This is a genomic window from Desulfovibrio sp. MES5 (assembly GCF_002237645.1).
Taxonomy (GTDB): domain Bacteria; phylum Desulfobacterota; class Desulfovibrionia; order Desulfovibrionales; family Desulfovibrionaceae; genus Desulfovibrio.
Genome location: NZ_MJUZ01000051.1, coordinates 55554 through 112371, shown reverse-complemented (window position 1 = coordinate 112371; position 56818 = coordinate 55554). Strand labels below are relative to the sequence as shown.

Sequence of the window (56818 nt, the reverse complement as noted above, 5' to 3'; positions counted from 1 at the left end):
CGGAATATTTGCGCTGTCAGGCAGGCATGTTGCCGTGAACCTGCTTATGGGCAGCGTACCTTTCAAAGTGCCCTGCTACGTGAGCGGATGTCATCAACTGTCGCAAATAACTTTTCGCGACATTCTTTGCCACGAAATGCTCTAGTGATCGGCCGCCTTCCTGATGCGCGTAGAGAGCAGCGCGGCAATGGCAAGGCAGCCCACAAAAAGGTTGAAGACGATGGTATAGTTGTTGCCAGTTACCGAAAGTATGTAGCCCACCAGCAGGGGCGACAGAAAGCCCGCGATCTGCCCGGCCGTATTGACCACGCCAGCTGCGGAACCGACCATTTCCTTGGGCATGACGGCCACGGGCAGGGTGAAGATGGCTGAAAGGCCGATGGTGATGAAGAAGAAGCCCACCATCTGCGCGGCAATGGCAAGATTACCCGAAGGCGCAATGGCCGTGAGGTAGACGAAAATGGCCCCGATGACAGCCCCGATCACAACGGGCATTTGGCGGGCATTGCGAAAGAATTTGTCCGAAATGTGGCCGCTGAGGTAAAAGCCGATGGTTCCCATAAAGAAGGGCAGCGAGGCCCCCACGCCCATTTGCGAAAGGCTGAACCCGCGCGATTTGAGCAGGTATGTGGGCAGCCAGCTTGCAATGCCCCAGAAGGCGATGTTGTAGAAAAACAGGGTGAAGAAGCACCACCACACAATGGGCATCCTGACCACATCGCCAATGCCGCGCTTGTGCGTGACGGCGGGTGCGGCGGCCTCGTCCTCCTCGTAGTCAGCCAGTTCTTCCTGGCTCATATGTTTGCTCTGCTGCGGCGTATTGGACACAAAAACCCACACCAGCAGGGCAATGATAAGACCGGGAACAAGCAGGCTCAAAAACACGCTGCGCCAGCCCCAGGCCGCCACCACGCCAGCCACGAACAGCGGGGCCAGGGCGGGTCCGAGCGAGTTGGTCGTGAGCATGAAGCCATTGGCCCGGCCAACTTCTTTTTTGGGAAACCACGCCGCGATGGTTTTAAACGCCGCAGGCGGAAAGACGCCTTCGCCAAGGCCGAAGGCCACACGGATGAGAATCAGCGGATTCAGGCTTTTGGCCACCGCCGTCAGGGCCGTGAAGACGGACCACCAGGCTATGCCAAAGGCCATGACCGGGCGTGAGCCAAAGCGGTCGGCAAGAATGCCGCCGGGAATTTGCAAGATGGCGTAACTGAAAAAGAAGGCGCTCATGACGCCGCCCATTTCAAGGGTGGTCAGGCCAAACTCGTCCGCAATGAAGGGAATGGCTGTGGCCATGACCATGCGGTCCATGTAGCAGAGCAAATAGGTCATGAACATGATGACCAGCACGGTATACCGGTATTTCCATCTCTTGGGCATGGAGAACTCCTCCGTTGATGTCAGTTGACGTTGCCTTTACATCCTCAATCCAGTCCCCGCGCCTTCCGGCTCCTCCGCCCCCGGAAAAACCGAAAAGCCCTTTTAGGGGCAGGGCGGCGAAGCACGCTCCGCCGCCTCCCCCCGTCAGCGCGCCCGGTAAACCCTGCCGGATGCCGCGCCGGTGTATATGTTGTCCATCATGGCGATGCGGCCATTGACGATGACGTGCCGTATGCCCTGGTTGGGGGCGTAGCTGTCCTTGATGAAGTCGGCCGTGTCCGTGACCGTTGCCGCGTCAAAGAGCACAATGTCAGCATCATAGCCTTCCAGCAGCAGGCCTTTGCGGGCCAGACGCATGCGCCGGGCGGGCAGGGAGGTCATCTTGCGCACGGCTTCGTCAAGGCGCAGCACGCCCTTTTCGCGCACGTAATGCCCCAGCACTCTGGGCATGGTGCCCATGATGCGTGGGTGCGTCTTTTTGCCGCCGGGCACGTAAATGCCGTCAGAGCCGAACATGCCGTTGATATTGCGCATGACCGTGGCGATATCTTCATCAGATATGCTGAAGTACACGGCCACCACATCCAGATTATTGTCCGCCAGCAGCTGGAAGGCTGCGTCCAGAGGCTCCAGGCCGCGCGCGGCGGCGTATTCCGACACGCGGATGCCCACGGCCTCGGGGGTGGCGTCGGCCTTGATGACAAGCGTTCTGTCCATGCCCACGTTGCGGGCGTAGTTGTCCCAGATTTCTGTGGGGTTCATGATGGCGTGCCGCACCTGCTCGCGAAATTCCTTCGTGCGCAGATTGCTGACAAGCTCGGTCTGATCGGTCAGCAGGTAGCTTGGCGGCAGAATGGTGTTGAGGCCGGTGCAGTTGGCGTTGTAGGGGTACTGGTCAAAACCCACGGCCACGCCTTGCGCATTGGCTTCTTCAATAAGACCAAGGGTGGTATTGACCTTGCCCCAGTTGGAAAGCCCCAGCGCCTTGTGGTGCGAAATGTTGACAAAACAGCCCGAAAGCCGCGCCAGGTCGATGGCTTCTTTGACCGACTCCACAACCCTGTCCGCCTCATCGCGGATGTGGATGGTCATGATGCGGTCGTAGTCGCGCAGGATGCGGCACAGGGCCACAAGTTCATCCTGTGTGGCGATGTTTCCCGGAGGGTAGAGCATGCCCACGGACATGCCCACGGCTCCGCTTTGCAGAGCCTCACGCAGCATGCCGCACATGGCGTCCAGCTCTTTAGCCGTGGCGGGGCGATTCTCCATACCCGTAACGGCAATACGCAAGGCTCCGTGCCCAACCTGGTAGGCCAGGTTGATGGCGTGGGGGCGCGCCTCCATGGCGCGCAGAAAATCATCAAAGGTCGAAAAATCTTTGAGGTTTTTTGGGGGGGTGAGCAGCGCCATAGCAGCGGCCAGTTCTGCCGCGTGGTCGGGCGAAACCGGGGCCAGGCTCAGCCCGCAGTTGCCGGAAACATCCGTGGTTACGCCCTGCGAAAGTTTGGCATGGGTTTCTTCATCGGTGAGGGCATAGCCTTCGTCATGTCCGTGAGGATCGATGAACCCCGGCGTGCAAAAGAGCCCGGCGGCGTCAATGGTTTGGGCCGCCTCGCCTTCCACACGGCCCATGGCCGCGATGCGCCCGTCCTGTATGGCCACATCGCCGGGTTGCCAGGGGTTGCCCGTTCCATCAAGAATGCGGGCGTTTTTTATCAGGATATCCAGCATACGCACCTCCACGTTAGAGCAATTAACACTTGAAATGCTCGCTTACGGCAGGCAAAAGCCTGCCTACTCGCATTTCGTGACAAGGGTTTTCAAGAAAATCCTTGCAGAGCAGTTAACGCATTTCATTCGTACCCTGCTTGAGTGTCAGAAAAGCATGGTGAGATTCAGTACGGCGTCGCCTCGGCAGCGCTTTTTTCTCCCATGGCCAGATATGTTTGTCGTTCCTGTTCGGGCACAAGGCTGCCGCCCGTGCACCAGACAAGATGTGTGCCTTGCGCCGCATGCGGGTGCGGGCCAAAGCCGCCGTGCGCAACGTGACGCACGCCGGGAAAACCGGCCAGGGCTGAAGGCTCGAGAAAGATGCCCTCAGTCTGGAACAAGTGGTGCAAAAGCAGGTAAAGGGTTTCGTCGCGCATGGTGTACAATCCGCTCACAAGGGAGCGCATGGCGCGGCACACCAGGGCTGAAGGGCGCGAAACGGCAAGGCCGTCAGCGGCGGTCTTGCCCGGCAGGCCCAGATCCTGGCCGGAAATGGCGTCGTCGCGGCCGGTAATGAGGCCCAGAATGACGGCGGGCGCCTGGGTCGGCTCCGCAAAATAGCAGGAAACCGCATCCCCGAAGGCCAGTTTGAGGCCAAAGGTCACGCCGCCAGGGCCGCCGCCCACGCCGCAGGGCAGATAGACGCACAGGGGATGCTCCGCATCGGGGCGGATGCCCGCGTCCTTGAGCTGCTGCTTGAGGCGAAGCCCGGCCACCGCGTAACCAAGAAAAAGGTCGCGCGAGCTTTCATCATCCACAAAGTGGCAGAAAGGATCGGTAGCCGCCAGGGCGCGCCCGGCCGCCACAGCCTTGCTGTAGTCTTCGGGATATTCCACCACGGTGACGCCGCGCTGGCGCAAAAGGTCCTTTTTCCACTGGCGGGCGTCGCCCGACATGTGCACGGTGGTTTTAAAGCCCAGGGCCGCGCCCATAAGGCCCACCGAAAGGCCAAGGTTGCCCGTGGAGCCCACCGCGAGCGAATATTTGCCAAAGGCCTCCTTGGCCTCGGGCGTGGCAAGCTTGCTGTAGCAGTCGCCGGGCTTGAGAATGCCGGTTTTGAGGGCAAGGCGTTCCGCCAGGGCCATCACTTCGTAAAATCCGCCGCGCGCCTTGATGGAGCCGGACACTGGCAACTGGCTGTCCAGCTTGAGAAAAAGCCTGCCCTGCAGGGGGAGGCTCCACAGTTCTTCCAGCCGCGCCCGCATGGCGGGCACTTCACGCACGGGGGATTCAATGATGCCGCCGCTTTTGGCGGTTTCAGGAAAAACCTGCGCAATGTAGGGCGCAAACCGCTCAAGCCTGGTCATGGCGTCCAGCGCGTCTTCAAGCCCAAAGGGGTTATCGATCGCGGCTTCGACAAAAGGGCGCAGTGCTGGGTTTGTCCAGCACACGGGTTCGCCTGCGGCCATTTGGCGCAGCAGGGGATATTCTTGTACTAAATTTTCTAATGCGTTATATGGGCTCATGGGGGGGCGCTCCAAAAAGGGTTTGCACTTGATACGTATGGGTATGATTCTACCTGTTTATGCACATTGGTGTATTTCTGTGATGACGACAAACGAAAATCTTTCACGTACGCATTAGGAAAACTAATCCATGGATATGGCCGTTCTTCTTGACGTCATGCCAGCCGTGCCCTTTTTTTTGTCGGCGGCGCGGCATCTGAGTTTTACCAGGGCCGCGACGGATCTGTGCGTCACGCAGGGCGCTGTGAGCCACCGCATTCGCCAGCTTGAAGACGCGCTTGGCTTTCCGCTCTTTCACCGGTTCCCGCGCAGGCTCACGCTGACAGGCGAGGGCGAGCGCCTCTATGATATATTGCAAAGGCCTGTGTGGGATCTTGAGAATGAAATACGGCGGATACGCCATCTGGGTCTGACGGGCACGCTTATGGTGCACTGCCCGCCGTCTTTGGCTGGAACATGGCTTGTGCCGCGGCTTTGCGACTTCAGGGCGCTGCACCCCGGTGTGGAGGTGCACTTGCGCTGCCGTAATGATCTGGTGGATTTTGAGACGGATTCGGTGGATATCGCCATTTTTTATGGCGACGTGTCGGACTCGCGTCTGCATGTCATTCCCCTGATGCAGGAATTTGTGCTGCCTGTGTGCTCGCCGGAATATGCCACAGCCATGCGACTGCCCGAAAAAGGCAAGGACGGCCTCAAGGAGTGCCTGCTGCTGCACGACAACACGCCCTGGCCCAACAGCCAATATTATGATGAGTGGCAGCGCTGGGCCGAAAAGTGCGGCGTTACGGGGCTGAACGTTCAGAGCGGGTATAGCTTTGACAGGTCGGAACTGGCGGCCATGGCCGCAGAAAACGGCCTGGGCGTCGCCCTCGGGCGAAAGCAGCTTGTCAGCGCGGCACTGGCGGCGGGAAGGCTGGTGGCCCCGTTCAGGGAAGAACTGCTGGCCACGCAAAGCTATCATATCGCCTTGCGCCGTGAAGACGTGCACCGCCCGCGTATCGTGGGATTCGTCGCCTGGCTGCAAAGCATGATCGGCGCGTAGTGAGGCATTTCCTGATCGTGCTGAGGCACGGAGTGCAGTATTGTATACAGCCTGTCACAAAACGGGAGCCGACGTCAGAAGACGTCGGCTCTCTTTATGTAAAACAGAAGCGCCGTTGGAGCGTTTCTGAAAGGCAGAAGGGGAGGTATAAGGGGCGGTATAAGTGACAGATCAGGGGCAGCGTCAGGCGAACAGCGCGGGTTCATCCTGACGCAGGGTGTCCAGTCCTTCGCCGCTGAGGGCGCTGAGGGCGTAGATTTTCTGGAGTCCGGCGTTCTCGAGAAAGCGCGTGGCGCGTTCAATGGACGCTTCGGGCATATCCGTCTTGGTGATGATGCCCGCCACATGCCGGTTGAAAATGCGGGCAAACCCTGGCGGAAAGGCCGAGGTGCGCCGCGTGGCGTCCTGTATGAACAGCATGGTTTCGCAATCCACGGACACGGTGATGAGCGCGCGGTAAAAGCGCCTGTTTTCCAGAAACTCCGGCGGAGGAAGCACAAAGCGCCCGGCGAATTCCACAGCCATTGGCTGCGGCATGAAGGCAGGCGCATGGCCGAGGGCGCGGGCAAGACTGCGCCTGCCCGCGCCTCGTTCGCCCAAAAGCATGATGCGGCGCATTATGGCCTCAGGACCTGGTCATTTCGGTAAGGTCGTAGTGCAGCACATTGCCAAAATAGCGCAGCACCTCGCGCAGGGCCGCTTCAACGCTGGCCACGTCGCCCGTTATCAGCAGGGAGCCGCCAAAGCGGTCCAGAAAGCCGATGTCCACGCTTGCGGCCTTGGTGGCTATGTCCGCCGCGATGATGACGCCCTCGCAGGGAGTGATGGTCAGTATGCCGATGGCCGTGGCCTGCGCGTCGTCCAGCCCCAGCTTGAGGTAGATGCCTTTTTGCGGACTGGCAATAAGGTGGGCCAGAGTGATCTGCCTGCCCGGCACATACTCCTGTATGATGCGTTGCTTGGTTTCTTCCATCTGGCCCTCCTCGTGATGCTTGAGGCGTATGCCTTTCGCTGCTTTGCTGTCCATTCACCGCAGCGGGCGGGTTTCACGGGCGACCTGATCTGCCTGCCCGTGTTCAATCCGTCAGCAGCAGGCAAAGCGTCTGTCCCCGCGTTTTTTCCTGTATTGCGGCTACAGCAGGTGCTTTTTCAGTTCCTCGCTGGGCGAGGGAATGACGATCTTGCTGACCACCGGGCTGCCCCCGGAAACATTGGCCACCCCGGCATCCACAGAAGACTGCACCGCGCTGACTTCGCCCGTCATGACCACAAAGGCCTTGCCGCCAAGCCCGGCGGAAAGCCGCAGGTCAAGCAGGCGAACGTCGCCCGCCTTGGCCGCGCCGTCGGCAGCCAGCACACAGGAGGCCGCCGTATAGGTCTCGATGACGCCAATGGCGTTGATGCGTCCCTGAATGGCGGTGCCGTTCATGGCCGGGACAACGTCCTCGTGCACATTGGGGATGATAAAGCTGTCCACCACCATATCCGCGCCCAGCGCAAGGCCGGTGTTGACGGAACTGGTGACGGCTCCGGTGTCGCCGGTGATGATGATAAGATATCTGCCGGGGCAGGTGGTCTTGGCCAGAACCAGTTCCACATTGGCGGCCTTGACCATTTCGTCCGCCGTCTGCATGCCCATGCCTATGCTGTTCAGTTCAACACAGCCGATAGTCCGTAATTTCATGCCCTTACCCCTCAGGCCCTGATGGTGATTATGCCGTTTTCAACAGCGCTGACGGCGCCCCTGATGCTGGCGTGAACGCGCGCGCCCATGGCCCCTTCGGGAATTTCGCCGATAAGATCGCCCACATTGACGCTCTGTCCCACGCTCACCACAGCGGCAGCGGGAGCGCCGATGTGCTGGCGCAGGGGAATGCGCACTTCCGAAGGCTCAAAGTCGCCCGCAAAGGGCGGGTGGGCTTCATAGCCCGCAAGGCCAAGGCGACGCACAAGGCTGCTGGTGGGGATGCGTCTTTCGTCGCGGAAGCGTGAAGCAGTCAGCGGACGACCGTCGTATTCCCATTTGACGCCAGCCTGCATGAGTTCCTTTTTCAGCATGGCGTTGACTTCGCGCGGCGAAATGCCCATGGGGCAGGCGAATTTTTCGCAGATGCCGCATTCGGAGCAAAGCAGCGCTTCCCTGGCAATGGGGCTGTCGACGGTCTGGCCGTCCAGCACGCGCATGAGCTTGTGCGGATGCAGGCTGTGCCCAAGCAGGCTGCGGGGGCAGAGGTCCGTACACTGCGAGCACTGACAGCACACCGTATTGGTGAGACGCTTGAGCGTATGGGGGTCCATAACCTTGCGAGCCACCACATTGTGGTCGACCGGCAGCACCAGAAGGCCGCTTGTGGTCTTGGTGACGGGCTGTTCCGCGTCGGGCAGCACGCGGCCCATCATGGGGCCGCCGTCCACCACGCGGTATTCGCTGATGGTGGGGCCGCCCGCAAAATTGAGCACCTCGGAAACACGCGTGCCCACAGGTACGCGCACCACCATGGGGCGGGCCACTTCACAACCCACCGTAAGATAGCGGTGGGTCACGGGCTTGCCGTCCAGCGCGTGAGCTATGTTGTAAAGGCTTTCCACATTGCTGACCACGGCCCCGATCTGCAAAGGAATGCCGCGTTCGGGCACAATGCCGCCCAGCACTTCATAGACCATGACCTGTTCGTCGCCGGCGGGGTAGAAATCGCCCATCTCAAAAGCTTCAAAACGGCTTCCCCGGCGGGCCACGGCCTCGCGCACGCTTTTCATGGCTGCGGCGTGCTTGCCCTTGAGGCAGACGATGCCCTTGCCCGCGCCGGTGCATTCCATCATGGCTTCAAGACCGCGCAGCATGACGTCCACCCTCTCTTCCATCAGATAAGGGTCGCTCATGAGCAGCGGTTCGCAGCTTGCGCCGTTGACCAGCACTGTCTGCGCCGTGGCGTCGGCCTTCACATGGGTGGGCAGTCCCGCCCCGCCTGCGCCCACAACGCCGGCCTGGCGTATGGCGTCCACAATTGCTTTTCCCATGACATCCTCTTGGAGTATTTTAGAGCAGTTTCAACTTAAAAGCGCTCTGGCACTGTCTGGAGCATTTAAGGAAGCACTGATTAAAGAGCCTCCTGGAAACGCGCAGTTGTTTCGTTTGGCAAGGCGCGATCTTTTTTTGAAGCAGGAGTGGACTCTTCCGTCCTCGACTGTTTCAAAAAAAGTGAAGCAACGCCGCCAAACGGAATAAATCAGCGTTTCCCCATGCCCCGGGTTTTTGCGCGGGCTGTCCCCGCAGTGAAAATCACGTCACTACTATGGACAAAATCTGTGCACTTCTGCGCACGACTACCAGACGCTTTCCAGCAGTTTGACGATGTCGTCGTGAGAGGGCATGCGCGGGTTGCTTTCAGTGCAGATGTCTTCAAGAGCGTTGGCCGCCATGGCGTCCAGGCTCTTGCGGTATTCGCTTTCATTGACCTTGAGTTCGCGCACGTGGGCCGGAATGCCCATGGAAGCGTTGAGGTCGCGTACGGCGCTCACAAGGTTTCTCGTGCCTTCTTCCACCGTGGCGGCGGGCAGGCCGACCATTTCGGCGATTTCACGGTACTTCACGCCAGCGTCAAAGCTGTTGAAATCAATGACCACAGGCAGCAGAACGGCGTTGGCCAGACCGTGAGGAATATGGAACAGGCCGCCCAGGCTGTGGGCCATGCTGTGCGTGATGCCAAGGCCGCTGTTGGTGAAGGCAAGGCCAGCCATGCAGGAGCCGATGAGCATGTTGTCTCTGGCTATCATGTCGTCGCCCTGCGAATAGGCGCGGTGCAGATAGGAAAAGACGTTGCGGATGGCCCTTTCGGCGTAGATGGCCGTAAAAACATTGCTGTGGCGGGAGGTGTAGGCCTCGACCGCGTGGGTGAGCACGTCCATGCCCGTGGAGGCCGTCACCTGCGGCGGCACCGTGCGGGTAAAGCGCGCGTCAAGAATGGCGGCATCGGGGATGAGCAGTTCGTCGTTCAGCGGGATTTTGACCGCGTTCACCTTGTCGGTGATGACGGCGATGGAGGTCACTTCCGAGCCGGTGCCGCTGGTGGTGGGAATGGCCACCAGCAGGGTTTTTCTGTTCTGGTCGGCCTTGCGGCCGAAGTAGGATATGGCCTTGGCCATATCAATGGCGGAACCGCCGCCAAGGGCGAGGATCATGTCGGCCTTGCTGCGCAGAAAAAGCCCCGTGGCTTCCACCACGGCCTGCAGCGTGGGGTCTGGCTCCACGCCGGAAAAAATGTCAAAGCTTATGCCCTTGCGTTTCAGGTGGCTGACCGCCTGATTGGCAAAACCGCTTTTGACCATAAAGGGATCGGTTACCACAAAGGCGTGACTTGCCGGAAAACTTTCAAGAGTTTCCAGTGCGTAGGGGCCGTAGCAGATCTTTGTCTTTCCGTAAAACTGGGTCACGTTGTCCTCCGGGGTATTCGCGGGGGCGGAGCAGTTCGCCCCCGCGTCACCGTCGTGTGAGCTTGGTCAGTAAAGCCTTGCACGGCCTTACTTGCATTTGGGCAGAATCATTTCCACTTCTTCGTGAGGGCGGGGGATCACGTGCACGCTCACAAGGTCGCCCACACGCGAAGCGGCGGCAGCGCCAGCGTCGGTAGCGGCCTTCACTGCGCCCACATCGCCGCGCACCATAACGGTCACAAGACCGGAACCCACCTGTTCGCGGCCGATCAGGGTCACGTTGGCAGCCTTCACCATAGCATCAGCAGCTTCCACAGCGCCCACCAGACCACGGGTTTCAATCATTCCCAAAGCGTCAGTCATCATCGCCATTGTCGTCTCCTTACCTCAAGGGGTTGTTTTTCGGGGCAGACCCGAAAATCGTTTACAGCGGGCGTCGCGCGCCGCGCCGGAATTTTCCCGCCCCGGGCGCTGACCCGGGATGGTTGTTGTTATTTGAACCCACCGTTGATGGCGGCCACGGTTTCCAGCGTGACCTTCCGCAACTCTTCGGGATCGGTAATATTGTAGTGTTCCTTGATGATGGCGGCCACGCCGATGAGCAGCTCTTCCTGTTCGGGGCTGTGGCAGGCAGTGGCGTTTTCGGCCTTGTGGTCGCCGCCGCAGCAGCCGCAGCAGGACTCTGCCGGGGCATCGGCCCAGGTTATTTCAATGCCGCGTCTGGTCAGCTCGTCACGCGCTCCGGCAGTGAGGATTTTGGAGCCGTCCATTGTCAGGCGGTTGCCGGTAACGTAGTCCTGCAGGTTGTCCACAGTTATCAAAGTCTTGCTCATAAGTACCTCTCAGGCCCGCGCGGGGCGGGTTTTATGGTAGCCGCTCTGGAGCAATTTAACTTTTAAATTGCTCTTATCGTGCTCTGGCGGCTGCGTGAGCAGACGTTCGCTACGGAGGCGTAAGCGCAGTTTATCTGCGCGGTTAAACGCCGAAGCGAGCGTGCCTTAAACTTTGAGAATGTATATATTCCCATAGTTTATCTGCTCTAGTGGCCCGTGCCTGTAAATGCCTTTATAAGTTCCGCATCGGGCTGGGGTATGACCGCCATCTGTTGCAGGCTCTTGCCCAGCGCGTCGGCGGCAGCCTGTGCGGCTTCGCGCACAGAGGCCACATCGCCCGTCAGCACAAAATACGATTTGCCGCCGATGCCCTGGCCCATGACAAGGCGCATCAGACTGATAGCAGCTTTTTTAACGGCCACGTCGGCGGCCATGATGCCGTCGGCCGCATTGCGACACTCCACAACGGCCATAGCCCTGCCAGCGCTTTGCGCGGGCTGGCGGCGCAGGGCTGCCTGCACCTGGGGCGAAACCGGCGAAATGACGTAGCGCCCGGCCAGGTGAAAGCCCGTGTCCTCGGCAGCGCGCACAGACGTTTCCACAGCCTCGCGGTCGCCTTCCACCAGAATGATCAGGCGTCCTGCGCAGATCACCGATGCCCGTATGAGGGCAACGGGCGCTGCCTTGAGCATGGCGTCGGTAATTTCGGCCCCGGCGGCTATGCTGCGGCTGTCCACAATGCCAAGAGTATCCATGGCCTATTCGCTCTCCGGCTTTTTGCCCATCATTTCTTCCTGGTCGAGAATGCCCACTATGGCGGCATCAACGGGCGATTCCTGATTGTAGAGCGCCTTGCGGGCAGAACTGCCGGTGGTGATGAGCACCCGTTCGCCTATGCCCGCGCCCACACAGTCAACCGCCACAAAGCTTTCGGCCAGCTTGTTGTGGGCGAGATCAAGCCGCTGTACTACCATGAGCTTCAGCCCATTGAGGGAATCTTCCTTACGGGTGGCCCAGACGTTGCCTACAACAATGCCTATCAGCATGCGACACCTACAGATTTTTCAAAATGGTCATATGGTGACTGTCCGCGGCCTCCTGGGCCAGGGGCGTCACCACCGCCTTGCGGGGCACGCGCAGCGTCTGCGCGCCTGTCCTGGCGGCCTCTGCCACATGGTCTGCCGTTACAAGGCTCTGGCGCAGACTGGCGGCTTTTGCCGGGGGCGGCGCAAGCTCCGTCAGGCCAAAACCCGCAAGCGCGGCCTCGTACGCTTCATACATCTGCATCAGGGCGTAGGGAGCCGTTTCCGCATAGGCGCGGTAGGCAAAACCCAGCACGCGCACTTCCTTACCCTTGAGCAGCAGTTCCAGCACCTTACGCAGGGCAATGCTTGAGGCCCTGCCCTGTGCCAGGTCGGCCATGTCGGAACAGCCAAGCTCCGGCAGGACGTAGAACGCCGCTTCTTCCGTCTGGTTCGCGGTTTCAAAGCGCACCCGCGCTCCGGGAAGACGCGACGCAACCTCGTGCGCCAGCTTGTCATCGGCCGGAGCCAGAATTTCAACCGTCGGCGCACTGGCCAACTTGTCGCCATGGGGGGCAGCGGCAAGTTGGGCCAGTACGCGCTGCACCACGGCATCAATGAGAGCCTGCGTGTCCGTTGTTACGGCAGTATCTTTCAGCTTGGCTTCCATATGATGCTAGTCCGTGCAGTTGAGGGCGATGCCAAGGGGCGTCACTAAAAAAGGGTTGGCAGGCTTGAACGTGGGCACGCCGGTGTACTTCTGGATGACTTCTTCCATACCGGGCAGGCAGCAGGTGCCGCCGACAAGATAGAGTGCCGACACGTTGCGCCCCTGCACATGCCTGTGGATGATGGAACCCATCTTTTCAATGACGGGCCGCACCACGGGCAGGATTTCCTTTTGCCGGGCCTTGTCCTTTTTCAGGTCTTCGGCCTCTTCAAAGCTGATGTCGTAGTTGCCCGCCAGCACAAGGCTCACATGGGTGCCGCCGGTGGGCTCGTCCGCCACATAGACGACCTTGCCGCCCTCAAGCACCGCAATGCCCGTGGTGCCGCCGCCGATGTCCACAATGGCCCCGTCACGCACGTTAAGCACGCTGTTGGCCGCAGTGGGTTCGTCCAGCAGGGCCGTCACCTGATAGCCCGCGCCTTCGGCCACATGGCGGTGGGTTGCGCAGTCGCGCTCGCTGGTGCCGGGGGGCACGGCGATGGCGGCTTTTTCAAGCTTGCGGCCCAGCTTTTCTTCCAGTTCCTCGGTAAGCTCGCGCACGATGCGCAGGCCGCCCGTGTAATCGACGATAAGGCCGTCCCTGACCACCTGGGCAAAGCGCATGGCGCAGGCCACAGGCTGTTTTTTGGCATTGACCGCCACCACGACAATATAGGCCGTGCCCAGGTCCACGCCCACATAAAGCGGCTCCGAAGGCGTGACCTTGCGGGGCTTTTCGCGGCACTTTTCAAGGGTCTCCATAAGCTTGTCAGCGGCGGTAAAGTCCATGGCTAGCCTCTGCTTATTCCAATGATGGTTCCGGTTGTGCCGGGCTTCCAGCCGGAGCTGTTGCCTTCGTCGGCGTCAATGTGCATGGCCAGCTTGAAGTCGTCGCTGACGCGCACCAGCACGTTTTCAAGAATCATCGGGCGCTCGGTTTCAAGCCGCACGTCGACCATGTCCTTGTCTTTGAGGCCAAAGCGGCGGGCGTCGTCCGTGTGCATGTGGATGTGGCGCGAAGCCACGATGACGCCGCATTCCAGCCCCACAATGCCTGTGGACGACGCCAGGATGATGCCCGGCGTGCCGTCAATGTCGCCGCTCTGGCGGACGGGCGGGTTGATGCCCAGGGAGCGCGCGTCCGTGCGGGATATTTCCACCTGCGAAACGCTGCGGGCCGGGCCAAGCACGGCCACATTGTCCATGACGCCCTTGGGGCCGATCAGGCGCACGCGGCCGGTGCTCAAAAACTGTCCAGGCTGCGAAAGCGGCCTGTCGGGACGCAGGGCCTCGCCAAAAAGCGTCATGGCGTCTGCCACGCTCAAATGGGCATGGCGGGCGGAAATTTCTACCGGAATGGGCCCGGCATTCATTGCGGCGGCAGGGGAGTCTGCACATTCCTGGGTCAGCACCCTGCGCACCACGCCAGCCAGAATATCTTTAAGGACTTGCTCGTTCATCTGCGTATTCATCTCGGCTCCACCGCCCGGCGGCGAACGGAGTAGGGTCCGTGCGCCGCCGGGGCCGGGTGTGTGGGTAAGGGGTAAACTAGCCTTCGCGCTTGGGCAGGATCATCTCCACTTCGCTGTGGGGGCGGGGGATGACGTGCACGCTGACGAGCTCGCCAACTTTTTTGGCGGCGGCAGCGCCGGCGTCGGTAGCGGCCTTCACCGCGCCCACATCGCCGCGCACCATGACGGTGACAAGACCGCCGCCCACCTGGCTGCGGCCGATAAGGGTGACGTTGGCGGCCTTGACCATGGCATCAGCGGCTTCAACAGCGCCGACGAGACCACGGGTTTCAATCATGCCAAGGGCGTTGGATGAGTTGGTCATAGCGGTATCTCCTTAGATTTCTTAAATAATTTTTTAAATTGCTGGTTTGGCGGCTGCGGCATGGCCGGGCCGGGGCTTATAAAACCTTTTTCAGCTCCGCCACGATCATTTCCGTGACGGCGTTGATGTCCAGACCGCCCACGGCCGCTGCTGCGGCAGCTTGCGGGGCCACCACGGCATCATGGCTGGCGCCGTGGTGGCAGCAGCCGGAAAGACCGGCGGAAGGCGGATAGCCCCCCGCCGGAGATCCAGAGGGGGAGATGCCCGCCACGGTGGAAACGCCGCACGAGGCGGGGGTTGCGCATGCGCAGCCCTGCGAGTGCAGGTCATAGGCCACGCGGCGCACGTTGAGGAGATTCAGGGGCGTCACGTTGTCGGACGTTGCACTGCCGCCCACCGCGCCGCAGCCCAGGGTGAAGGAGGGGAAGAGCCCTGTGGAAATGCCCACGGCCCCCTGGGTCGAGGGAGTGTTCACAAGCATGCGCGAAACGGGCTTTTTGAGTCCGAATTCGCGGATGACTTCTTCATTCTGCGAATGGATGGCCAGGGAATGCCCCACGCCGCCGTTGTGCAGCAGGGCGATGCACAGTTCGCAGGCTTCACGCCAGTCTTCAACCACATAGAATCCCAACAGGGCGGTGAGCTTTTCCTTGCTGAAGGGATACTTGGGGCCAACGCCCTTTTCGTCGGAAACCAGCAGGCGGGTGCCCTGCGGCACTTCGATGCCAGCGATCCGCGCGATGCTCAGGGCGTCGCGGCCCACGATGGCGGGGTTCATGCTGCCGTTGCCGCGCTCCATGACCTGCTTTACCTTGGCGAGCTTGTCGCCAGCGAGGAAGTAGCAGCCCTGGGCTTCCATAGTGGCGCGCACCTTGTCGGCAATGCAGGCGTCGGTGACGACGGACTGCTCCGAAGCGCAGATGGTGCCGTTGTCAAAGGTTTTGCTGCTCATGATCTTGGTCACGGCGTCTTCGACGTTGGCGCTGCGTTCGATGTAGGCAGGCACGTTGCCAGCGCCCACGCCCAGAGCGGGCGTGCCGGAGCTGTACGCGGCCTTGACCATGCCGGGGCCGCCGGTGGCCAGGATAAGGTCGCTGATCTTCATGAGCTCATTGGTGCCTTCGATGGAAGGCATGCTGATGCTGCTCACAAGATCGGGGGACACATGGCAGGAACGCAGGGCGCTCTGGATGATCTCCACGGTTTTGGCGATGCAGTTGCGGGCGCTGGGGTGCGGGGTGAAGACAATGGCATTGCCCGCCTTGAGCGCGATAAGCGATTTATAGATAACCGTGGACGTGGGATTGGTGGAGGGCACAATACCGGCAATGACGCCCACGGGCACGGCGATTTCCACAATCTTGCTGACCGGGTCGGAATGCAGTTCGCCTATGGTCTTCATGTCCTTGATGCAGGCATAGACCTTTTCGCTGGCGAGCAGATTCTTGATCTTTTTGTCCTGGGGCTTGCCGAAGCCGGTTTCTTCCACAGCCATGTTGGCCAGGGTTTCAGCCTGGGCAGCCGTGGCTTCGGACACGGCCCTGACAACCTCGTTCACGCGGTCCTGGCTCAATTGCGCGAATTCGGGCTGAGCTTTGCGCGCCGCGCGTACAAGGGCGCGGGCCTCCTGAATGGAGAGTAAATCCTTATCAACCATGTTTTACTCCTTTTCCTTCCGTGCCGCCCGGTCGATGGCGTTCATCAGGGTTTGCCTGTTGGCTGAGGCGATCTGCTCACGGCTGAGATCAACCTTCATGGTCTGGGCAAGCTGACGAAGTTTGTTCATGCTCATGGCTTTGCATTTTTCGGGATCATAGGCTTCCTGCCCGTGGGCGGCTGCCTTTGTTCCTGTGTTGGCCTTCGCGCCGCCTTTCGGGGCTGCGGGGGCCGGGGTTTCTTCCACTATTTCTACAATTTCAATAACTTCGGTTTCAACGGCTACGGTCTTGGGCGCGTTTTTGGCGGCAGCAGGGGCCGCGTTGGCCGGAGCCGCCGGGCTTTGCCCGCCGGGCTGGAGCAGCAGAATGCTCTCAAGGCCGCTGTCCGGGCGGGGAATGACGTGGCAGGATACGCACACGGCCCCTTCAAGACGGGACAGGGACGCCCGCGCCGCATCCACCGCCGATTGCACAGCGGCAACCTCGCCAGCTACGGTGATGGTCACAAGGCCGCCGGTAGCCAGGGATTTTTCCAGCAGGCGCACATCCGCCGCCTTGAGCATGGCGTCCGCCGCCTCAATGGCTCCTATGAGCCCCTTGGTTTCTATGAGTCCCAGTGCCAGCATGGCTTTCTCCTGAATTTGGGCCGTGATTAGTGTTTGATGACCTTCACGGCCAGGCCGTAGCCTTTGAGAATATTCTCAATGCGCTGCAAGTCGGCGTCGTCCAGAACGGGGTTGTCCTTGATGGGATATTCCACGTCGATCTGGGCGTACTTGCTCACTCCCATCTTGTGGTAGGGCAGCAGGTCGATGCCCTTGAAATTTTTTCTGTGGGCATGGCCGCTCAAAAAGCGGCCTACGGCGTGTATTTCGGCATCGTCATCATTATAGCCCTTGAGCAGGGGCATGCGGATGTTCACGTTGGAGCCGTTTTCAAGCAGCCACTTCAGGTTGGTCAGGATGGCCTCATTGCGCACGCCGGTGAGCTCGTAATGCTTGTCGGCGTCCATGTACTTGATATCGAAGAGAAAAAGATCACACACGTCTGCCATGTCGCGGATCACGTCAAGCTTGGCGTAGCCCGAAGTCTCCATAGCGGTGTGGATGCCCTTGTGCCGACAGGCCAGCAGCAGGTTTGCCACGGCCTCATGCTGCGCCAGGGGTTCGCCGCCGCCCACCGTGACGCCGCCGCCGGAGTTTTCATAAAAAAGCCAATCCTGTTCCACCACTTCAAGCAGTTCTGAAATGCCTTTCTGTTCCCCGGCAATGGCCAGGGCCGCTTCGGGACAAGCATGCACGCACTTGCCGCAGTTGATGCAGTCCTTGGTTCTGTCCACCACATGGCAGGCCCCTGCGTTGGTCATGCTGTGGATGCCCACGGGACAGACGGCCACACAGGCGCCGCAGTTGATGCACACGTCCTTCTTGAACATGACTTCATAGCGGCGGGTCTGGCTTTCAGGGTTGGAACACCACCGGCAGCGCAGTGGGCAACCCTTGAAAAAAACCAGGGTACGTATGCCCGGACCGTCATACATATTGTACTTTTGTATGTTGAAAATTCTGGCTTTTCTTTCGATCACGGTGTTACCCTTGCCGTCTGCCCTGTCGTTTCACGATTGCTGTCTTTTGGGCCGCGCCCCCTCCACGAGAATAAAGGGGGCGCGGCCTGCGCCAGATTCTAAAAGTGGCGCAGTACTGTTCTGCTGATGATTTCGTCCTGCACGTCCTTGCACAGCTCCACAAAGAAGGCGCTGTACCCGGCGACGCGCACCACAAGGTCGCGGTAGTCCTTGGGGCTCTTCTGGGCTTCAAGCATGGTCTTGTTGTCCAGGTAGTTGAACTGCATTTCGCCGTTGCCGAGGATGCTGGCCGAGCGGATAAGGGTGATGATGCCCTGTTCGCCTTCGGGGGTGTCCAGCAGGCCCGGGAGGAGCTTGAAGTTGTGCACCATGCCGATGTTCATGTTGTCGTTGGACATCTTGGACACGCTCTTGATGATGGCCGTGGGGCCCTTGTAGTCCGCGCCCTGGGTGGGGCTGATGCCGTCGGAAAGCGGCAGCCAGGCCTTGCGGCCGTTGGCCGAAGCGCCCAGCAGCTGACCAAAGGGCGTGTTGTTGGAAATGGAGAGCGTGCCGTGGCTCAGGACGGAATAGAGCGTCTTGTACTTGCGGTGCTCGCGCTCGGTAAAGGCGACGAGGTCGGCAGCGATGCTGTCGGCATAGTCATCGTCGTTGCCGTACTTGGGCGCGGCCAGGCAGTCGGCCAACATGGCGTCGTAGCCCTCGAAGTTGGCCTTGAGGGCCTCGTTCATCTGTTGCAGGGTGTACTTTTTGTCGTCGTACACAAGCTTCTTGATGGCGGCCATAGAGTCCGCATAGGTGGCAAGACCGCTCCAGATCACGCCGGGGCCAAAGTTGTACATGGCGCCGCCGGAGGCCACATCAAGGCCTTTTTCCATGCAGCCTTCGTACATGATGGACATGAGCGGCTTGGGCGCCAGGTCGCGGTGCACGCGCTGGGAAATGACCGTGGCAACGCTGGACCACTTGGTGATGTACTTGATCTGTTCCTTGACGGCGGCGTCGAACTTTTCATAGGTGTCGAACTGGCTCAGGTCGCCAAGGTCGGGGCAGACCTGTTTGCCGTACCAGAGGGGCACGCCGTGGTTGAGCACAAGTTCGATGCAGATGGGCCACTGGGTGTAGGCGGTGGAGGTCCACTGGTACAGACGCCCGGCTTTTTGCGGTTCCACGCAGCCCATGAGGCAGTAGTCGCGGGCGTCTTCCATGCTGACGCCCTTGGCGAGCATCATCTTTATATGGGTGTCGTCAAAGTGCACGGCGGGAAAGCCCATGCCGGAGCGGATGACGGAAACGATTTTTTTCAGATAGTCCTGCGGCGAGGAGTTATGTACGCGGGTGGCCAGCGAAGGCTGGTAGATACGAACGTGGCGCACCGCATCCATGAGCAGGAAGGTCAGCTCGTTAGTGGCGTCGCGCCCTTCGCGGGTGACGCCACCCACGCACATGTTGACGAAGGGCTGATAGCCCGCGAAGAATTTGGAGCTGCCTTCGCTGGTCAGCCACATCATTTCGGACATCTTGATGAGCATGCAGCCCGCGAGGTCAAAGGCCTCGTAGGGGGTGATGCGGCCAGATTCAATGTCGGCCTTGAACAGGGGATACATGTACTGGTCAACGCGGCCAATGGACATGCCGGTCTGGTTTTCTTCAACCACCAGCAGGGACTCCACGGTCCATACGGACTGGATGGCTTCCCAGAAGGTGCTGGGGGCGTGGGCGGGCACGCGGGCGTTGACTTCTGAAATCTTGAGCAGTTCGGCCTTGCGCTTGGGATCATTTTCGCGGGCGGCCAGATGGGCGGCGTATTCGGACATGCGCCGGGCGTAAATCATCACGCCTTCGGTGGTTTCAATGACCGACTTGTAGAAGTAAATCTTGTCGATATCCTCGGGGCGTTCGTAGTCCAGATGCTCCAGGTGTTCGCGGGCTTCGCGCTGAATGTCCAGCATGCCCTTTTTCATCAGGATGACGTCGTAGCCGGGGTTGGAGTCGCCGCCGCCGTTGAGGGCGTGGTAGGAGCAGTCGGACACATAGGATTCGCCCGAAAGTTCCCACAGGCCGGCTTCGCGGTACTGGGCTTCGCAGTATTCGTCCACGGACTTGCCTTCCCAGTAGGGGAAGATTTCTTCACGCAGGATTTTTTTGTCTTCTTCAGCAATATGGAAGGGGTCCTGGGGGCGGTTGGCGATGGTGTCCATCTCGTCCCGCAGCCAGCGCCAGGAAATGTCGGGCGAAAAAGCCCCGGCGCGGGGAGCGCCGTTGGGAGCGCCCACGATGAGTTCATGATCCTGAATGACCAGGGGCGCGTTTTCGCAGCAATGGCGAAAAGCCGTTGCACGCAGCAGAATACGCGGCATGCCGGGGTTTTCACTGTCAATCTTGGTGATGGTGCGCGCGCGGTGAATGGTGATGCGCGGCACCTGCTTGAGATAATTTTCTTTCAGCAGCACGTGGCGCTGGGTGGGGCCTTCAGGCACGCCAGGGCCGGACTGGGCGGCGGGAGCAGCCTGAACCGCAGTGGAGGCAGTGCTGTGCGAGGGCAGGGTGGCAGTGGCGAAAATCTTGCGCAGCTGCTCACGCTCCTGGGGCGAAAGACTCTTTGTTACTTCGGCTATTTTACTTGAAAAATCATGAAGATCCACGTTGTATCCTCCATATTGTGCGGTCGGAATGGCCTTGGGCATCTGGCTTTGACCCGGGCTACCGGGCCTGGGGCAGAGCGCCCAGAGCTTCGCGCAGCACACGCCTGAGCAGATCATAGTTCTGCTCGTTGCTGGTCGCGCCCCGGTCGGGGGCGGACTGGGCGGCAAGATCCGCCAGGGGGGCGAGATCGCGCACGCCATAGCCTATTTTTCTGCGGTAAATGAGATTCATTGGCGAAATATTGTCCGAGGTGATGCCGTAGCCCGCCAGACCACTGCCCTGGGTCATGGCTGGCGTGAGATTTGTTGTCATTCCCATGCCGCCAAAGGCCGCCCCTGTGTTCACCAGCAGGCGCGCCACGGGTTTTTTGAGGGCGAACTGGCTGATGACCTCTTCATCGCGGCTGTGGATGGACAACGTCTGGGCGTGGCGTTCCTGCAGCAGCAGTTCCACGCATTTTTCACAGGCGTGCATCCAGTCCGGCTCCACATAGTAGCCAAGCACGGGCGAAAGCAGTTCCCTGATGTAGGGGTCGCGCCCTGCGACATACTTGCGCTCGGCCATGAGCACTTTTGTTGCGGCGGGAATGGCGAAGCCGGCCTTGGCGGCCAGGGCTTCGGCCGACTGGCCCACCATGTGGCGGTGGCGGCGGCCGTCCTCATAAAAGAGCACGCGGCAGAGCGCATGGGCTTCGTCGTCGCTCATGAAGTACGCGCCATTGTCCTGAAACGCGCGGCGCACCTGACGTTCAATGCAGCCGTCCACAATGACGCACTGCTCCGCCGAGGGGGCCAGCCCGTTGTCGAAGGTCTTGCTGGCAATGATGTGCCTGACGGCGGCGGGGATGTCCGCGCTGCGCTCGATGAAGGCAGGGCCGTTGCCCGTGCCGCCGTAGATGAGCGGCTTGCCGCTCGCCCTGGCGGCCTCGAACATGCCGAGCACGCCCGTAACCATGACCAGGGCCACTTCGGGATGACGCATAAGCTCTTCAGTGCCGCTTTTGGCCACGATGTCGAGGTAGGAGACAGCCCCTTCGGGCAGGCCCTGGGCCAATCCGGCGGCTATCATGATGTCGAGGGCGCGGCGCATGCAGTCCACGGCGCGGGGATGCAGGGAAAGTATGACGGCGTTGCCGGACTTGATGGCCAGCAGTACAGTGTATACTGCGGTGGACACGGGGCTGGTCACGGGGCAAAGAGCCACAATGACGCCCAGGGGAACGCCCACATCGAACACGCCTTCCTGCCCCGGATCGTTGAGGCGTCCCACGCAGCGCATGCCGCGCAGGCTCTGGCGCACGCGGCGACAGACAAAGAGGTTTTTGACCATTTTGTCCTGCCAGCGGCCGCAGTCGCTTTCTTCATGGCTCATGACGGCGAGGGACTGGGCGTGGGATTCCACCGCGTCGGCCATGGCCTCCACTGCGGCATCCAGTCTTTCCTGCGGCATGGCGGCCAGCTTTTTGCGCGCCTCGGCGGCGTTTTCAGCCAGAATCCGCGCCTGCTGTATGGAAATGAGGTCCTTGTCGCCGATCATGCTTTTGGCTCCGTAGTTGTGGCCAGCTAGGCCAGGGCGTACCGCCGCACCAGTCTGACCAGGTGGCGGTGGGGCGTGGGAATGACGCATGAGCTGTACACATCTGCGCCCATATTTTTTACGGCCTTGACCCCGGCTTCCACGGCGGACTTGCAAGCCGCCACATCGCCCTGCACCAGGGCCGAGCAGTAGCCGGAGGCCACGTTTTCATAGCCGATGAGTTCCACGTCGGCGGTTTTGATCATGGCGTCGGCCGCTTCCATAAGATAGATGATGCCGAAGGTTTCGATCATGCCCAGCGAGCGCAGGCCGGGATCATCTTCAGACACGGAATCAAGGGCGTGGGCCATGGCTATGCTGCCCACGCCGCGCACGGGACGCGGCATGACGTTCTGCGCCGTGAGCTTGCCCACGCTGGCGGCGGCAGCGGCCCCGGCGGCCACGGACGCCTGCACGGCCGCTACATCGCCTCTCACCATAATGGTCACAAGGGTGGAACCGACGTTTTCGTAGGCCAGAAGATCCACGTTCGCGGCTTTGAGCATGTAATCCGCGCCATAGATGGCGGGCACCATGCCCAGCGTCTCAATGAGGCCCATGGCCTCTTCACCTGCATACTGCATACATGCTCCGTGCGATTCGTATTTATGCCGCAAGCCACTCTTGACGGCAGTGAAAATAGTGCTTGTTTAAGTTGTAAGCTTTCCCCTGTAGGGCAAAGTCAAGCCCTTTTCATTTTTTCATGTAAAAAGATTTTTGGCGGGGGAGGAAAAAAGCGGAAAGTCTGGAACAGACTGATTAAACAGTCAAAATTAGAGGCTGAATTTACAGGCGATTTTATTTATAGTGTTGCATATCAAAATAATAAGTTTGTATATATAAAGAAAAAATGCGACATCGGCGTCAGAAAAAATGCACTTTATGAGGGCAAAATTTGTAAATCCTATTGACCTTCCCGTTCAGGGTAAACTTATGCTGTGCCAAGGCAGGCGAGGCGGTCTTTGCCGGGGCAAGGGCACCCCCTTCGTCATTTTACACCATCCTTTTGCGAGAGAAGGAGTTATGCCATGGAGCACACGGCAAAACCTGTCGCCGTATCCGATCTGGGCGACATCCCCGCAGCGGAGGCCGCCAAGGACAAACTGGTCAGCAGTTTCAGGCGGCGCGGCATTTTCACGGCAATCATGTCGGGGATGACCTACGGCACGTACACGGCCTTTATGACCCTGGCCATGACCATGGGCGTCTGGTCTGTCTGGTACGGGGGGGAGTCGGGGCTTTCTGAGTTTTCAACCCTGTTTGTGCTGGGCGCTCTAGGCGCTGCCACCACGGACACATGCAGCGCACTCTGGGCTGTCCTCATCGCCACCTTCAGGGGCAAGATGGGCGACTTTTTCCGCTGCGTGAAAAGCAAACCCGGGCTTATCCTTATTGGCGCGGCCGTCATCGGCGGCCCTCTGGCCAGCACGTGCTATGTGCTGGGTCTTAAGAGCGCTGGCTCCATCATTGTGCCCATCAGCGCCCTTTGCCCGGCCATCGGCACCATTTTGAGCCGTTTTCTCTTCAAGCAGCCCCTCACGCCGCGAACCCTGCTTGGCATCTTCATCTGCTTCGGGGCCAGCGCGCTTATCGGCAGCACTGGTCTTGCCGAAGACGCGCCGCCGGATCTTTTTCTGGGATTGGCTTTCGGTTTTCTGGCCGCTTTCGGCTGGGGACTTGAAGGGTGCGTTGGCGGGTACGCCACGTCCATGATCGATCCTGAAATCGGCATCACCATCCGTCAGGTTACTTCCGGCCTCACCAACCTTTGCGTGCTGGTGCCCCTGTTCGCCTTCTTCGGCGGCGACAGCGCCTTTACGATGATCACCACGGCCTTTACTGACACCACTGCCATGCCGTGGTTCCTCGTTGCCGGCCTTGGCGCATGGTTTGGATTCATGCTGTGGTACAAGGGCAACGCCATGTGCGGCACGGCCCTGGGCATGGCCTGCAATGGCGCGTTTTCTTTCTGGGGGCCATTTTTCTGCTGGATCGTGCTTGGCCTGTGGTTTGGCCAGGACGGCTTTGCCCTGGCGCCCATCGCCTGGCTGGCCGCTGTGATCATGGTGTTCGGCATCTTTATCATTGCGGTTAACCCGCTGGAATATTTTAAAAAGAAGGGATAGATCGTCATGAAGCCATTGAACTATGCTATCCTTAAATATATGACAACGGTCAGTGAAGCCTGCACTGAGGACGTGATGGATGCGCTTAAGGGGCAGTACAGCTCTTTTCGGGCCTTTACCAAGCCTGACATCCTCAACGCCCTTATGACGGCGCAGGCCAACGGGCTTGTTGAAGAGTCGCGCTATGACCTGGATGAAAACAACGAAGTGCGCATGTACTTTCGGGCCAATGCCGAAAGCATCGCGACCATAAATCGTTATATACCTGAGTAAACAGCACGCATGTCTTCGGGGGAGGGTTTGCCTCCTCCCGAGACAGGCGAATTTTACGTGAGTACAGCCTCTCCGCCCTGTCTTCTGCTTCGGCAGGCGTCGCTCCACGCTGGCCATCTGCAGTTGGCTTGTTCCTACCCTCCCTGCGTCACGCTGTTATGAATCAGGCCTTTCCACCATGCCTATCACAGGAAGTTTCGGGTGATGCCATGACCAAACGCGGCTATACCATCAGCCAGATGAGCGAGATTTCCAAGATATCCAAAAAAGCCTTGCGCTTTTATGACGATCTTGGGCTTATTTCATCCAAAAGACACGGAACCAACAACTACCGCTATTATACGCAGGAAGACCTGCTCGCCGTGCCGCCCCTGAAGTATTACAAGCAGATGGGCTTTCATCTGGGAGAGATTCGCGCGGCTTTCGAGGTGGGCAGCAATACGTCGCTTACCGCTCTGCGTGAAATGTTCATGGACAAGATCGGGGCCCTTCATGAAGAAGAAAAAGTGCTGCACGAACGGCTTACTTCTGTTCGTGACTGGCTCGAGCTGCTGCATGAGGCGGAAATGGTGCTTGAAAACAGCCTCCAGAGCGTGTCGGTGAAGTATGTGCAGCCCGATAAACTGCTTTTTCATGAGCAGATTTTTACTCTGGACATCAAGTCAGCCATCATCAATCTTGAATTTACCAACTATGTCGAGTCAGTGGAAAACAGCATCACCGGGCCTGTCATCATCTACTTTTCTTCCATCGACGACCGCATAAGGGACGTGGAGCAGAAGATGCAGGTGTTGCAGAAAACCATTTTCCCTTGCCAGCAGAATCAGACCAGAGATTTTGGCGGTTTTCTGGCCGCCAGCTGTTACCATATCGGCCCGCATGAAACCATCAGGGACACGTACAGGAAAATCCAGCGCTGGTGCGCCGCCAATAACTATATTTGCGATAAAAGCGCCTACGAACGCTATGTCACGGATTTTTGGACCACCAGCCATGAAGACCTGTTCGTTACCGAGGTTATCGCAAAGGTCAGCCGTCCCGGCAGTGTGCGCAGGCCTCTGGAGCAGGAATAGCTTTGTGGGGGAGGGATCCTTTTGCAAAAGGGTCCCACGCCCCCACCCCCTAAAATTTTTATTCTGGGTCAGTGTAAAATGTTCTTTGGCATGAGGGGCCAGAGGCCGCGTCCTTGAGACAGCACGGCGCTTGAAAGCCTGTTTGTCCTGACTAATCTGGAAGCGGGCGGGGCAACAACGCCGGAAAATATGTTCTCAGTGGTAATATGTCCAAAGACTGAAGCGGTCACAGCGCAACAACCTACGGCGTGCCTGCTGCACGCCGTTTCATAACCGGAGAATAGCCATGCAGGGACTTGCACTGGCCAGAGCCTTTTATGAAGTCTGCCGCCCCATCCTGTGGCGGGAACTGCCCGACGTCATGCCCAATGCCGCCGTGGGCCTTGTGGGCGAAGGGTCTGAATGCTTTGGTTGTGATGACGAGGCTTCGCGCGATCACGATTTCGGCCCCGCTTTCTGCCTGTGGCTGCCACGCGAAGAACTGCGCCGCAATGCAGCCCGTATTGAGGCGGCCATTGCCTTGCTGCCCCATAGCTTTGAGGGGTTTGAAAGCAGGCTTGCGCCTGAGCGCCGTATTGGCCGGGTGGGGCCGTTGGCTCTGGAGGATTTTTACGGATTTTTCACCGGCCTGCCGCACCTTCCCGGCACATGGCAGGAGTGGTTTGCCATCCCTGAATACCAGTTGGCGGCCTGCACCAATGGCGAGGTGTTCGAGGACGGCGCGGGCGAGTTCACGCGGTGGCGCACTGTATTGCAGGGGGGCTGCCCACGTGATGTGCGGCTGAAAAAGATGGCGGCCCGCTGTATGGTCATGGCGCAGGCGGGGCAATACAATCTTCCCCGGTGTCTTGCGCGCGGCGACGGGCTTGCCGCCATGCTGTGCGCGGCCCGCTTTGCGGAGGCTGCGCTCTCACTGGTTTATCTGTGCAATGGGCGTCATATGCCATTTTACAAATGGGCGGGCCGTCTTGCGGCCTCTTTGCCCGTGCTTGGCGCGGAGACCGCGCGCGTGCTGACGGCCCTGGCCGCGCAGCCCCTGTGCGGCAGTGAAAATATGGAGGCCGCGCACTTGGTGGAAAGCCTGTGCGCGCAGGTGGCCAGTCACTTGCGCCGCGAGGGACTGAGCCAGGACACCGGCGACTGGCTGTGGACGCATGGCCCGCAGCTTATGCGCCATGTGCAGGAACCGGAATTGCGGCGCATGGATATGTTGCAGGGATAGGCAGGACAGCAGCGAAGCTTCTGTCAGATTTGCGTGGTAAGCTGGAGCATTTTTCCCTTTGGAAAGGGGCACTCGCTCTGACGCTGCGCGAGAGTGCGGCGCGTCGCAACGTGGCGCAACATGGTGTAAATCCATCTGAAAATCGTATTTTCCGGCAGGATGACAAATTGAAATGCGAAACATTTCAGAGTGCATCTGACCTATAGACGTCACAGAGCCGTGCAAGGGACTGGTCAAATTGGCCGAACGGGCTGAACTGGCCGAACTAACGGAACCCCTCGTTATTGCCATAGCCGACTGGATAGCCGCAAGTGCTCGGTACCACGGCGGGCCGCTTCGTCCGTCACCACGGGCGTCTCACGGATTCTGGCGGCGGGGCAGCAGTGGGTGGTCGTGCCGTTATTTGCAGGGCGAATGAATTTATCCGCCAGGCAGGCCTTTTCATGATGAAAGGCCGTACAAGGAGACAAGCATGGATGGCAACAGGCATTGGAATGAAGAGTTGCAGGCCGCACTGGAGCTTCTGGCGCAAGGCCGCCCTGAAGACAGCACTGCCAAGCTGCGCACCCTGCTGCGCTCCTGCGAAAATTCGCCCCTGCACAGGGGCATGGTATTGGAAGCCATGGCCCGTGCCCTGTTTGCGCAACGGCAAGGGGGCGAAGCCTTGGCGGCCCTTGAAGAAAGCCTTGCCCTGCTGGGCACAGCCGCCGGGCCGTCTTCGCCTCTGACCCTGGGCGTTATGCAGAATCTGGCCCACCTTCGGCTGGAGCTGGGGGATATGGAAGGAAGCGCTGCCTTGGGCCAGGAAGCCGTCAAGGCCTGCAAAGCGGCTTTTGGCGAGAGGTCGCCGCGCGTGGCCAGCGCGCTTTTGCATCTTTCTGCGGCGTATTACCGCAAAAAGGATTGGCATACCGCCGAAGAGCTCCTTTTGCAGGCCAAGGGCATATGGGAAGAGCTTGCCCGCGCGTCAGGCGTGCCCGATCAGCAGCTGGGAACGTGCCTGAACAATCTCGGGCGTCTCTATGAGGAGCGTGGCCTGACGGATCAGGGCATTGCCCTGCACCGGCAGGCTGTGGCCCTGCGGCAGAGTATTTTGGGCGACCACGAAGACACGGCTTTTTCATTGGGCAACCTGGGAGTGGCGCTGGCTTCTGCCGGTCAGTGGGATGAGGCTGTCAGCACGCTGGAGGCCGCCGTGGCCTGCTATGCCCGCCTGGGCAAGGGCTCTGGCCCGGAGGCAGAAAGCTACAGGAAAAATCTTGATCTGTGCCGCCGTGCCCTGCCAGGGCAGACCGCGCCGGAGCAAGTCGGAGCTGGCCAGATCGGGGCAGGGCAGATTGTGCCGGAGCAAGTCGGGACAGGGCAGATTGGGGCAGGACAAACCGGGGAGCCGGTCGGCCTGGCTGAGCCGGATGACCGCGCGGCTCTGCTGGCCGAGATCATTGAAAGAGAGCTTGTCATGTTTCTGGCTACGCCCAATGAGGGCGGCCCCGCCTCGTGCCAGCAGAGGCCCGACAGTTTCAGGCTCATGCGGCGCATGGCGCACGAGCCCCTGAGCCGGGCCACGCTTGCCTCGTATCTGGAAGACCTGCGCCATGCTGAAGCCGTGGGGCGCAATGTCATGATTGAAAAATACGCCCGCATGGATAACCGCCTGCCGCCGCTGAAAGACAGCCCCCTGCTTGACGCAATTGCCGATGCTGAAGCCGCCTTCATGCGCGAGGCTTCCGCCAGATATCCTCATGTCATAGTCTCTGACGGCAGTGCGGCCTTTAAAAATTATCTGCGTTGTGAACTGGAAACCCTATCGCCCGCCACTCTGGAACTGTACGCGCAGGATCTGGAGCGCGCCCGACGTGAGGGCCGTAATACTGCGATGGAGCGGTATTCCTGCCTTGCCCGCCTGTTGGGCAAGGGCAGTCTGGAAGACTTTGAAAAGGCCTCTCAGGCCACCAGCCGCTGATTGCACAAACCGAGCATAAAGGGCCGGAGGCCGCTGACATACAGCGCTTTTCGCCAGGAGAAAAGGCCGTGTTCCCGCAAGGGGATGCGGCTTCTTTCTTGGGCGCGAGCCACAAAAAAAGAGGCTTACGAAGATTTTTCGTAAGCCTCGGCGATTTCGTGGAGCCCTTGAGCAGGATTGAACTGCTGACCTCATCCTTACCAAGGATAAAATTATAACTTTGAGATACTTCATGATGTGTAATCGTTCATCATAAATTTAACAATAATGTCTTGCTATAACAAGTGTCTTGCTAGTAAATTTTTCATCACTCATCACCACTCCGCATGACATTTGAAATAAGAAAGCGGGGCTATAGCGGGGCTAAAATTTAGACAGGTAGGATCTTAAATATGGCTGAGGCCACTAAGAGTAATCATCCTGGGGTTAGGTATAGAGACAGTAAAACTCGTAAAAATGGAATCAAACCGGATCGTTATTTTTTTATCCGCTACAAACTTAATGGCAAAGATAAGGAAGAAGGGGTTGGTTGGGCCTCTGAAAAAGTATCCGCAGCCACTGCGGCGGGGCTACTCGCCATCATCAAAAACAATATCAAAACTGGTAAGCGACCACAGTCCTTGGCTGACATGCGACAGATGGAAAACGAAGCCCGCCAAGCCGAAGAACTTGAAGCACAGGCTGCTCACCGCACCCATATCACGCTAGCTGAATTTTGGGATTCCGATTACTTGCCTTCGTGCGTTGGAAAACATCCCAGAACCATTGCCTTTGAAAAAAGTATGGCTGGTAAGTGGATTTTCCCCATTATCGGATCGATTTCTTTACAGAAAATCACGACTAACATGGTGGAAGATGTCATATTGAAGGCCACAGAACAAGGTAAAAGCCCAGCCACTATGGCCAAAATCCTTGGAATCATTTCACAGGTCTGGAATCATGCCGCATCTCGAGGTCTCGTTTCTGGGAATTCTCCAACGAAACGGGTAAAGCTTCCCAAGAAAGACAATCGACGAATGCGTTTCCTTACGCCTGATGAGGCATGTGCATTGCTGAGCGCACTGCGTGGTCGTTCTCTTGATATGCACGATATGGCGCTGCTTTCTCTTTTTTGCGGTCTACGTGCTGGGGAAGTGCATGCTCTTACGTGGTCTGATATCGATTTTATTAACGGCACCATTTATATAAGAGACACAAAAAATAATAAAAATCGTCACGCATTTATGGGCGAAGAAGTGCGCAGAATGCTGATAGGTAGACTTCCTGAATCAGAAAGAAAACTACAGTATGTCTTTCCTGGTAAGGATGGTCTTGTGCGTAAATGGGTCTCAGATACGTTTGAACGTACAGTACGAGACTTAGGCCTCAACAACTCAGGAGAATTACGACCTCTAGCCGATGGAACACAAGTTCCTATTGAAATTTCTGACTCCCGCCAGAGAGTAGTCTTTCACAGCCTTCGCCATACGTTTGCTTCATGGTTGGTGCAAAAGGGTACGCCTCTTTATACCGTTGCTAAGCTAATGGGACATAGCACGTTGGAAATGACCGAGAGGTATAGTCATCTTGCTCCTGATACGCTTCAAAGAGCAGCATTAAGCTTAGAAGGCGTGTTACCTCAATCAGAATGACCCCTTTTCAAAAAAGTTGCCAAAAAGCCGTCGGATGCCGACGGCTTTTTTTTTGCTCGCCCCTGAACACACACTCGCCGCAAAAAATACAAAAAAAATTTAAGAAAAAATTAAGAATAGTCATTTTAAAAATTGAATAATTGTAGCCTGTTAGCTTTCTGAATTTTTGAATTTTGAATAGTATTTTTTTAAGATTAATCAATAATATCATTAAGTTGTAGACAAATTTTTTACAGGCTATATGTTAGCCGCAAGAGCAAGTAGCGCTCTGCATCATAAATTTTGATCGTATTGGGCGATTATGAGGAGGTAATTTCGATGGGAGAAAAAGCAGTAGAAAATTTTTGGAAGGAACTTGAGGGCGCGCTTCCACCGATCTTTGCGCGCCGTGACGTGCCCAAATATTGCGGGACGTTGATTACGCCTGGCGGGTTGGCCAATTTGGATTCAAAGGGGCAAGGGCCAAGTGGAAAAATTAGGATTGGCAAATATGCTGGCTACGAAAGAACCGCATTCATAGCTTGGCTTCGCAGTCGTGTGCGTTAATTTTGCTCCTAAGAGAGGGCCGCAGGAGTGCGATTGTCTATTTGGGGTATGGGATCAAACTTTGAAGTAAATGAGGGTGAAATGTTAGTAAAATGAACTAATGCTAGTTAGTTTTCGTAGGAATTATTGATTAATTTAAAATATTGATGGGCTGAATATGCACTGTTTATCAGTAGTATCAGTCAATATCTAAAAAAAGGTGACTATTATGCTTGATATCTGCAGTCTCGTAAATGGAAGCTCTTCTCCGGATGTAATGTCATCTCCCAACGATATAGGGGTAAGCGATTTCAATGAGATTAGTAGCAATGCACAGGTCACCCGTGCATGCGAAAAAACCGGCAATAATTGCGTGGGAGTTAAGCGAAGTCGGCGTACCGCTCAACAAATGGAAGAGTTAAAAACAAAAATAGCAGAGGACCATAATGCTGGTGTGCCATTCGCCGCAGTAATGCATAAATATAACCTTCGCAAGGATTTTCTAATAAAAATCTATTTTTCTCTACAAATGGAAGGGCAACTGTGCGAGGTGTCACAAAAATACGAAGTTATAAATACACCTCAGGAACTAAAAAAAGTCATGAACAAGTTTGGCATAGCCAATTCTGAGTATCTTCGTGTTGAGCCGGATGTTCAGAATGGAAAGATCATCGTTATGGAATACAAATAATTTATTTGAGCAGCGAGTGGCAAGAAATTGCCACTCGAGCTCGAATATATAAGGAGAAATATATGTCCACAGGAAGAAAGGCATTGCCGTGGCTGCAGGAGATAACCATGGCAAATCATGCGTATGAGGAGCTTGAGCGATTTCAGAGCAATAAGGACAATTTTGAACTTCAAAATTATCTCAAGGATTGCCAATATGAATTTAGTGCTAAGTGTCACCCATTCTCTTTATCAAGCTTGCCTGGGCGTCTCTCTCATAATTTATCAATTCCAAACGAAATTTATTCTTGTGTGACATACATTAGCCACTCTGATCTACATGTGCCGCCAGATGCAGCTGTAACTGCATTGCTTACATGCGCAAGCATTGCATTAAGGGGAGCGGTGTCAGTTTTTGTAAGAGAAGGCTGGGTTGAACCTTCACCCATTATGTCCGTGATGATTGGTGACTCAGGTGCTCGTAAGAGCGGTTTCTTTAGTATACTATATAAACCATTTGAATGTTTTGAAAAAAGTAAGGCTCCATCGGAAAGAGAATTGATGATGGCCAATGAAATCCGCCGTATCAGCAATAAACATCTAAGTTGTTTCGAGGGGAAAATCACTCGAAATACTGTTAAGGAGCTTGTCGGAGAAAATCCAATGTATATTGTCGACAAGATGCTGGAATCTTCCAAAGAATTAGCTCTTCAAAGCGCTGAGCTCAGAGAAAAAACGGCGGAAATGTGCAGGCCAGCCCCGAAAGTTGTAATAGATTCTGGCACACCGGTAGCTTTGCTAGAGTGTGTAAGGGATAATGGGGGGTGTATTGGGGTAGTTAGTCCTGAACCTAGTGTCTTTCGGGATCTCGTGCTCAGTCCAAACGCAAATTTAGATATTATTTTGCGTGGTTATACCCAAGAACCTTATACTCGCTTGGGCAGGGATCAAATACACCTGAAGCAACCCGCACTTCCTATGCTGCTGGCGTCGCAGTATAGCGTTGCAGCAGAGGTTTATGGCAATAAACATCTTAATGACATCGGTTTGACCCCACGGATCAGCCCTTTCTTTCTTCATGAGCATCACGAGCGTGTTCCATCTATGTTCAAATCAATTAAGCTTTATGATGCTGTTATGATACGATTGCTTAGTATGTACTACACGCAAAATTCGTCACCGCAACGGTATGTAATAAATGTCGAAGCTGATGCGTCAAAGTTAATCCAAGATTTTGAAGAGGAGATTAAATTTGATATTATACAAGACATGCACGGTTCGGTTACTGCGAGCTTAAAAAAGATGCATGGCTTAGCTGTGAGATTCGCATGTGCCTTCCATGCCTTACTCCACGACATTCCACACGAAGCAAGCATTAATGCTTACGAAATGAGCATAGGGATTAGTGTTGCCAGAAATCTTATAAATCATTTTCAATTTGCACATGACCCAAGGGGATTGCCCGCCTATCCTATTGCTAAGCAAATTTTAGATAACATCTTATCACGACGGGAAGACAAAAGGCACAAGATCGGACAAGTCTGGGATGTCGAAAACATAAGAAGCCGCCTAGGGCTGAGCGCTGTAGCTGCTACTAATGCTTTAAAACTTCTGGAGGCGTGTAATTGGATACTCTTTCATGATGATGGTTCAAAAAATCCAAAATTTGTTCTTCATCTTGATGCATTTGAAAGATATAGCCAAGAGCGATAATGAAAGAGTTTATGGAAAAAAATGGCTCTAAGTACATGTTTTTATGGCTCATACAGGCGTCAGGGAGTGCTTCCTGGCGCCATTTCATGTACTTAGTTACTCAAATTTACCATAAACTCTGTCATTATGTTTAATGGCAATGGGTAACGTATAGTTAGAGTCATGTATCTATGAATCCGTGGCAAATGATTTGAAATGTTTTTGAGAGACTCTGTTTATTTCTTTATCTTTTGTATTTTATTTGAAGTAGAACTTTATCGCAAATATACTATGTGTAAATGGTCAGCAACTTTTAGAAGTAAGATTATTCATACTCCGTGTAGTGCGTATTTGGCTATCCCGGTTTTAGTAGTGTCTTAATAATAATCATAAAAAAGCTATTTGCTACAAATGATACGTGCATTCTGTAGAATAAATTATAAACACGATGTTTATTGCCAGTGGTATGTTTATTAGCCATAAAAGTAATAACTATGACAGAGTAAAAGTAAGCCAAGGGAGATGGTCATGGCAAAAGACACCACTTCTAGGAATAAATACAGAGGCTACACAATTAACAATGGTCAAGATGGTAACCTCCATTGTCATATAAAAACATTAGACCAGATCATAGGCACGGTTGAACACATGACAGCAGAGCACTCAAGGGTGTTGTCAGTACGCCTTGATATTCAGAACACAGCAACTGGTCGTATCGGGAACAATGGACAAGAGATTGACTATACACTCGACAGTAAGGACATGACCAGGATTATTGAAAGTGCAACACGTACTCTAAACTCAAAATCAAAAGATGGGAAAAATGATCCCGATGTGCACTGGGTCTGGACTACAGAAAGGACCTCGCCAGATGACAAGCCACACTTTCATGTAAATGCGTTTGTCAACGGCAATGCAATTCAAAACGGCTATTCCGTTAAAGAAGCTGTGAGTAGGGCAGTCAAAAACAAACTGCAAAACGCAAATAACACTCCCAATGAAAGCTATGAGGGATTGGTTAATTTTTCTGGGAGCAATGGAGCCAAAGGCAAGCTCATAGAGCGCAATTCACCTGAGGCCGAAGATCAGATCAATGATGTAATCTTTGCTGGTAGCTATTTGGCTAAAGTCCGCACCAAGGAATTCAACCCCAAAGGATCAAGGGTATCCTCATGCACAAGGATTCCTCGAAAATGATGACGCGAGATGCGGAGGTAGTGGCATCCTCGAGACCTCTCGAATAAGCCTTTATGTTCGCAGGACATCGGGGTCCTGGTTTGTGTTGACTTTTTTTGTCAATCATCCCTACGCTAATGAAAAGGCCTGCTCGCAGACTTTATTGGTTGTTTTGGTGACTTCGGAGTTCCGAAGTGTGAAATAGTCAAAAAATACGAGGTGTTGCTGTGTCTATTGATCCGCCCAAGGTGTCGACAAGTGCTCAATCTGTCCCACAGAACCCTGTGGGTGTTAGCTCAAAGATCGAGATGCTCAAGATATCAGAGATATTGCCTGATAGTAATCAGCCCCGGCGCTATTTTGATAAACAGCAACTTGAAGAGTTGAAAGGCTCTATTAGTGCTAATGGAATTATTACTCCGATTCTATACCGGGTTGATGGCGATAAAAAAGTAATAGTCTCGGGTGAGCGCAGATACAAGGCGGCATTAGAACTTGGTCTTGAAGAATTGCCAGCTCAGTTGGTATCTGGAAATTACAGGGTAATTGCTCTGACCGAGAATTTGCAGCGCAACTCTCTCCTGCCCATGGAAGAAGCACGAGCTATCCAAGACATCATCAATGCATCTGGTTTAGCTCAACAAGACGTTGCAGTTCAATTGGGCAAGGCAGAAAGTACCATCTCTGAGATACTCAAGCTCAATAGTCTCCCATCTGGCATACAAGAAGCGGCTATTACGAGTCCCCTTTGGTCGCGCAATAAGCTGCTTAAACTTTCAAAATTGAAAGATGATAAGCAGCAAGCTGAATTCAAAAAGATGCTAGAGGCCATAGAAAAGAAGGAAGCAGCAAAAAAACCGCTAGATTCTAGTTCTGATGACGCAGGGCAGAAGCCTACTGCCCAACCGACAAATAAGATTCCAAAAATAGACCGCAGATTGACCGCTTTCAAAGGTCACATCCAAAAGTTGCGCGATAGAATCAAGAAAGATGTAGAAAAGATAACGGATGCACGTTTTAGAGACGGCATTGAAAAGGAGATACGAGCTCTACTGGATGAAGTCTCTGCCTATCAGAAAGGCAAATCCGAAGAGAATTAACTGTTTCACTCGAAATATTTGAGGGTGTTGCTTTAATGGCAACACCCTTTTTTTATTTTATTATCTGCTTATTGTATGCATTCCCACACCAACCCTTATCAGCCCAACAGGCAGGAGAATACATGCAACAATACTGGCAACGCAATTTTGAGCGTTCTGAAAGACTAATAAACCATGGCATCGGCACAGAAGCATTTTTTAGATCCATTGAACAGGAATTGCCGCCCGTGGTCTCAAGAGCAGAGCTAGCGAAGGCTACAGGAGGGTTGATCTCAGCAAAAACGCTGTCCAACGAAGACGCTTTGCACAAAGGTCCCGCAGAGCGCGTACGAGCAGGATCAAAGATTGGCTACACCCGCGCCTCAGCCATGGCGTATATTCGGAAAAAGTTTCAACTATTATGACAAATTTGAGGTGATTATGTACGGTTTTACCCCACGCAGTGCCAATCAGCCTGCTTCTGACAAGCAACTTTGCTATGCCTATGACCTCGCGGAGCGGCAGGACCTAGACGCTGAAGCACTTTGTTCTATACACTTCAGTAAAGAATTTGCTGAGATGACAGCAAATGAGGCCAGCCAGCTTGACCTTACCCCACTGCGCATACCACTTGTAAGTTAGTGGTTCCCACTGGGTTGCAGGTTATATTCTTTTCACGGAACTCTTCCGGCGTCAGCCAGCCCAATGAGCTGTGCGGTCGCTGCTGGTTGTAATCCTGCCGCCAGGCTTCAACTGTCCTGCGGGCATCGTGCAGGGACAGAAACACGTTCTGATTTAAACACTCATCCCGGAATTTTCCGTTAAAGCTTTCAATGTGCCCATTATCTGTGGGCTTCCCCGGACGAGAGAACTCAATCTGCACACCATGCTCAAAAGCCCATGTATCCAGGGCCTTACCGCTAAATTCCGGCCCATAGTACCACCGGAACATTAAGTAGCAGGTCACCGTCGTCATCAGTATCCTTAACGATATCACCATATCCAAAAGGAGAATGACAACGATGACCTCACGTCAAAATAACAAAAATGAACTGATTTTGGTAGCCATCGATGTGGCGAAGCACAGCCATGAAGTCCTTATCCTGTGGCCTGATGGTCACCAGAAAGGATACCGGGTGGCGAATTCATTTGAAGACTTTGCAAAACTGACCGCGCTTCTTAAAAGCCAAGGCGTCCCTGTCCGTGCGGCTTTAGAGCCGACAGCTGACTATCACCGCTGCATAGCGAACTGGCTGTTACAGCATGGAGTAGATGTACATCTGGTCTCGTCGCTTGCATGTTCCAGGGTGCGGGAGGCGTTATTCAATTCGTGGGATAAAAATGACCGTAAAGACGCAAAAGTAATTCTGTACCTGCTGGAACAGGGCGTAAGCGAACCTTTTCATGATCCATTGCTACAAGGTTTCATGCATTTACAGGAGATTTCAAATACATATCACCAAATAGGCTTGGCCAGGACGCGCTGTCAGCATAGCCTGATTAATCATTATTTGCCGTTGTTCTTCCCGGAGTTTGAAAAATACTTTCACAGCAGTCGGACCGAATGGTTTTGTCGCTTTTTGGAAAAATTTCCAACACCGTTATGTATCACCAGTATTTCCAAAGAAGATTTTCTAACGCAGGCTTGGAATTTAGTTGGTCGGAAGGTGGCGAAGGAGAGGTTTCTTGAGGAAGTTTACGAGCTGGCTCAAAAAAGCGTTGGGTTGCCGATTATGGAAAACTGTCCGGAGCTGTATGGGTTTCGTATCCAGTTGCAGCGGCATTTACAGCTCACGGCCCAACGTAACGACCTAGAGAAACTGTCAATTGGGATACTTACAAACAATCCCGACTATCACCGTCTACAAACAATTCCAGGAATCGGTCCGATTCTGGCACTAATAATATTGGCTGAGAGTGGAGACCTGCGGCGGTTTGCTCATCATCGGCAGTATCTTTCTTTTTGTGGATTTAATCTCTCTGGAAGCCAAAGCGGTCAATCCAAAAGCCGCTATCGCATCAGCAAGAGGGGTAATGCAAGATTGAGATATGCATTTTGGCTCGCCGCAACTGTGGCAATCAGGCAACGTGAAAATTCATTTCGTCGTAAATACGAAACTTACATCGCTCAGGACAGAAATAATGCAGACTTGAAACGTAAGGCATATTGCGCCATTGCAATCAAGGTAGCCAGAGTAGCTCATTCCTTGATAAAAAACGCAATGGACTACCGAGGATATCATGACATCGAAATTCCTGGCGGCAGGACCTGCTCAATGGGCCGTTGGACTCTTTCGGGACAAATACCCTGACTGAGATCTCGTAGATAATGCTCGGGCCTGCTCGCCGGGTTACACATGCTCTGTTAAGTTTTGTTGGGCCGTCACGGACCTATGTCACTATGGTAAGCAGGTATCCCAAGCAGAGCGAGCACCGCCGGACAGATGTTTTTTGCACTCAGAGGGTGCTCAAAAAGCACCTACTGGATACTTTTGCCTGACGCAGTGAGTTGACTTAGTAGGTAGTACGTTATCAACCTTGATTCGCTGTGGCAACCGACCTTGAAGGCGTAGTCTTTCAAGGACGCGCACAACTCGTACTCCAGGCAACGACATATCCACTTCGAGTGCGGGGCTTGAACGATCCCACAGATCGGCAATTGTCAAAATCCGGATGCGTCGCCCACCCATAAGGGAGTCGCTTACGAAATCCATCGCCCATTGTTCATCTGGGCCAGCAGGGCCAGCCTGGACAATACGGGCATGGCTTGGACGCTTCACTCGCTTGCGGGTACGCAGTGAAAGGTTTTCTTCCTGGTAAATCCTTTCTGTCCGCTTATGGTTCTGCACCAGCTCTTCCCGACGCAATAATTCGTGCAAGCGCGGAGAACCGAAACGCCGCCTGTCATTTGCCAGTTCCAGCATCCGAGTCCGCAAAAGAAGATCACGGTCCTCAGATGGTGGCCGTCTGGCTGAACAGCGATTAAACTGAATCACTCGGCAAGCCCGCCGCTCTGAGTAGCCATGCGCAGTCTGAATGTGATGCACGGCTTCCCTGTTGGCTGCGGGCCTCAAAAGTTTTTTGAGATCACGTCCTTCAGGACGACGATATCAAGCGCTTGTTCGCCCACAAGTCTTTTCAGCCGGGCGTTCTCTTCCTCCAACTGGCGCAAACGCTTGGCGTCAGAGATGTTCATCCCACCGAACTTGCTGCGCCATTTGTAAAAGGTCGCATCCGAAATGCCATGCTGACGGCAAAGATCGACAACGCGAACGCCAGCCTCGGCTTGCCGCAATATCCCAATAATCTGTTCTTCGGTGAATCTGCTACGTTTCATTCTTGTGCTCCTATGCCAGGAACACTAACTTTTCAATGGCATACTTTTCGGGGGGAGGGTCACTCAGAGGTCTCGGCGGCGCGGTCGCCGCGCTTGCGCAGCAGCCAGTAGGTCGCACCCAGAGCCAGCGTGGCGCCTGCCAGCGCGGCTATCTTTGCGGGGCTCGCCTCGGGGTCAGGATCACGAACTTGCGCGCCAGCGCGATCAGGCCGATGAGGATCACGGTCTTGACCTGGATGATGCTGTCCCGACGCAGCGCCACGCGAACAATGGAATGCTTGAACTCCATCGCGATCAAGAGCGTCATGATCATGCCGAACACACTCTGGAATACCTTGTGATCCAGGGGATTGAAGGCATCGAGGACCAGCAGCGTGAAGACGATGGCGATGAGCTGGAACAGCGACACCACGATGATGACGGCAATTACCGCCGACAGAACGAAGGCGACGACCTGCTCGAAGCGCTCGTATAAACTCATGATGGCCCATTGGTCACGGAAGACCTGAAATGGGTTAAGGCGTGTTGATTTCATGACGATGAACTCCCTGGAAAACGGCTGCTGTCGAGACGGCGGCGCATTGCGCTGATGTGTCCTTCAATCAGCTCGGTCGACATGCCAAGCGTCGACATCACCTGTTCTGCCAGCCCAAGGCCTGCGGCAAAGGATTGCTGGTACACACGCACGTTGGGCATGGCGCGAAATGCATCGGCCGCGGTCGTACTTCTGCATGACACCCACAAGGTCAGCGCCGGACGGCGCTCGGCAATCGCCTGGGCGATGCGCAACGCTTGCTGGGCATGGGCGAACGTCAGCACCACCATGTGCGCATGCGTCAAGCCGGCAGCCAGCAAGGTATCGGGCCGACTGGCATCGCCATGGAACACCGGCGCGCCGGCGGCACGCGCGGCCTCGACCTTCTGCGCGTCCGCCTCCAGCAGCAGATGCGCCACGCCGGCGTGGCGAAGAATCTCGCTGACTGTCAGGCCAAGCTCGCCCGCGCCGCAAACGATGACATGGTCTCGATATCGCGCCGTCTGCGCGGCGATCTCGACTTCTTCAGCCTGGGGTGGCTGAATGACGCCACCGGTGCGGCTCAAGAACCGGGCAAGTACATCGTGATGGCGGATCAGTAGCGGTGCCAAGGCCATGCTGAGCACCAGCGCAACCAGCATGGGTTGTACGACGGTCGGGGGAATCAGATGCTGCTGCAAGACCATGCCCAACAACAGCAGGGCGAACTCGCCGCCATGCCCCAACGCTATGCCCGTGCGCCAGGCATCGAGGGCGGACAGGCGCGTCGCCCGCAAGGCCAGGGTGTTGAGCCCGATCTTGACCGGTACCAGCACTGCCAGCCACGCCAACACCGTCAGCGGTGCCGAAAGAATCTGTGCTCCGTCCAGCTGCAGGCCGACAGTCACGAAGAACACCCCCGACAACACATCGCGAAACGGTTTGAGGTGGTTTTCCATGTGGTGCCGGACGTCGCTCTCGCCCAGCACCATGCCGGCCAGAAACGCGCCCAGGGCGGCGGATACGCCGACGGCGTGCGCAGCGGCGGCCGCGGCCACGACCACACACAGGGAGGCGAGCATGAACGCTTCCTCATGACCTTGGCGAGCCACCCAGCCCAGCAGGCCATGCAACAGACGGCGCGAAGCAACCGCCGCTGCTGCGAACAACACCAGCACGCCCAACACTTCGAGCAGCATGCTCTCGACCTTCGGCGACTCGCCGCGCGCCCAGATCGCCAGCAAGGCCAACAGGGGCACGCTGGCCAGATCCTGAAAGACCAGCACGGCGATGGCGCTGCGGCCATGGCGTGTGGTGAGTTCACCCTGGTCGGCCAACTGCCGGCTGACCAGCGCCGTGGAAGACATGGCCGCCGCAGCGCCGAGCAGCGCAGCGCTCTGAGCTGGCTGCCCCAACCCCATCAGCATCAGGGTCAGAGGTGCGGCCACAACGACCATCTGCAAACTGCCAGCCACCAGTACGGTCTTGCGAGTGAGCCAAAAGTGCCCGAGGGAGAATTCCAGTCCGACCATGAACAGCAGTAGCGCCACTCCCAGCTCGGACAGAAAATCAAGCGCTTCTCCCGGCGCGATCACGCCGGTGACTGAGGGGCCCAGTAAGGCGCCGGCGGCGAGGTAACCCAGCAAGGCGGGTACTCTGAACGCCGCCGTCGCCACCGCCGCCAGGCTGCACGCCGCCAGCAGGATCAGGGTAGTGCCGAGCAAATCCTGCATCGGTCAGCGTCCCACATGTGCAGATGCCCAGCGCACGATGTCCTGCGCGCCCATGGCGCCTGTCTGGCGTGCGATCTCACGTCCGCCCTGGAACAGGGCGAGCGTCGGAATGCTGCGGATACCGAACTGCGCGGCCAGGTGGGGCTCAGCCTCGGTGTTCACCTTTGCCAGCCTGATCCCGGGTTCGAGCTGGCGCGCGGCTTGTTGAAACTGCGGCGCCATCATCTTGCACGGCCCGCACCAGGGCGCCCAGAAATCGACCAGCAGCGGCAGATCGCTGCGCTCCACGTGGCGCGAGAACGTCGCCGTGGTCAACTCGATGGGCTCGCCGGTGAACAAGGGCTGCTGGCAGCGGCCGCAGTTGGGACGATCCGCGAGCTTGGCGGCCGGCACGCTGTTGATGGACTGGCAATGTGGGCAGACGATGTGGAGTTCATTTTTCATGGTTCGCTTCCTTGGACTGCGGTGAGGTTGCCTCGCTTCGGATCACCGACATCGCCGACCAATTTACGCCTTTGATCCAATCGTTCCCGTCTTCGCTCACGCCGGCATCTTCCACGTGAGCCGCAATGAAGGCTTCGGCTTGAATGAGCCCCGCTCTGACAGCATCTATCTTATTAGGCATCCGCAGGATTTCAGCAGCGCAGCCTGCATCCAGCCCATCCACCCGGATAAGCAGAAAAATGCGGCGCCACAAGTGCGGCATACCCTTCATCAGGTCGAATGCAAATGCGAATTCGCTCGATCTGTCACCAATTTCCTCCTGTTCGGCGATTGCTGCTGGGTCGGGAAGCCGACTATCAGCCATGACGTCGGCCAGGCTGAGTGCGTCATCAGGCTGATAAAACTCGTAGAACTCTTCCTCTACCATGGCCTCCGCCATGTCCTGCGCATCCGCTTCGACCGGCGCATCCAGCGAAACGGCCTCGCCATATTGCCGGCTGTTTGCCACTTCGCGATCAATGACGGCAAAAAGATGCTTCAAAAGATCGAGGTAAGCGGCATTTTCTTCTGGAACGGATGTCCATACCGATTCAGCCAGAGCAATCGCTTCGTCCACCACGTCGTGCAGCGTCGGATAATCGCGAGGCAAATCACCGGCGGCATGCAGATAAGCCAACTCGCGTTGCGCAACGGCCTCAACCTTCGGCAGCAGCGTCTCGATTATCCCGCGTGCTTGCTGGACGACAGAGGCAGGTTGAGTGTCGATCCGCGCCTTGAGCTCGCGCAAGCGTTCACGACGCGCCTTACGCTTGATTTGATCCTGAGCGCTCAGCCGATCAAAGTGCTTCTTGGCCTGCCGGAACAACGCCTGCGCTAGCATGTGCGCGAGAGGCGTCAGATCGTTATGCGATGCAGTGACGCTGACGATTTTTTTGCCCGGCAAGTGCATGTGGCCACTGGCCGTTAAGCGAGATCCTTTTTTCGCGCGTTCGAGGACGATTTGAAGACGTACCGAATCTTCGGAGCGCTTTTCGATCAGCGGCTTGAGAGCGGGTTCAACCGCTTTTTCTACAGACATTCGCCAAGGTTCATGAAATTCTTTTTCGACGAGTCGATAGCTATATTGTATACGCATGCTCAAGCCCTTTAGGGTTGTCCGCCCAGGTGAGTGGACCCGGGTGATTGGATATGTTGATTTTCAAAGATGATCTTACGGTTTGGTTTTTCACGCCCTTACCTCTGACGCGCTTTGCGCAAACGCCAACTAAGAAGCAAAAGAGTCATACCGAAGATCGCAGCATGGAAACCCAATACCCAGCCCGCGGCCAGAAATGATTCGATCGGGCGGGTAAAAAACATCCATAGGATGATCGCACCGAGGAGCACGGAAAGCAGGCCGCTGAGGGCAAGCCAGATCTCGCCCTTGATTTCCCGGCGTAGACGAACGGCGGCGGATATCTCCAGCATACCGGTGAAAATTGCCCAGAATGCCACGCTTACCCACAAGAAATAGGCCAACGCCAAAGTGGCAGCCAGAGGGGCAACTACCACAACGACACCGGTGAGTATGCCGACGATGCCGCTGAACAACAGCCAGCCCCAGCGCTGCTTTTGCCGCATTTGCCGCACCGCTGCAACCAGGTTGAACGCACCATTGACCAAAGAAAATGCGCCGAACACTATCGTCATGGCGAACAAAGCCGAGTGTGGCATCCAGAATGCGAGGACTGCAAAAATCAACGCGAATATGCCGCGCAGCGCAAACAACCACCAATTTTGGGTCAGTGAACACACGGCATCGGCAGGGTTATCCGCATTCGAATCGGCGATGGTATTTGCATTCATGCGATATCTCCTTGATGGATCATGAGATCAGGAAAATCAAGCCTTCATCGCGAAGAGAGGGGCTATTCGCCCCTCTCTTGCGGTTTTAGAACAGCTTTGACAGTCTCGCCTTGATTTCATCGAGCCAGCCTTTTCCGCTCCCGCCTCCGGCCGTCTTTTCCTTGACTTTCTTGAGTTCAGAGTACAGGGGCTCAAAGTCCTTCTTTTTGCCATAGCCCAGCAGTTCTGCCATTTCCAACTGCTGCCGGGCTTCGTTTAACAAGTCCTGCAGGCGTTCACCGGACGCCTCGCTGCGCTGGCCATCTTCTGTCAAGGTCTCGGCGCGCTTGACGAGCAGTTTGGCGCGCAGGATGGGCAGCGGGATGACGCTGAGTGTCTCGACGAGCGTGCCGAGCGCCAACTGCAGCGCGGCCTTGGCCTCTTCGATCTTGCCCTGATCGATCAGCGGCACGACGGATTTCACGGCTGCCGGGTAAGTCGCCAGAGGGATGTTGGTGACCGCAATCACGATTTCGCTGGCCAGCAATGCCAACACGCGACGAGCGCGTTGCACCTCGCCATGTTTGAGGGCATCCAGCGCCTCGTCAGTCATCGCCTCAACGGTTTCCGTGTTGGCGAACAAGTCGTGCACGATGGTGCGCACATCAACGGGGGCCAGGGCGAGCGTGGGTTCGCGTGCAACGATCAGCTCCAGCTTTCCCGTCACTTCGGCCAGCGTTGCCAGTGCTCGCGCGGATTCTTTTTCGTCCAGGGCCGCCAGCGCTGATTTGGTCAGCGCCAAGGCCGAGACGGCCTCATCGAGGACTTGTTTACGTTTGTCTGCCGCTTGCGAGTCCGTTTCCTTCTGAACCTCAGGCTGTACCTCCGTGACGACTTCGGGCTTGGGCTCTGGTCTGGCAGGAAGGCTGCTTACCGCGGCCTGTTCGTTCGTGCCTTCGTTGATCGCGTTGGGATTCGATGTTTGCTCATTCATGGTGATATGCCTCGTATGAGATAGTGAAAATAGGGGAATCTATTGGGGCCGACTGCGAATATCGCGAGACTGACCGACCGAACAGTCGGCCCCTTCATCACCTCAAAACAGCTTTTGGATGCGCGTCTTCAACTCGTCGAACCATCCATTGCCGCTTTTGCCACCAGCCGACTTTTGCTCAATGGACTTCACCTGATCGAAGATGGGTTTGAAATCCGCCTTCTTGCCATAACCCAGGATCTGCGCCAGCTCGATTTCCGTGCGCACGTAGGCCAGCAGGGCGCTGAGCTCCTCGTTCTGCTTGGCATCGCGCTTGTCGGTCTCGGCCAGCTTTTCAGCTTTTGCCATCGCGGCTTCAGCCCGTAGCACGGGCAGAGGAAAGGCGACCGAGGTCACCACCAGCGTGTTCAGTGCTCGGGCGAGTTCCGCCTTGGCGTCGTCGATCTTGCCGCTGTCGATGAGCCGTGCGGCCGACTTGATCGCTGCCGGGTACGTTGCCATCGGCAGGTTGTCGGTTTCGATCACGATTTCGCTGGCCAGATTGGCAACGATGGGCCGGGCCTTTTGCACCTCGCCATCACCCAACAACTCCTGAGACAACTTGACCGCTTTCTTTACCGATTCCACGTTGGCGTGGATATCGTGGGTGATGACGCGTACATCGACGGGCGCCAAAGCAAGTTTTGGGTCACGCGCCAATACCAGTTCCAGCTTTCCGCTGGCCAGTTCCAGCGCAGCGAGCGCCTCCTTGGTCTTCTTTGCATCAAGGAGGATCAATGCCTCATGGGTCTTGGCCAGCGCAGTGATTGCATCTTGGGCGAGTTCGGCGCGCTTTTCCGCGGCTTCCCGGGCGACCTTGTCATCTACCTGTGGCTGTGCCGCCTTGGATGCGGCAGAGGGTGCTGCAGCACCTGGGCTAGAACCTGCCGCCGATTGGGCCAGAGCCGGTCCGCTCAGTCCGACGACGACCGCCAGGGCAAGTGCGGAGAAGATGTATTGTGGCTGTTTGATATTCATGATCTTGGGCTCCTAATTAAAGTTAGTTGACTGAGATTTCAATCTGTTTCGGTTTGGCTTGCTCGGCCTTGACAAGCCGCACTTCCAGCACGCCGTCTTTCATGGAAGCCGTCACCTTGGTCGGATCAACGTTGTCAGGCAAGACAAAGCTGCGCACAAAGCGGCCATACGCACGTTCGATGCGGTGGAACTTCTTGCCCTGCTCCTCTTTTTCCAGTTTGCGCTCGCCGCTGATGGTGAGCACACCGTTTTCCGCGCTGACGCGCACGGCATCCTTGGGGACCTCCGGCAGATCCAGCTTGAGGAGGAATGCGTTCTCATCCTCGCTGATATCCACCATTGGTGCCCAGTCCGCCGTGGTCATGGCTTCGTTGCCGGTACGGGCGCCCTGTCGCTGGGGTGTCCGTCCGAACATCGTCGCCAGGCGGTTTTGCAATTCATCCAGTTCCCGGAAGGGGTCCCACGGAGTCAATGCAGACATATCGGTTCTCCTTGAACAATGCCGGCGAATTGGATGACGCACCGAACAGAGCCGCCGGTTCACTCTGAACAGCGCCTACTACTTTTCGTTTCTATCAAGAACAAGTCCTTGGGTCAATTGAAGGATGTCGTTCTCGTCGAGCGTTTCCCGCGCCAGCAGTTCGCGCGCACAACGCTCCAGCACCGCGCGGTTGGTGTCGAGGATCCGGTAGGCGCGCTCGAACACGCCCATCACGATGTCGCGGATGGCCTGATCGATGCGCGCCTGGGTCGATTCGGCCACCCGGCAGCCGCCGTGGGCCAGTTCCGGTGTATCGAGAAAGCGTGGCCGCTGCGCCTCGAAGGCGATGTAGCCCAGTCCTTCGTCCATGCCAAAGCGGGTGATCATGTCGCGGGCGATGTCGGTGGCTCGCGCCAGATCGTCCGCCGCCCCGGTAGACAACTCGCCGAACACCAGCTTTTCGGCGGCACGCCCGCCCAGCAGTACGGCGATCTTGTGCTCGAGATCGGTACGCGTCATCAGGAAGCGGTCTTCGGTGGGGCGCTGCAAGGTGTAGCCCAGCGCGCCGATGCCGCGCGGGATGATCGAGATCTTGTGCACGGGGTCGGTGCCGGGCAGCGCCAGCGCCACCAGCGCATGGCCCATCTCGTGATAGGCCACGGTTTCCCGCTCCTTGGGATTGAGTAATCGGTTCTTCTTCTCCAGGCCCGCCACGATGCGCTCGATGGCGGCGGTGAAATCCTGCAACTCCACGGCGGACGCTTTGCGCCGGGTCGCGGCCAGCGCGGCCTCGTTGACCAGGTTCGCGAGGTCTGCACCCGAAAAGCCCGTGGTCAGCGCAGCCACCTGTTCGAGATCGATATCCTGAGCCAGCGTCACCTTCTTGACGTGGACTTTCAGGATGTCCAGCCGTCCCTTCTTGTCGGGCCGGTCCACCAGCACCTGGCGGTCGAAGCGGCCGGCGCGCAGCAGCGCCTGGTCGAGGATTTCGGGGCGGTTGGTGGCGGCGAGGATGATCAGCCCCACCGAGCTGTCGAAGCCGTCCATCTCGGTGAGCAGCTGGTTGAGCGTCTGCTCACGCTCGTCGTGGCCGCCGATGGGCCCGCCGACGCCGCGTGCACGGCCCAGCGCGTCGAGTTCATCGATGAAGATGATGGCCGGCGCCTGCCCGCGCGCCTGCTCGAACAGGTCGCGCACCCGCGCCGCGCCCACGCCGACAAACATCTCGACGAACTCCGAGCCGGAGATAGAGAAGAACGGTACCCCGGCCTCGCCCGCCACGGCCTTGGCCAGCAGGGTCTTGCCCGTGCCGGGCGGGCCAACCAGCAACACACCTTTCGGGATGCGCGCGCCGAGGCGGCCGTAATCCTGCGGGTTCTTCAGGAAGCCGACGATTTCGACCAGCTCGGCCTTGGCCTCATCGACACCCGCGACATCGGCAAAGGTGACGCCGGTGTTCTTCTCCATGAACACCTTGGCGCGACTCTTGCCGATGCTCAGGAAACCACCCATGCCCTGCTTTTCGGCGAAGCGGCGGAACAGGAAGAACCAGACGCCGAAGAAGGCCACGGCCGGCAGAATCCAGGAGAGCACATCACGCAGCCAGGTGCTTTCCACCACTCGCGCGTAGGACACATCGTATTTCGACAGCTGCTCGGCCAGGTCGGGTTCGACGCGGGTGGCCACGATGGTGGTCTTGCCCCGGCTGTCCGGCGACTTCAGGCGCCCGGTGACCGTGCGGTCCGACACCAGCACTTCGGCGACGCGCCCCTCGGCCAGCGCCTTCTCGAATTCGCTGTAGGGCACGGGCTCGACGGTCTTGGCCGCCTGCCAGTAGTTCTGCAGCGTCAGCAGCAACAGGCCGGCGACGATCCAGTAGCCAATGTTCCATTGATCTTTCTTTTCCATGGGCAATGTTCCTCGCAAGTCGTGTCGCTAGAGAATGGGAGTGAACAGACGGGCCACCCCGTCGCGCAAGCGGATGGCCAGCGGGCGGGCGCGCAACGCCATCGCCGATATCTCGTCCGCCGCATCACGGGCGGCATCAAAAAGGGATGACAGCCGCGTAGACAACGCGGTGTCGTACACCTCCACATTGAACTCGAAGTTCAGGCGCAGGCTGCGTGCATCCCAATTGGCCGAACCCAGGCAGCACCACTGGCCGTCTATCAGCATCAGCTTGCTGTGGTCGAACGGGCCCGGCCGTTCGAAGATGCGCACACCGTGCTCAAGCACCTGCCAGTAGTGGGCGCGCGCCGCCCATTGCACCGTGGGATGGTCTCCGTTCGCAGGCGTCAGCACCTCGACGCGCACGCCGCGCAACGCGGCCGTGCTCAGCGCCGCGATCATCGGCTGATCGGGCACGAAGTAAGGTGTCCAGATGCGCACCGAATGCTTCGCCGCGCTCAAAGCGCCCATGAAGGTCCAGCGCATCCTGTCCAGGGCCTCATCGGGACCGGCCTCGATGCCGCGCGCCCAAGAGGTTCCTTGCTCATCAGCCGTTGCGGGCGGTTCGCCCCAGAAACCCTCGTTGAGCCGCTCGCCCGTGGTATCGCACCAATCGTCGGTGAAGCACCGAATCAGATGCGCAACCACCGGCCCGCGCAGACGAAAGTGCAAATCGTGACAGGCCTGCTCCGGCGCATCGGGCCGCCAATACGGGCTGAAGATGTTCATGCCGCCGGTGAAACCCGTCTCGCCATCGATCACCAGCAGCTTGCGGTGATTGCGCAGATGCGCGCCATGCAGGCGCGCGGGAATCAACGTCGGGTTGAACGTCGCCGCCGGAACGCCGGCGCGTTGCAAGGCGCGGTAGGCGCTGCGGGGCCTCCAGCGGGCATAGACGTCGTCGATCAGCACCCGCACTTGCACGCCGCGCTCATGAGCCCGGCGCAGCGCATCGACGAACTGCGCCCCGATGCCTTGGCCGTCGAAGATGTACGAAGCCAGCGCGACGCTGTGCCGCGCCGATTCGATGGCGGCGAGCATGGCCGGGTAGGCCTGCTCGCCATCGATGAGCGGCTCGATGCGGTTGCCGCTGGTCAGCGACTGGCCGGTGGCGCGTCCCACCAGGTACGCCAGGCCGGCAAGCGGCGGCGATACGGGCTCGGGCATCGTGGGCGAGAGGTCCTGCCGAACAGCAGGATCTGCCCCCGGGAAGAGCCGCCGCGCCCGCCGCTGGTAACGGTTGATGCCGAACAGCCCATACAGCAGCGAACCGCCCAGCGGCAACAAGGCGATCAGCAGTACCCACAGCGTGGCCGATCGAGGGTCACGCTTGTAGATGACCGCGTGCCCCGCTATGGGGATAGCGACCGCCAGCGACACGAGGGTGGCTGCCCATGTCAGCCCGTTGGGGTCGGACACGACAGCCTCCTCATGACTCAAGATTCGCCGCCCGCTGACTTCTTCTTGCGCGCAGGCTTGCTCGCGTCGCTAGGCGGCGTCTCGGCCGCGTTCGCGGCATCGGGCTTCTCAGGCTCGGCCGGCTTCGCGGGTGGCTCCTGGCGCTCGAAGACCACCCGTTCGGCCTTGTCGTCCCAGCGGGCGCTGGCGTGATCGGCCTTGCCGATACCGCCACCCAGCATCTCGCGCGCCAGTGCCGTCTCCAGCTCGCTGCGGATCAGCCGCTTGAGCTCACGCGCGCCGAACTCGGGCTTGTAGCCTTCCTCCGCGAAGTGATCGATCAAGGTCTGATCGAAGGTCAGCGTCACGCCCTGGCTGGCGGCGTTGCGGGCCACACGATCGAGCTGCAGGCCGACGATATGGCGGATCTCCTCCTTGCCCAGCGCATGGAAGACGATGATCTCGTCGATGCGGTTGAGGAACTCGGGGCGGAAGTGTCCGCGCAGCACGTCCATCACCTCGGACTTGGTCTTCTCGTATTCCTCGCCGGCGGCGCCACGGGCCTTCAGCCGACGCTGGATGATGTCCGAGCCCAAGTTCGAGGTGGCGATGATGATGGTATTGGTGAAATTCACCACCCGGCCCTTGCCGTCGGTGAGCCGCCCGTCGTCGAACACCTGCAGCAGGATGTTGTAGACGTCGGGGTGAGCCTTCTCGATCTCGTCCAGCAGCAACACGCTGTAGGGTTTGCGCCGCACTTTCTCGGTGAGCTGCCCCCCCTCGTCATAGCCCACATAGCCCGGAGGCGCGCCCACCAGGCGTGCCACGGTATGGCGTTCACCGTACTCGGACATGTCGATGCGCAGCAGCGCACCTTCATCGCCATAGATCGACTCGGCCAGCGCCTTGGCGAGTTCGGTCTTGCCCACGCCGGTCGGTCCGAGGAACAGGAAAGTAGCAACCGGCTTGCTGCCCTCGCGCAGCCCCGCCCGCGACAACCGCACGGCATCGGCCACCGCGCGCACCGCTTCGTCCTGGCCCACCAGGCGCTCGTGCAGCCGCTGCTCCAGATGCAGCAGCTTCTCGCGTTCTTCCACCGTCAGCTCGTTGACCGGAATGCCGGTCAGGCGCGAGACGATCTGCGCGACATGCTCGGCCTTGACTTCGGCGCTGCCCGAGGCGCGCTCGCGTTCCCATTCCTCGACGAGCTTCTTGAGTTCAGTCTCCTTGGCCTCGATGCGCTTGCCCAGCTCGGCGGCCTTGTCGTACTGCTTGCGCGAGGCCACATAGTCCTGCTCACGCCGCAGCTGGTGCAGTTCGGACTCCAGCTCTTGCACCGCCACCGGGCGGGCCGTGGCCGACAGCTTCACGCGTGCGGCCGCCTGGTCGAGCAGGTCGATGGCCTTGTCAGGCAAAAAGCGCGCGGTGATGTAGCGGTCCGACAACTCGGCGGCGGCGATGATCGCATCCTCGGTGATGCTGACCTTGTGGTGCGCCTCGAAGGTGTCGCGCAGGCCGCGCAGGATCATCATGGTCTGCGCTACCGTCGGCTCGGGCACCATCACCGGCTGGAAGCGGCGCTCCAGCGCGGCATCCTTTTCGATGTACTTCTGATACTCGTTGAGCGTGGTGGCGCCGATCAGGTTCAGTTCGCCGCGCGCCATCATCGGCTTAAACACGTTGGCCACGTCCAGCCCGCCTTCGCCGCCACCCTGGCCTGCACCGACGATGGCGTGCACCTCGTCGATGAAGAGAATCAGCTCGCCCTGGTGCTCGGTCACTTCCTTGAGCACCTTCTGCACGCGCTCCTCGAACTCGCCGCGGTACTTGGCGCCTGCCACCATGGCGTTGATGTTGAGTTCGACCAGACGCTTGTCGCGCAGCGTCTCGGGCACTTCGCCGGCGACCATCCGCTGCGCCAGTCCTTCGACAATGGCGGTCTTGCCGACGCCGGGCTCACCGATCAACACCGGGTTGTTTTTCTTGCGCCGGGCCAGCACCTCGATGGTGGTCTCGATCTCCTGCGCACGGCCGATGACTGGATCGAGTTTGCCCTCGCGCGCCATCTTGGTGAGGTCGCGCGAGTATTTATCCAGCTCGGGCGTGTTGGTCGGCGTCTCGGCGCGGCCATCCTCGGCCCCTTTGCCGACCACCTTGCTTACCTGCTGGCGCAGCGCTTGCGGCGTGAGGCCGTAACGGCGCAGCAGGTTGGCCGCCAAACCTTCGCCTTCCTCGGCGAGCCCGATCAGGAAATGCTCCGGCCCGACATAAGAGTGGCCGAGTTCGTTGGAGGCCACGAAAGCACGGCTGAGCGCGTCCTTGACCCGGGGCGACACGCCGATCTCGCCCTCGAACGGCTTGTCGCCGCGCTTGGCTTCGGATTCGATCTGTCGCTTGAGGTCATCGACCTTGATCTTGAACTGCCCCAGGATGGTCTTGACCACGTCGCTGTCGGATAGCGCCAGCAGCAGGTGTTCGGTATCGACTTCGGCGCGCCCGAACTCTGCAGCGTGTCGGGCGGCTTCCTGCAACAGGGCCTCGGACTGTTCGCTGATACGGCTGGCGAGCCCACTGCCGCGACGGCGCGCGGTGCCCGTACCGGCCGGGGCGGGTTCGCCGAACGAGGCATCGACGACCTCGTCGGTATCGGCCGCCATGGACGGTGCGTCGTCACCGATGCGGAAGAAGTCGCTGCCAAGGAAGTCTTCGAACAGCCCGCTGCGCGAGCCGAACAAGGCTTCCAGCGGTGAGACGGTGCGCTTTTGCTGGCGCACCAGTTGGCGATAGTGATCGTCACACAACAGCATGGTGCTGTGGCGACCATTGAGATTGGCTTCCACCCGCACCGTGGCGGGCTGGCCGCAGACCTGGCATTGTTTTCTGGCCATGCTGATGCTCCTGTAAAGATTGATTTGATGAGACGCCGCCGATCACGGCGTCTCATCCTTTTGTGGTTTTGAGAAAAGCGAGCCGACCAGCGTCAGCCGTTGATCGGGATCGAGCGGCCCTGCTTGGGCGCGCTGGCCTCGCGCTTTTCCATCGTGATCGTGAGCACGCCGTTCTTGAAAGCGGCCTTGATCGTGTCCTGGTTGGCATCGGCCGGCAGGTTCAGAGCGCGCTGAAAGCTGCCGTAGGAGCGCTCCACCCGGTGGAAACCGCCGTCTTTCGTTTCCTGCTCCTGACGCTTTTCACCGCGCACCAGCAGCACGTCGTTGTCGAGCGTGATCTGGATGTCCTTTTCCTCGACGCCGGGAACCTCCAAAGAAATCTTATACAGCTTGTCGGTTTCCTGGATGTCAAGTGCCGGCTTCAGCAGGCCCGGCCAGTCCGACGGCCATCGCGGCATGGCCAGCGCCGGAAAGCCGAAGCCTCGAAATGCATCGTCAAAGAGGCGGTCGATCTCGCGATGCAATTGCAGGATGGGACTGACGGGCCCACCCGCCACCGGCAGGTCATTGCGCTGCACCGGCAGCGAGGCAGTGCTCTGTTGTTCTTCCTGCTCCTTCTTGAACCAGTTCCAGGGAGCCAATTTCTTGAAATCAATGTCCATGTCACACCTCCAGAAGAAAAATTGAAGACTCTCGCTCACTCCGTTTGCCTGCGGCGACGGACAGCGCGCCCAGACGACACGGAGTGTTCCGCTGACTTTGGCTGCTCATCTGTGCGTATCACCTCCTTCTTTCTGCCTGCTTGGATCTGATCATTGATCCATCGATCGATTTCACTTTGACGAAACCGCCACGTCCCGCCGACCTTGAAGGCCGGAATCTCCCCGTGCGAGGCGAGCCGGTAAAGCGTCCGCTTGCCGACTTTCAAGTAGGCAGCCAACTCGTCGAGTGTGAAGATCGCCTGCTGGCGCGCTGTCATACCACCCCCACAAGTTCCGACGTCACGCGGCCTCGCTCGAGGAAGTTCTTGCAAGACTTTACAAAATATTACGCCTAACATGCCGAAAGTCAAGAATCAACATCCAGCGACCTGCTGGCCGATGGATGTGACTCCAATCTTCAAGGGCGATGGCCGGGATGGCCCGATCCGGTGACGACGGCAGCGGGTTGATCGGGACTTTTGTTATTGCATCGTCATCGGGCGTGGCCGTTCGGTTCTACCGGGATGTTGTTTCCACCTGCGCCCGGGCTTGCCGCGAACCTGCCGCCAACATCCGGGAGATGAAAGACTTTGTGAAACGCTACGAAGCGCACTGGGCAGATTGCGCCTGGCAGCCGGAGTGAACCTGTCTGGTTGAGTCAAAGCGCGAGGATTGATCAATGGTAACGGCAGATGCACCATTCGAGCAGAAAAAATTGGGCCGCAAGCATATCAAGAGCTTCGCCAGCGGCATCGCTCATATGTTTGCCTGTTCGGCCCAGCATTATGCCTGGCTGGCGTATCAGCACCAGTTGCTGACGGTGGCAATTGACCTCCTGGAACTGCGAATCGAACCATCGGAATTCGACATTGAGAGGAACCGGACTCTTGCCAGTATGTGTCAGAGAACACTCCTCCGAAACGCCGGGCAACTGGCACCACCTGGCGCTGTGGTTACGGCGTCTCTCTCTGCCCACTTCGGGATTGATGACTATTCTGAAGACGGCCGTTCTGCTTCGATTGGTAGGTCCGTTTTCACCGTGATCCTGACCGATGACCGAAGCAAGGAGTGGCGCGTTGACCATGCTGAGGAGCGGATGCTGATGCAATCGTAGCGGAGAACGGTTGGTGCAACTCATATCAACAGAAACCATGAAATAGGAGGCGACCATGCCAAAGAAACCAGGATCACATCATGTCGTACCCAACGCCGACGGCGGCTGGGACGTCAAGAAAGACGGCGCGACCCGCAGCAGCGGCCACTTCGACAAGAAGCAGGATGCCGTCGATGCCAAGCGCAAGATCAGCCAGAACCAAGGCACCGAGTTCTACATCCACGGCAAGGACGGGAAGATCCAGAACAAGGACAGCCACGGGAACGATCCGTATCCGCCGAAGGGATGATGTCAGGATCAATTCGATTCCCGTTTTGGGAACTGAACCGGCGTCCGAAAACCGGATTCGAAGTTGTTGATGAAAAGCCCCAGTTATCCGTTTTTACTGCAACCCGCCACCCTCGTCCGGTGCAGGGAAATCAGGGGAGAAAATCGTTTCTCTGGTCGGATTGTCGGGAAATGGTTGTGCGAGATGACTTCGGAGTTTATTATCAAGGAGTTACGAGGAACGCGGGCTCTGAGGCTGTTTTGCGGTAGGTCGGCGTTCCCTCCGATTTTGCCGGTCTGAGAGCTAACGCAAATCGGACTCACCTCAAATCCGCAAAAATTATTCACCCGGATTTCCCGCGTTTCCGACCTTCCGCCAAAGCCGCCTCGCATCGAAACCCAGATTTTTCAATGGGTTGAGCTTCAAGAGTGGTTCAAGACGAGTTCGAGGATTTTTCGGTGGGACAGAGAAAACGCAGGTCCGAAAGTGACCCCGAAAAGGAAATGGGGTTGAAACTGTACTTCCCACCCCCGGAGAATGCCCATTCCGGCCAACGGCCAGAAACCCTTTGATGGCAGGAGATTTCCGGCAATCGAAAAATCGGAGCCGTGGTTGTAATTTTTTTCCGCTTAGCAGATGTGTTGCAGCGTCGAACGCTCGTCTGAGGAAATCGAAGTGGCCGTTCAGGAAATCCGCTTGATCTTTCCTTCCCGATTCTTTATTTTAGGATGTGCAATGAAAATAAAATAAAGACGAACCTTATTTTAGGTTCGAGGCGGGCAGGATGAAGCGAGAACTCCAAGGCAGATACGTGACCATATCGACGGTGGGTGAGAAGGCCCAGGCCTTCGTGCCCGCGCCGCTGCCGCCACGTCCAGCCATCGAGTGGACGGCGGAGCTGCGCAGCAAGTTCGATCAGGCGCTGCTGGCGCTCGGGCGGCTGGACAGCGTCTCGACCCTGCTACCGGACACCTCGCTGTTCCTTTATATGTACGTCCGTAAGGAAGCGGTGCTCTCCTCGATGATCGAGGGAACGCAGTCGTCCCTGTCGGATCTGCTGCTGTTCGAACTGGATCAAGAGCCCGGCGTTCCGCTGGATGACGTGCGGGAGGTCAGTAACTATGTTGCGGCCCTCGACCATGGCCTGCGCCTGCTGGAGGAAGGGCTACCGCTGTCGCTGCGGCTGTTCCGTGAGATCCACGGTGTGCTGCTGAAGAAGGGCCGGGGCAGCAATCAGACCCCAGGGGAATTTCGGCGCAGCCAGAACTGGATCGGCGGCACCCGGCCGGGCAACGCGGCCTTTGTTCCACCGCCTGCCGAAGAAGTGCTGGAGTGCATGAGCAAGCTGGAGCTTTTCCTCCACGACCAGCCGGAGCCGACCCCGGTACTGCTCAAGGCGGCGCTGGCCCATGTGCAGTTCGAGACGATCCACCCGTTCCTAGATGGTAATGGCCGTCTGGGTCGTCTGCTGATCGCGCTGCTCCTGTGCGAGCAGAAAGTGCTGCGGGAGCCGATGCTCTACCTCAGCCTCTATTTCAAGACGCACCGCCAGTATTACTACGAACTGCTCAACAACGTGCGCATGACCGGTGATTGGGAAGCCTGGCTCGACTTCTTTGCTGAGGCCGTGATCGTCACTGCCACCCAGGCGGTGGAAACGGCCCAGCAGCTCCTCGACCTGTCGAACCAGGACCGTGACAAGATCAGTGGGCTGGGACGGGCGGCTTCATCCACCCTGCAGGTTCACCGGGCACTCATGGAGCATCCCATCGCCACCTCGGGCTCGCTGGTGGAGAAGACCGGCATCACCCCGGCCACGGTCAACAAGGCGCTCGGTCACCTCGAGCAGCTTGGCATCGTCAAGGAGCTGACCGCCCAGAAACGCAACCGCCTGTTCAGCTATGCGGGCTATATCGAGATCATGAGTCGCGGTACGGAACTGCCGGGCAGGTAGGCCAGTTCGATTCCGGTTTTCGGAATCGAATCAGATTCGTTGGGAGATTGTTCCTGGTATCCGCGCGGGTTGCAAACCCAGCATCCTCGTCCGGAGCTTGGAAATCGGGAGAGAAAAGTTGCTTCCTCGGTGGGAACTTGGGGCTCGACTTGACTTCCTATGTGAATCCCTTGTTTTTCAATGTGTTACGGGGAAGATTGAAGCTTGAGACTGAGTTGCGGTCGAGCGCTGTTTGCTCCACCAAAACGCTGGCCAAGCCCCTCAGAACGCCCAACGCACGGGGTGCAGACCAGGTTGTCTGAGGGGCTTTTTGCGTGCGGTGAGCGTCTCCCGCAGGCAGAGCATGGTTGATTCCAGCCATGCGCAGCTCAGTATGGTTCGTCAATGCGCTCTGCTCAAAATAGCCCGTCCCGGCCTGTATTAATTATGTGCCCAAAGGCGAATTCGGCCCTGACTCTTGTTCTTATGCAGGAAATCGACAGAGCCTTTACCGAATGGCCGTTCCTAGGAGTGCGCCAGATGCGTGATTATCTGGTCTGCTGGGCTATAGCGTGGGCAGAAAACGCGTTCGGCGTCTTATGCGCCTGATGGGGCTGATGGCGGTGTACCAAAAGCCCAAAACCAGTATTCCTCATCCAGAGCATACGCGCTACCTGTATCTCTTGCGGGGATTGTCCATCACCAGACCCAATCAGGTCTGGTGAGCGAATATCACGTACATCCCCATGCGCAAAAGGATTTTTGTACCTGGTGGCCGTTATGGACTGGCGCAGTAACAAGGTGCTGTCCTGGAGACTTTCCAACACCATGGACGCGGAT

General features: G+C 57.5%; 54 protein-coding genes and 4 pseudogenes (1 of these 58 running past the window's edge). 19 read left to right on the top strand and 39 right to left on the bottom strand.

The genetic code is table 11. The features are described from left to right. Nucleotides 1-141: 141 nt before the first annotated feature. From BCS36_RS13705 to BCS36_RS13695, 3 genes are all read right to left on the bottom strand, one after another. On the bottom strand, nt 142-1380 hold the full coding sequence (locus BCS36_RS13705; RefSeq protein WP_291303400.1) for an MFS transporter: 1239 nt from the start codon (nt 1378-1380) through the stop codon (nt 142-144). Between the two features lie 144 nt (nt 1381-1524). Beyond that, nucleotides 1525-3111: an amidohydrolase family protein gene (locus BCS36_RS13700; RefSeq protein ID WP_291303399.1), complete on the bottom strand. Its 1587-nt coding sequence runs from the start codon at nt 3109-3111 to the stop codon at nt 1525-1527. Between the two features lie 164 nt (nt 3112-3275). Continuing rightward, a complete protein-coding gene (locus BCS36_RS13695) occupies nt 3276-4616 on the bottom strand; it encodes a D-serine ammonia-lyase (RefSeq protein ID WP_291303398.1) in 1341 nt (446 codons plus the stop codon). Nucleotides 4617-4746: 130 nt separating this feature from the next. Between BCS36_RS13695 and BCS36_RS13690 the strand changes: the two genes are divergently transcribed. Beyond that, on the top strand, nt 4747-5661 hold the full coding sequence (locus BCS36_RS13690; protein ID WP_291303397.1) for a LysR substrate-binding domain-containing protein: 915 nt from the start codon (nt 4747-4749) through the stop codon (nt 5659-5661). A 183-nt stretch (nt 5662-5844) separates the two neighbouring features. On the opposite strand, the gene BCS36_RS13685 is transcribed toward BCS36_RS13690, so the two are convergent. The 20 genes and pseudogenes from BCS36_RS13685 to BCS36_RS13590 form a co-directional block, all read right to left on the bottom strand. After that, nucleotides 5845-6279 carry a EutP/PduV family microcompartment system protein gene (locus BCS36_RS13685; protein ID WP_291303396.1) on the bottom strand — a complete coding sequence of 145 codons (435 nt, stop codon included), beginning with the start codon at nt 6277-6279 and terminating at the stop codon, nt 5845-5847. 7 nt (nt 6280-6286) lie between these two features. Further along, nucleotides 6287-6634, bottom strand: coding sequence for a BMC domain-containing protein (locus tag BCS36_RS13680; RefSeq protein ID WP_291303395.1), 348 nt, complete (start codon nt 6632-6634; stop codon nt 6287-6289). Between the two features lie 159 nt (nt 6635-6793). Beyond that, the gene (locus BCS36_RS13675) at nt 6794-7345 is read right to left on the bottom strand and encodes a BMC domain-containing protein (RefSeq protein WP_291303394.1); all 552 of its coding nucleotides are present in this window, start codon (nt 7343-7345) and stop codon (nt 6794-6796) included. Between the two features lie 11 nt (nt 7346-7356). Further along, nucleotides 7357-8679, bottom strand: a complete 1323-nt coding sequence (locus tag BCS36_RS13670) for a 4Fe-4S dicluster domain-containing protein (protein ID WP_291303393.1) — start codon at nt 8677-8679, stop codon at nt 7357-7359. Between the two features lie 306 nt (nt 8680-8985). Continuing rightward, on the bottom strand, nt 8986-10092 hold the full coding sequence (locus BCS36_RS13665; RefSeq protein WP_291303392.1) for a 1-propanol dehydrogenase PduQ: 1107 nt from the start codon (nt 10090-10092) through the stop codon (nt 8986-8988). Between the two features lie 87 nt (nt 10093-10179). Next, entirely contained in the window at nt 10180-10458 is a 279-nt protein-coding gene (locus BCS36_RS13660; RefSeq protein ID WP_183720837.1) for a BMC domain-containing protein, read from the bottom strand. Between the two features lie 125 nt (nt 10459-10583). After that, on the bottom strand, nt 10584-10925 hold the full coding sequence (locus tag BCS36_RS13655) for a hypothetical protein (protein ID WP_291303391.1): 342 nt from the start codon (nt 10923-10925) through the stop codon (nt 10584-10586). Between the two features lie 206 nt (nt 10926-11131). Further along, on the bottom strand, nt 11132-11680 hold the full coding sequence (locus tag BCS36_RS13650; RefSeq protein ID WP_291303390.1) for a BMC domain-containing protein: 549 nt from the start codon (nt 11678-11680) through the stop codon (nt 11132-11134). Nucleotides 11681-11683: 3 nt separating this feature from the next. Next, nucleotides 11684-11971 (bottom strand): EutN/CcmL family microcompartment protein, encoded by a 288-nt coding sequence (locus BCS36_RS13645; protein ID WP_291303389.1) that lies wholly within the window; start codon nt 11969-11971, stop codon nt 11684-11686. Nucleotides 11972-11978: 7 nt separating this feature from the next. Continuing rightward, the gene (locus tag BCS36_RS13640; RefSeq protein ID WP_291303388.1) at nt 11979-12617 is read right to left on the bottom strand and encodes a hypothetical protein; all 639 of its coding nucleotides are present in this window, start codon (nt 12615-12617) and stop codon (nt 11979-11981) included. A 6-nt stretch (nt 12618-12623) separates the two neighbouring features. After that, entirely contained in the window at nt 12624-13445 is an 822-nt protein-coding gene (gene eutJ / locus BCS36_RS13635; RefSeq protein WP_291303387.1) for an ethanolamine utilization protein EutJ, read from the bottom strand. 2 nt (nt 13446-13447) lie between these two features. Next, nucleotides 13448-14128, bottom strand: a complete 681-nt coding sequence (locus BCS36_RS13630; RefSeq protein ID WP_291303386.1) for a phosphate propanoyltransferase — start codon at nt 14126-14128, stop codon at nt 13448-13450. A gap of 76 nt (nt 14129-14204) precedes the next feature. Next, on the bottom strand, nt 14205-14492 hold the full coding sequence (gene eutM / locus BCS36_RS13625; RefSeq protein ID WP_291303385.1) for an ethanolamine utilization microcompartment protein EutM: 288 nt from the start codon (nt 14490-14492) through the stop codon (nt 14205-14207). 76 nt (nt 14493-14568) lie between these two features. Further along, nucleotides 14569-16149 (bottom strand): acetaldehyde dehydrogenase (acetylating), encoded by a 1581-nt coding sequence (locus tag BCS36_RS13620; RefSeq protein WP_291303384.1) that lies wholly within the window; start codon nt 16147-16149, stop codon nt 14569-14571. 3 nt (nt 16150-16152) lie between these two features. Then, nucleotides 16153-16776 (bottom strand): BMC domain-containing protein, encoded by a 624-nt coding sequence (locus BCS36_RS14195; RefSeq protein WP_367209507.1) that lies wholly within the window; start codon nt 16774-16776, stop codon nt 16153-16155. Between the two features lie 26 nt (nt 16777-16802). After that, nucleotides 16803-17735, bottom strand: coding sequence for a choline TMA-lyase-activating enzyme (cutD, locus tag BCS36_RS13610; RefSeq protein ID WP_291303383.1), 933 nt, complete (start codon nt 17733-17735; stop codon nt 16803-16805). A 98-nt stretch (nt 17736-17833) separates the two neighbouring features. Continuing rightward, nucleotides 17834-20380, bottom strand: coding sequence for a choline trimethylamine-lyase (cutC, locus tag BCS36_RS13605; protein WP_291303382.1), 2547 nt, complete (start codon nt 20378-20380; stop codon nt 17834-17836). A 58-nt stretch (nt 20381-20438) separates the two neighbouring features. Then, nucleotides 20439-21917, bottom strand: coding sequence for an aldehyde dehydrogenase family protein (locus BCS36_RS13600; protein WP_291303381.1), 1479 nt, complete (start codon nt 21915-21917; stop codon nt 20439-20441). A gap of 26 nt (nt 21918-21943) precedes the next feature. Further along, on the bottom strand, nt 21944-22267 hold the full coding sequence (locus BCS36_RS13595) for a BMC domain-containing protein (protein WP_367209512.1): 324 nt from the start codon (nt 22265-22267) through the stop codon (nt 21944-21946). Nucleotides 22268-22303: 36 nt separating this feature from the next. Beyond that, nucleotides 22304-22516 (bottom strand): annotated as a pseudogene (locus BCS36_RS13590) (BMC domain-containing protein); the annotation flags it as partial. Nucleotides 22517-22564: 48 nt separating this feature from the next. On the opposite strand from BCS36_RS13590, the gene BCS36_RS13585 reads away from it, so the two are divergent. The 13 genes from BCS36_RS13585 to BCS36_RS13525 all read left to right on the top strand — a co-directional run bounded on the left by BCS36_RS13585 (nt 22565) and on the right by BCS36_RS13525 (nt 35810). Then, on the top strand, nt 22565-22867 hold the full coding sequence (locus BCS36_RS13585) for a hypothetical protein (protein ID WP_291303380.1): 303 nt from the start codon (nt 22565-22567) through the stop codon (nt 22865-22867). Between the two features lie 117 nt (nt 22868-22984). Then, nucleotides 22985-24082: a hypothetical protein gene (locus tag BCS36_RS13580; protein ID WP_291303379.1), complete on the top strand. Its 1098-nt coding sequence runs from the start codon at nt 22985-22987 to the stop codon at nt 24080-24082. 39 nt (nt 24083-24121) lie between these two features. Then, nucleotides 24122-24355, top strand: a complete 234-nt coding sequence (locus tag BCS36_RS13575) for a hypothetical protein (protein ID WP_291303378.1) — start codon at nt 24122-24124, stop codon at nt 24353-24355. 209 nt (nt 24356-24564) lie between these two features. Continuing rightward, complete coding sequence (locus tag BCS36_RS13570) at nt 24565-25428, top strand: MerR family transcriptional regulator (protein WP_291303377.1); 864 nt, start codon at nt 24565-24567, stop codon at nt 25426-25428. Between the two features lie 286 nt (nt 25429-25714). Then, nucleotides 25715-26650, top strand: coding sequence for a DUF4037 domain-containing protein (locus BCS36_RS13565; RefSeq protein ID WP_291303376.1), 936 nt, complete (start codon nt 25715-25717; stop codon nt 26648-26650). Nucleotides 26651-27122: 472 nt separating this feature from the next. Then, a complete protein-coding gene (locus BCS36_RS13560; RefSeq protein ID WP_291303375.1) occupies nt 27123-28613 on the top strand; it encodes a DUF4125 family protein in 1491 nt (496 codons plus the stop codon). 392 nt (nt 28614-29005) lie between these two features. Continuing rightward, nucleotides 29006-30244 (top strand): site-specific integrase, encoded by a 1239-nt coding sequence (locus BCS36_RS13555; protein WP_179979768.1) that lies wholly within the window; start codon nt 29006-29008, stop codon nt 30242-30244. A gap of 318 nt (nt 30245-30562) precedes the next feature. Further along, nucleotides 30563-30790, top strand: a complete 228-nt coding sequence (locus BCS36_RS13550) for a hypothetical protein (RefSeq protein ID WP_179979767.1) — start codon at nt 30563-30565, stop codon at nt 30788-30790. 208 nt (nt 30791-30998) lie between these two features. Beyond that, on the top strand, nt 30999-31460 hold the full coding sequence (locus BCS36_RS13545) for a hypothetical protein (protein ID WP_179979766.1): 462 nt from the start codon (nt 30999-31001) through the stop codon (nt 31458-31460). A 62-nt stretch (nt 31461-31522) separates the two neighbouring features. Further along, nucleotides 31523-33151 (top strand): DUF3987 domain-containing protein, encoded by a 1629-nt coding sequence (locus BCS36_RS13540; protein WP_291303374.1) that lies wholly within the window; start codon nt 31523-31525, stop codon nt 33149-33151. Nucleotides 33152-33658: 507 nt separating this feature from the next. After that, complete coding sequence (locus BCS36_RS13535) at nt 33659-34327, top strand: inovirus-type Gp2 protein (RefSeq protein WP_291303373.1); 669 nt, start codon at nt 33659-33661, stop codon at nt 34325-34327. A 206-nt stretch (nt 34328-34533) separates the two neighbouring features. Further along, on the top strand, nt 34534-35406 hold the full coding sequence (locus tag BCS36_RS13530) for a ParB/RepB/Spo0J family partition protein (protein WP_291303372.1): 873 nt from the start codon (nt 34534-34536) through the stop codon (nt 35404-35406). 122 nt (nt 35407-35528) lie between these two features. Beyond that, nucleotides 35529-35810, top strand: a complete 282-nt coding sequence (locus BCS36_RS13525) for a hypothetical protein (protein ID WP_291303371.1) — start codon at nt 35529-35531, stop codon at nt 35808-35810. A gap of 185 nt (nt 35811-35995) precedes the next feature. On the opposite strand, the pseudogene BCS36_RS13520 reads toward BCS36_RS13525, so the two are convergent. After that, nucleotides 35996-36319, bottom strand: a pseudogene (locus BCS36_RS13520) (integrase core domain-containing protein); the annotation flags it as partial. 88 nt (nt 36320-36407) lie between these two features. Here BCS36_RS13520 and BCS36_RS13515 point away from each other — a divergent pair. Next, on the top strand, nt 36408-37697 hold the full coding sequence (locus BCS36_RS13515; protein WP_291303370.1) for an IS110 family transposase: 1290 nt from the start codon (nt 36408-36410) through the stop codon (nt 37695-37697). Nucleotides 37698-37853: 156 nt separating this feature from the next. Here BCS36_RS13515 and BCS36_RS13510 read toward each other — a convergent pair whose 3' ends face one another. The 15 genes and pseudogenes from BCS36_RS13510 to BCS36_RS13440 form a co-directional block, all read right to left on the bottom strand. Next, nucleotides 37854-38381 carry an IS3 family transposase gene (locus BCS36_RS13510; protein ID WP_291303369.1) on the bottom strand — a complete coding sequence of 176 codons (528 nt, stop codon included), beginning with the start codon at nt 38379-38381 and terminating at the stop codon, nt 37854-37856. 74 nt (nt 38382-38455) lie between these two features. Further along, complete coding sequence (locus BCS36_RS13505) at nt 38456-38722, bottom strand: transposase (RefSeq protein WP_022657345.1); 267 nt, start codon at nt 38720-38722, stop codon at nt 38456-38458. Nucleotides 38723-38781: 59 nt separating this feature from the next. Then, a pseudogene (gene psiE-GI / locus BCS36_RS13500) lies at nt 38782-39257 on the bottom strand (heat resistance protein PsiE-GI). Next, the gene (kefB-GI, locus tag BCS36_RS13495; protein ID WP_291303368.1) at nt 39254-40969 is read right to left on the bottom strand and encodes a heat resistance system K+/H+ antiporter KefB-GI; all 1716 of its coding nucleotides are present in this window, start codon (nt 40967-40969) and stop codon (nt 39254-39256) included. The pseudogene psiE-GI and the gene kefB-GI overlap by 4 nt, the downstream one beginning before the upstream one ends. 3 nt (nt 40970-40972) lie before the next feature. Then, nucleotides 40973-41413 carry a heat resistance system thioredoxin Trx-GI gene (gene trx-GI / locus BCS36_RS13490; RefSeq protein WP_291303367.1) on the bottom strand — a complete coding sequence of 147 codons (441 nt, stop codon included), beginning with the start codon at nt 41411-41413 and terminating at the stop codon, nt 40973-40975. Continuing rightward, the gene (locus BCS36_RS13485; RefSeq protein WP_029611654.1) at nt 41403-42548 is read right to left on the bottom strand and encodes a hypothetical protein; all 1146 of its coding nucleotides are present in this window, start codon (nt 42546-42548) and stop codon (nt 41403-41405) included. The genes trx-GI and BCS36_RS13485 overlap by 11 nt, the downstream gene beginning before the upstream one ends. A 98-nt stretch (nt 42549-42646) precedes the next feature. Continuing rightward, nucleotides 42647-43258, bottom strand: a complete 612-nt coding sequence (locus BCS36_RS13480; protein WP_000993372.1) for an HdeD family acid-resistance protein — start codon at nt 43256-43258, stop codon at nt 42647-42649. A gap of 85 nt (nt 43259-43343) precedes the next feature. Next, nucleotides 43344-44231 carry a YfdX family protein gene (locus BCS36_RS13475; protein WP_016782891.1) on the bottom strand — a complete coding sequence of 296 codons (888 nt, stop codon included), beginning with the start codon at nt 44229-44231 and terminating at the stop codon, nt 43344-43346. Nucleotides 44232-44333: 102 nt separating this feature from the next. Further along, nucleotides 44334-45248: a heat resistance protein YfdX1 gene (gene yfdX1, locus BCS36_RS13470; RefSeq protein WP_291303366.1), complete on the bottom strand. Its 915-nt coding sequence runs from the start codon at nt 45246-45248 to the stop codon at nt 44334-44336. Between the two features lie 22 nt (nt 45249-45270). Beyond that, entirely contained in the window at nt 45271-45729 is a 459-nt protein-coding gene (hsp20-GI, locus tag BCS36_RS13465) for a small heat shock protein sHSP20-GI (protein ID WP_032174845.1), read from the bottom strand. 78 nt (nt 45730-45807) lie between these two features. Next, nucleotides 45808-47637 (bottom strand): ATP-dependent zinc metalloprotease FtsH, encoded by a 1830-nt coding sequence (ftsH, locus tag BCS36_RS13460; RefSeq protein ID WP_291303365.1) that lies wholly within the window; start codon nt 47635-47637, stop codon nt 45808-45810. A 27-nt stretch (nt 47638-47664) separates the two neighbouring features. Next, entirely contained in the window at nt 47665-49095 is a 1431-nt protein-coding gene (cls, locus tag BCS36_RS13455) for a cardiolipin synthase (protein WP_129350690.1), read from the bottom strand. Nucleotides 49096-49112: 17 nt separating this feature from the next. After that, nucleotides 49113-51962: a heat shock survival AAA family ATPase ClpK gene (clpK, locus tag BCS36_RS13450; RefSeq protein WP_291303364.1), complete on the bottom strand. Its 2850-nt coding sequence runs from the start codon at nt 51960-51962 to the stop codon at nt 49113-49115. Nucleotides 51963-52054: 92 nt separating this feature from the next. Next, complete coding sequence (locus BCS36_RS13445) at nt 52055-52624, bottom strand: Hsp20/alpha crystallin family protein (RefSeq protein WP_092193030.1); 570 nt, start codon at nt 52622-52624, stop codon at nt 52055-52057. Nucleotides 52625-52659: 35 nt separating this feature from the next. Next, entirely contained in the window at nt 52660-52941 is a 282-nt protein-coding gene (locus BCS36_RS13440; RefSeq protein ID WP_012761384.1) for a helix-turn-helix domain-containing protein, read from the bottom strand. A gap of 401 nt (nt 52942-53342) precedes the next feature. Here BCS36_RS13440 and BCS36_RS13435 point away from each other — a divergent pair, with 401 nt between their 5' ends. The 4 genes and pseudogenes from BCS36_RS13435 to BCS36_RS13420 all read left to right on the top strand — a co-directional run. Next, nucleotides 53343-53777, top strand: coding sequence for a hypothetical protein (locus BCS36_RS13435; protein ID WP_291303363.1), 435 nt, complete (start codon nt 53343-53345; stop codon nt 53775-53777). A 55-nt stretch (nt 53778-53832) separates the two neighbouring features. After that, nucleotides 53833-54066 carry a DUF2188 domain-containing protein gene (locus tag BCS36_RS13430; RefSeq protein WP_129350685.1) on the top strand — a complete coding sequence of 78 codons (234 nt, stop codon included), beginning with the start codon at nt 53833-53835 and terminating at the stop codon, nt 54064-54066. A gap of 763 nt (nt 54067-54829) precedes the next feature. Beyond that, nucleotides 54830-55999 (top strand): Fic family protein, encoded by a 1170-nt coding sequence (locus BCS36_RS13425; RefSeq protein ID WP_192112112.1) that lies wholly within the window; start codon nt 54830-54832, stop codon nt 55997-55999. 310 nt (nt 56000-56309) lie between these two features. Beyond that, nucleotides 56310-56818 (top strand): annotated as a pseudogene (locus BCS36_RS13420) (IS3 family transposase) (its annotated part continues 354 nt past the right edge of the window); the annotation flags it as partial.

Excerpts from the sequence above, each read along its gene's own strand:
- BCS36_RS13620 (WP_291303384.1), bottom strand. The coding sequence starts at position 16,149 with ATGGTTGATAAGGATTTACTCTCCATTCAGGAGGCCCGCGCCCTTGTA.
- BCS36_RS13485 (WP_029611654.1), bottom strand. The coding sequence starts at position 42,548 with ATGCGTATACAATATAGCTATCGACTCGTCGAAAAAGAATTTCATGAA.
- BCS36_RS13700 (WP_291303399.1), bottom strand. The coding sequence starts at position 3,111 with ATGCTGGATATCCTGATAAAAAACGCCCGCATTCTTGATGGAACGGGC.
- BCS36_RS13475 (WP_016782891.1), bottom strand. The coding sequence starts at position 44,231 with ATGAATGAGCAAACATCGAATCCCAACGCGATCAACGAAGGCACGAAC.
- BCS36_RS13675 (WP_291303394.1), bottom strand. The coding sequence starts at position 7,345 with ATGAAATTACGGACTATCGGCTGTGTTGAACTGAACAGCATAGGCATG.
- BCS36_RS13435 (WP_291303363.1), top strand. The coding sequence starts at position 53,343 with ATGGTAACGGCAGATGCACCATTCGAGCAGAAAAAATTGGGCCGCAAG.
- BCS36_RS13580 (WP_291303379.1), top strand. The coding sequence starts at position 22,985 with ATGGAGCACACGGCAAAACCTGTCGCCGTATCCGATCTGGGCGACATC.
- BCS36_RS13670 (WP_291303393.1), bottom strand. The coding sequence starts at position 8,679 with ATGGGAAAAGCAATTGTGGACGCCATACGCCAGGCCGGCGTTGTGGGC.
- BCS36_RS13645 (WP_291303389.1), bottom strand. The coding sequence starts at position 11,971 with ATGCTGATAGGCATTGTTGTAGGCAACGTCTGGGCCACCCGTAAGGAA.
- BCS36_RS13650 (WP_291303390.1), bottom strand. The coding sequence starts at position 11,680 with ATGGATACTCTTGGCATTGTGGACAGCCGCAGCATAGCCGCCGGGGCC.
- hsp20-GI (WP_032174845.1), bottom strand. The coding sequence starts at position 45,729 with ATGTCTGCATTGACTCCGTGGGACCCCTTCCGGGAACTGGATGAATTG.
- BCS36_RS13575 (WP_291303378.1), top strand. The coding sequence starts at position 24,122 with ATGACAACGGTCAGTGAAGCCTGCACTGAGGACGTGATGGATGCGCTT.
- BCS36_RS13705 (WP_291303400.1), bottom strand. The coding sequence starts at position 1,380 with ATGCCCAAGAGATGGAAATACCGGTATACCGTGCTGGTCATCATGTTC.
- BCS36_RS13440 (WP_012761384.1), bottom strand. The coding sequence starts at position 52,941 with ATGACAGCGCGCCAGCAGGCGATCTTCACACTCGACGAGTTGGCTGCC.
- yfdX1 (WP_291303366.1), bottom strand. The coding sequence starts at position 45,248 with ATGAATATCAAACAGCCACAATACATCTTCTCCGCACTTGCCCTGGCG.
- BCS36_RS13630 (WP_291303386.1), bottom strand. The coding sequence starts at position 14,128 with ATGAATACGCAGATGAACGAGCAAGTCCTTAAAGATATTCTGGCTGGC.
- eutM (WP_291303385.1), bottom strand. The coding sequence starts at position 14,492 with ATGACCAACTCATCCAACGCCCTTGGCATGATTGAAACCCGTGGTCTC.
- BCS36_RS13515 (WP_291303370.1), top strand. The coding sequence starts at position 36,408 with ATGACCTCACGTCAAAATAACAAAAATGAACTGATTTTGGTAGCCATC.
- BCS36_RS13565 (WP_291303376.1), top strand. The coding sequence starts at position 25,715 with ATGCAGGGACTTGCACTGGCCAGAGCCTTTTATGAAGTCTGCCGCCCC.
- BCS36_RS13550 (WP_179979767.1), top strand. The coding sequence starts at position 30,563 with ATGGGAGAAAAAGCAGTAGAAAATTTTTGGAAGGAACTTGAGGGCGCG.
- kefB-GI (WP_291303368.1), bottom strand. The coding sequence starts at position 40,969 with ATGCAGGATTTGCTCGGCACTACCCTGATCCTGCTGGCGGCGTGCAGC.
- BCS36_RS13595 (WP_367209512.1), bottom strand. The coding sequence starts at position 22,267 with ATGGCCCACGCCCTTGATTCCGTGTCTGAAGATGATCCCGGCCTGCGC.
- BCS36_RS13540 (WP_291303374.1), top strand. The coding sequence starts at position 31,523 with ATGTCCACAGGAAGAAAGGCATTGCCGTGGCTGCAGGAGATAACCATG.
- BCS36_RS13525 (WP_291303371.1), top strand. The coding sequence starts at position 35,529 with ATGCAACAATACTGGCAACGCAATTTTGAGCGTTCTGAAAGACTAATA.
- BCS36_RS14195 (WP_367209507.1), bottom strand. The coding sequence starts at position 16,776 with ATGCTGGCACTGGGACTCATAGAAACCAAGGGGCTCATAGGAGCCATT.
- eutJ (WP_291303387.1), bottom strand. The coding sequence starts at position 13,445 with ATGGACTTTACCGCCGCTGACAAGCTTATGGAGACCCTTGAAAAGTGC.
- BCS36_RS13545 (WP_179979766.1), top strand. The coding sequence starts at position 30,999 with ATGCTTGATATCTGCAGTCTCGTAAATGGAAGCTCTTCTCCGGATGTA.
- BCS36_RS13535 (WP_291303373.1), top strand. The coding sequence starts at position 33,659 with ATGGCAAAAGACACCACTTCTAGGAATAAATACAGAGGCTACACAATT.
- BCS36_RS13585 (WP_291303380.1), top strand. The coding sequence starts at position 22,565 with ATGCCGCAAGCCACTCTTGACGGCAGTGAAAATAGTGCTTGTTTAAGT.
- BCS36_RS13445 (WP_092193030.1), bottom strand. The coding sequence starts at position 52,624 with ATGGACATTGATTTCAAGAAATTGGCTCCCTGGAACTGGTTCAAGAAG.
- BCS36_RS13600 (WP_291303381.1), bottom strand. The coding sequence starts at position 21,917 with ATGATCGGCGACAAGGACCTCATTTCCATACAGCAGGCGCGGATTCTG.
- BCS36_RS13560 (WP_291303375.1), top strand. The coding sequence starts at position 27,123 with ATGGATGGCAACAGGCATTGGAATGAAGAGTTGCAGGCCGCACTGGAG.
- BCS36_RS13505 (WP_022657345.1), bottom strand. The coding sequence starts at position 38,722 with ATGAAACGTAGCAGATTCACCGAAGAACAGATTATTGGGATATTGCGG.
- BCS36_RS13570 (WP_291303377.1), top strand. The coding sequence starts at position 24,565 with ATGACCAAACGCGGCTATACCATCAGCCAGATGAGCGAGATTTCCAAG.
- BCS36_RS13640 (WP_291303388.1), bottom strand. The coding sequence starts at position 12,617 with ATGGAAGCCAAGCTGAAAGATACTGCCGTAACAACGGACACGCAGGCT.
- BCS36_RS13655 (WP_291303391.1), bottom strand. The coding sequence starts at position 10,925 with ATGAGCAAGACTTTGATAACTGTGGACAACCTGCAGGACTACGTTACC.
- BCS36_RS13685 (WP_291303396.1), bottom strand. The coding sequence starts at position 6,279 with ATGCGCCGCATCATGCTTTTGGGCGAACGAGGCGCGGGCAGGCGCAGT.
- BCS36_RS13690 (WP_291303397.1), top strand. The coding sequence starts at position 4,747 with ATGGATATGGCCGTTCTTCTTGACGTCATGCCAGCCGTGCCCTTTTTT.
- BCS36_RS13555 (WP_179979768.1), top strand. The coding sequence starts at position 29,006 with ATGGCTGAGGCCACTAAGAGTAATCATCCTGGGGTTAGGTATAGAGAC.
- BCS36_RS13660 (WP_183720837.1), bottom strand. The coding sequence starts at position 10,458 with ATGATGACTGACGCTTTGGGAATGATTGAAACCCGTGGTCTGGTGGGC.
- trx-GI (WP_291303367.1), bottom strand. The coding sequence starts at position 41,413 with ATGAAAAATGAACTCCACATCGTCTGCCCACATTGCCAGTCCATCAAC.
- ftsH (WP_291303365.1), bottom strand. The coding sequence starts at position 47,637 with ATGGAAAAGAAAGATCAATGGAACATTGGCTACTGGATCGTCGCCGGC.
- clpK (WP_291303364.1), bottom strand. The coding sequence starts at position 51,962 with ATGGCCAGAAAACAATGCCAGGTCTGCGGCCAGCCCGCCACGGTGCGG.
- BCS36_RS13680 (WP_291303395.1), bottom strand. The coding sequence starts at position 6,634 with ATGGAAGAAACCAAGCAACGCATCATACAGGAGTATGTGCCGGGCAGG.
- BCS36_RS13425 (WP_192112112.1), top strand. The coding sequence starts at position 54,830 with ATGAAGCGAGAACTCCAAGGCAGATACGTGACCATATCGACGGTGGGT.
- BCS36_RS13480 (WP_000993372.1), bottom strand. The coding sequence starts at position 43,258 with ATGAATGCAAATACCATCGCCGATTCGAATGCGGATAACCCTGCCGAT.
- BCS36_RS13695 (WP_291303398.1), bottom strand. The coding sequence starts at position 4,616 with ATGAGCCCATATAACGCATTAGAAAATTTAGTACAAGAATATCCCCTG.
- BCS36_RS13430 (WP_129350685.1), top strand. The coding sequence starts at position 53,833 with ATGCCAAAGAAACCAGGATCACATCATGTCGTACCCAACGCCGACGGC.